Below are 55,584 nucleotides of genomic sequence, written 5' to 3' on the forward strand. Positions count from 1 at the left end.
AGCTTGCGCGCGGCCGCATCCGGGTCTGCATAGGGTCGTTCTGCGGTGTGCTTCATCGTCGTGTCCCATTGGCCGCCTGCGCGGCGGTGAAGTGTGCGCGGTGCTGGTAGCTCTCCGCCGGTTTCCAGCTGTCGAATGTGGTGCCGCAGACGCAGCGCATCAGCGTGCTCCGTATCTCGCTATCGAGCTTCTCGCCCCGCGCCCGCTTGGCCGCAACCTCGGCCCGCCAGTCGCGATCGCGGCGCCATTCGGCGAAGGCATTGTCGGGGGTGCTCGGCTGTAGCTCCGACCATGCAGTCTCGAAAGCCTCGCGCGCGGCTTCGAAGGTGGCGGCTATGCCACTCCGCCATGTGCCTGGCTCCATGCCAGGATAGAAGCCGACCGACCATTCTCATTGATCGGCATGCACAGGCACGCCGGCGCGCACGCTGATGGTCCCGACGCACACATCGGTGAAGTAGATACGCCAGGTCTCCTGGTGCGGGTTGTCGCTGCGCCGGCGGGTGAGGGCGATCATGCATCAAGAATAGGAGCGAGCCAGTCGCGGAACCAGCCGCTGGATTTTGAGCCTGCTCTGGTCTCAGGGCTCTATCTATTGGTCAACGCTTAAGCGCTTCGTGCTGCCAGATCTCCACCTCGTCATCGTGGCGGTGCGTCGCGCTGCGGTGATCGCGCCAGCGCGCGCCGCTCGCGCCCCTCGGCCCATGCAGTAACCGTCGCCTGCGCCCAGGCAAGGACGGCGAGATCACGGCCTCGGGCCCGCACTCCTCCAGCCGATCGGACAGCAACAGCACGTCAGCGTAGGCGACGCTCGCCATGTTCGCGCGCGATAGCAAGATACGGCGACGGCAACGCGAGGCTTGATGAGTCGTACCTATACTGGGCGCGCGCGCCTTAGGGACGGCTGAGGGCCGCTCCGCAGTGGTTCAGTCCGGCTATCGGAATTGTGGCGCCGCGGTTCAGTGGAACCGAATCGATCGAGCCGTGTTTCAGTAGACTGTGTCCCAACCCACACTGGGGCTGGGATAGGATTCGTATGGAAACCTCAAACCGCTTCGAAGCCGCACAAACTAGCGACGGCCGCTACCAGCTCCTCGTCGAGGCGATCACTGATTACGCGATCTACATGTTGGATCGCGGGGGTCGCGTGACCAGTTGGAACCCTGGCGCCAGGCGCTTCAAGGGCTATGAGGCGGATGAGATTATCGGTCGCCATTTCTCGACCTTTTACACCGACGCTGAGCGGTCGCAGAACGTCCCTGCTCAGGCGCTGGCGGAGGCCGAGCGCACCGGCCGCTTCGAGCGCGAAGGCTGGCGCGTCCGCAAAGACGGCACGCACTTCTGGGCCCATGTTGTCATCGACGCGATCCGCTCGCCTGCGGGGGCCCTTGTCGGCTTCGCCAAAATCACCCGCGACTTGACCGAGCGAAGGGCCGCCGAGACAAAACTGCGCGAAAGCGAAGAACAGTTCCGATTGCTGGTTCAAAGTGTTACCGACTACGCCATCTATATGCTGGATGCCGGCGGCCACGTGGCAAGCTGGAACGCCGGTGCGCAGCACATCAAGGGCTATGCCCCTGAAGAGATCATTGGCCGGCACTTCTCCGACTTCTACACGGAAGCCGACCGTGCCGCCGGGCTTCCGCGTATCGGCCTGGAGACGGCAACCCGAAACGGACGCTGGGAGAACGAAGGTCAACGGGTCCGAAAGGACGGCACTGCGTTCTGGGCACACGTCGTGATCGACGCCATCCGGGACGACGCCGGCAAGCTTCTCGGCTTCGCCAAGGTGACACGGGATATCACCGAACGCCGCGAGGCGGAAGCGGCACTCCAAGCGGCGCAGGCGACAATGATCCGTTCGCAGAAGCTGGAGGCGATCGGGCAACTCACCGGCGGCGTCGCCCACGACTTCAACAACTTGCTGCAGGTCATCAGCGGAAACCTGCAACTGCTGAGCAAAGATATCGCGGGCAATGCCCGGGCCGAGATGCGGGTCCAAAGCGCCCTCGGGGGTGTTGCCCGCGGTTCAAAACTTGCCTCACAATTGCTCGCCTTCGCGAGGCGACAGCCGCTGGAGCCGAGAGTGGTGAACGCCGGCCGTCTGCTCAGAGGCATGGATGAGATGCTTCGTCGCGCCTTGGGTGGGGAGATCGAAGTCGAGACGGTGGTTGCAGGTGGGCTATGGAATAGCCTCGTCGACCCGGATCAACTGGAGAATGCGGTTTTGAACCTCGCGATCAACGCTCGCGACGCGATGAACGGCGAAGGCCGGCTGACGATTGAAGCAAGCAATGCCTTCCTCGACGACGAATATGTCCGCCAGCATGACGAGTTGTCTGCGGGGCAATACGTGATGATCGCGGTGACCGATACGGGCACCGGCATTCCGCCTGACATCCTAGAACGGGTCTATGAGCCATTCTTCACAACCAAGGCGGAGGACAAGGGCACGGGACTGGGCCTCGCCATGGTTTACGGCTTCCTCAAGCAGTCCGGCGGACACATCAAAATCTACAGCGAAGTAGGTGCCGGAACCACTGTGAAGCTGTACTTCCCGCGAGAGGTGGCCAGCGAAGACACTTTGGTCGGGGCTACGTCCGACGAGATTAGAGGCGGAGAGGAAACCATCCTCGTGGTTGAGGATGACGATGAGGTTCGCTAGGTCGCGGTCTCGATGCTCACCGAGCTAGGGTACCGCGTGGTCAAGGCGCGAGATGCGGCGAGCGCTCTCGTCGTCGTCGACAGCGGCATTCCGATAGACCTTATCTTCACCGACGTCATGATGCCTGGCAGCCTGCGTAGCCCGGACTTGGCGCGAAAAGCCAAGGAACGTTTGCCCAATGTCGCCGTGCTTTTCACATCCGGCTATACTCAGAACGCCATCGTGCATGGCGGGCGGCTTGATCCCGGAGTGGAGCTCCTGGCCAAGCCATACACGCGGGAGTCACTCGCGCGGAAAATCAGACACGTGTTGGCCAATCAAGCTCAAAGGCGCGTCGCTCAGGGATCGCAACACTCGGCCAACTAAAAGACTTTCAAGGACGCGACCGTGTTGCTCGTCGAGGACGACGACCTCATCCGCTTCACCACGATGGAGATGCTGAGCGATATCGGATGCAAGGTAACAGAGGCAGGCACGGCTCAAGAGGCCCTGAAGATCCTGGATGAGCAGCCCGTGGACATCTTACTCACGGATGTCGGCCTCCCTGGGGTTTCCGGTCTGCAGCTCGCAAGGGACGTCTACGCGCGCCGGCCCGATCTTAGCCTAATTCTCGCGACAGGTGACAGCGGAGTGAAATCTGAAGCCGCGCGACTGGGCGCGATACTCATCGTGAAGCCCTACACACCGGCGTCTCTTCGCCAGGGTTTGGAACATGCGATGAAGAAGCGTCGCTGAATAGATGGGGTCTCACTGGGTGAAATATGGCTTTCAACGTTGACCCCACATGATAGTCGAGGTCCGCGCTCATTCTGGCCGGGGTCAGCCTTTGCGCCGAATGGGAGCGAACGCCGCGCCGAATTACAGAAAGGCCGGCGCAATGTCCGCTGATTGGCCCATCAGCGAAGTGACGACACCTTTCAACGAGGTCCGCTTGGTGGGGTGGAGCGGACTGATTTTGCTCACTCCGAGTTCTTCGCATTTTGACCCAAATGTATGGTCCGGCCGTGCGTAGCAAGAGGTTCATCGATCAGGTGGTGAGTGGTCTTGCATCAATGTATCCGGCCTTTGATTGGAGCATTCGCTCCGGGCCATCATGGATATCAGCGCGCGTGCGTTCTCATTAGCGGACAGGCCTCGATTGGGCCATTTGGGTCACCAGTGTTCGCATGCGCCGGGAAGACCGGACCTCCATCTCGTCTCATCCTCTCGCAGACCTCGGCTGGAACCTGTTGATGGGGTTACGTCATCGCATGCTCCTCCTACCTCGTAGTTCCTGTGTTCGAGCCAGGGGCCGTTCCTTCGTCCCGGCCCGCAGGACGTGCGTCGCGTCGCGCGCACGGGCGGTCAAGGCCGGCCGTTGCGCTTGGCTTGCGGCTGGCTCCGGCGTTGCCAGGCCGCGCCTTGACCGCGCCGAGCACGGCGCGAGGATCAAGCGGGTCGGACGCCTGCATCGTTGGTCCTTGTCAGCTCGAAGGCGCGTCCTTTAGCCAGCACCGCCCAGGCGATGCGGGCAAGCTTGTTGGCGAGTGCGATCGCCAGCACGTTGTGGTGCAATCGCTTCTTGGCGGCTTCGATCCAAGATCTGAGTCCGTAACGTTCCCAGTTCTTGATCCTGACCAGCACAACCCATGCCGCCTGCACGAACAGAACGCGCAGGTAGCGATTGCCGCGCCTTGAGATTTTGCCGAGGATCGTGCGGTCTCCCGTCGAGATCTGCTTGGGCACCAGTCCGAGCCAGGCGCCGAAGTCACGGCCTTTGGAGAAGACGTCTCCAGTGCCGATCGCGGCCACCATGGCGCTCGAAATGATCGGCCCGATGCCAGGCACCGTCATCAGGCGCGAACATGCCTGATCTTGACGGGCCAGTGCTTCGATCTCGCCGGAGAGGCTATCGATGCGCTGATCCAGCCGGCGCCAGTCGCCCGCCAACTCCTCGATGACACGCAACATGCGTGGCGACAGGGCATCGGTGCGCGTCGCAAGGATGCTGGGCAGTTCTGTGCGCAGGAAGCCGATACCCTGGCGCACCGCGATCCCGCGTTCCAGCATGAAGGCGCGAATCTGGTTGATGATGCCGGTGCGTTGCGACACCAGCCGCTCGCGCACCCGATGCAGCGCCTGCAGATCCAGTTGCTCCACTGTCTTGGTCGCCACGAACTTCATCGTTGGGCGCTGCACGGCTTCGGCAATCGCTTCGGCATCGTTGAAGTCGTTCTTCTGTCCCTTGCTATAAGGGCGGACATATTTGGCCGGCATCAGCCTGGCATCGTGACCAAGCGATGCGAGTTTGCGGCTCAAATGATGTGCGCCGACGCAGGCTTCCATGCCGATCAGGCAAGGCGGCATATTGGCGAGCCGCGCCTCCACTTGGCCATGCGACCACTTTTGCCGCAGCACGATGGCGCCGCGCGCATCGTGGCCCACGACATGGAACGAGTTTTTGCCGATATCGATGCCGATCACGGCGATCGCGGTATTGAGTGTCTGGGACATGGCGTGCTCCTTGTCTTGGCGCCCCTGGCCAGCTTATCGCTGGCGGGGCAGGAGCACGGCCGGACCATCCCATTAGCCGACGTAGGGCAGGAACGCGCTGAAGTCGACTTCTGACCCGAACGCTCATCACCCTTCCGGCACGCCAGCGAGGCGCAGGCCTTCACAGATGCGCTCGAGCCCAGCAAGGAAAATTGGATTGTCGCTTTGTTGAGCAGCGAGCAAGCGACGGATGGTGAAACCTGAGTTGAGCGCAAGTCCCGATCTTGCAGCAGCTCGCGCCTCGTCGAGCGCGCCGGTCAGGCTCAACGCAGCGGCGAGCAACACATGAGCGAGAGGAAAGTTGCGGTTCGCCTCAGTGCTTCGTCGTAGCCAACTGACGGCTTCGACGTCCGAACCAAGCTGTAGCTTGGCCACACACACAAAACACGTCCACTGGTAGGCTTCAACGTCGCGAGGGGAGAGACGTAAAGCCTCGAGTATATGGCCTTCGGTCTCGGCAGCGCGCCCCATATAGAATTTGGCAAAACCAAGGGCAGCATGTCTTTCGGCCATTCGCTAAGGTCGACCGGCTTTGATCCGCCGACCGTGCCGCTCTCAACGCAACTGCTACGCTACGCAATACACAGAGCATGAGCGGGTAGTGGTCGCGCAATCAACGACGCGAGCCGCCTCAGATTTTGAGCGATGGCAGCCAGAACAAACTCGTCCTGGGCGCCCCGTGGGCCGCGCAGTCGAAGTCGGCCGAGCCTCAGGATGCGCTTCAGGTGAGCGAACCGCATCTCAATCTTCTTCCGCTCACGTCGCGACTGCTAAAAGCCCTCGGTCCCAGCGAAGGACCGTGCAACGTCTCGGGCGTGTTCATGGATGTCGCGCGGGATCTTGCGTGAGGGCTCCTTTGGGCAGCACTGCGGTTTGAGGGGGCATACATCGCAGTCGAGCTTGCTTGCGCGGTACAGAAGCGTCTTGCCCTCGTATACTGTGCCGCTCGTCCCGAGCCGCTTTCCGCCTGGGCAGAGGTAGACGTCGCCGGCCGGGTCATATCGAAAGTCGGTGCGCGAGAAGGTGCCATCCTCTCGCTTTGACTTGTCGATGACCGGAATGTGTGGCGCGATGTCCTTCTCGACCAGCCAGTTCAGCATCGGAGCGGATCCATAAGCGGTATCGGCCGCGAGCCGCTCCGGTTTGAGGCCAAAACGCTCCTCTGTTCGTTCGATCATTGTCTTTGCGGTACCGACTTCCGCGCCGTGTGATCGGGCTGAAGCGAGAGTTGGCTCAGCCGTGATAGTTGGAGGGTGACATGACGGCATTGGCTACCCGTATGTTTCCCAGGGCATCGGTCCTGGCGATTGCTGACTTCCAGACGCTCGTATCGCTCGCGCTGTTCTGCTTCGGCGGCCTGCTCGTGTCAGTGAGCATCATCGTCGCCGACAAGTACATACCGGGCGAGTGGTTCTGAACCATCGCCTTGATGATGGCGATACCGACGGTGCGTACGATCGTACTTGCCGCATCTCTGATGATGGTCGGTGCGTTGGTGCTGTCGCTCAGCCGGTTGTCGAGGATCAATATGCCGACCTGCAGAAGAAGTTTGCCGACGCCTACAATCGCAAAGACGTCGATGCCATGGCTGCAGCGTTCACCGAGGATACCATCAGAGTAACGCCGAGCGGGATCTTCGTAGGCCGAGAAGCGATTCGCCGTAACCTGCAGGATGTCCTCAACCTTGACCTGCACGACTACTCCGTAGAGCGCAACGTATCCCGATCTTTCGGCAACTTCGTCTTCAATGCTGGCGAGTGGCAGGCCAAGTTCGGCGATCAACCGCAACACGGCTACTATACCGCTATCGTGGTGCGAGAAGGTGACCGAGCAAAGATCATGGAAAAGACAGTGACCGTAGCTGCACCAGGGCAGTGACGGGCTTCGCCAAGCGGCGAGGCCGCATGAATCCCATTAGATTAATGGCGTGAATGGTGACGCTGACGTCAACCGCATTGGTCTGCGCTCTGTACGTGCACGATTAAGAGCCTTTCCGAGAGTTGGTTGCGGGTCAGGCGACATTGGAGCGCATTGCCACAGCGATGCTTTCGGCACGATTGGCTTTGAAGGCAGAGTACGGAAGGCTACACAGGCCGTGCTGGCAGCTGTGCGTGACGATGCGGTCTGTCGCCGGCTGATGACAGTGCCAGGCGTTGGTCCCCTAGTGGCTATTACCTACAAATCGGCGACTGATGATCCTCATCGCATCGCGAAATCGAAGGCGGCAATTGCGTGCGCCGCCGCTCGACTTTGCCGCGCGTGAAGTTCTTATCGCGATTATTGACTGCTTTGGATTTGCTGCCGCCGATGGCAACGCTGGCTGTCGCGAGCAAGCCCATCTTGCGGCACACCTCGACGAAGCGCGCGCCGACCTTTTTGATGCCGGGACCATTGTCCTTGCGGAAATCGGCAATCGTTTTGTGATCGGGCGCAAGCCTGGCGAGCAGCCACATCACTTCGACGTTGCGGCCAGCTTCACGCTCAAGCCGGCGGCTCGAATGGACACGGTTGAGATAACCGTAAATGTAGAGCCCTAAGAGCGCGGCCGGATGATACGACGCCCTACCTGTGCCGGCAGGCTCAACGCCACCGAACCCAAGTTCAGCCAGATCGAGGCCTGCAACGAAGGCGTCGATCACGCGAACCGGATTGTCATCTGCAACCCAGTCGAGGCGAGACAGCAAACAGAGCAACGATGACCAACAACAATTTGGCGCTTTGCAAGATTGTCTCCCTTAATTGATGATACCGAACGGTTAGATGATCGCCTAACTAGCCGTTCGTCAATCATTTGGAGGGCCCGCCTCTGGCCTCTTCCATTCCGCGACGACGACCATGGCGACGGCGATGGTCGTGCCATCATCAGGGTTCGGGGGCGGCGATGTCATGATGACTTATCCTCGTCGAGATCCACGTCTCCTATGTGCGGCCCGCTGACGCCATTACGTTCATCTCTCGCGATGTGCTGCCCGATTGCCCTGGCCAACGCCAACCATTGTTCACGGTGGCTAAGATGATCAAGACTACGCGGGTCGCTCGGCGGTACGTTGCTGCTGATGGCGATCATGGGGTCGCCCTTTCGTTTCAGCGTCGGCCTGACCTCCTCGAAGCATGCTGGGTGCCACTTGCCATGGACAGACTCTCCCTTCTTGTAGGAGACCGTAATGCTGATCACATCCGCGTCTTGCACTCGGCAGTGCGTGCAGGTGAATAGCGGAACCTTTCTCATACTCTCACTCCGCCGAAGCCTCAACTTTGGTGGCGGACACGAGCGAACTTTCGCTCGCGGAACGTGGCCCCAGCGCCGGGGATAGGGGGCTGTTTGTACGCCGGGGCCAGCGTTCCCCGCCGTCGGATCGTGCTATTGGAGATAGAACATCCTGGGCGGAAACCCCACTGATGGTGCAGACATCGCGCTCCTGGACAAGTGCAGTTTGTGCCAAGCGATGTCGCGCTCACGGAAAGCCGTGTGCCGATGGTGAATTCACTGGAACCGGCGAAATTCGTAGGTCGGGAAAAATGGCGCGCTGGAAGCAGGAGTGGACCGCCGAGGAAATCGAAAAGCCTAGGACGGCGGGCACGACGCCGCTAAGTTCACTTTCGTATCGAACGGGCGCGGCTCTAGGTCTCTGTGGTTCTTATGGCGCACGAAATTGATTGCGCCCGGCCGCAAGATCGACGGCACACGCGTCCTGATGGAGCCAACGGAATTGGGAAGAATCGAGCTTTCGCCAATGTGTGCACCGCCGAAAACCGCCAGCGGGCGGGATAACCCAATCCGGCGCGCGCCCAGTACATGGGTCGTGCGTTGAACGCGGTTATTCGATCTGATCGGTGAAACGGCGCCAAAATAAAGAAGCCCTCAATTGGCGGCCTCTTCGTATGCGCCGGTTCAGCGGGCGGGCTTCTCATTGGCCTTAAAATTGAACGCCGCCAGGCTCAAAATACATTGTCCTGGCGGCGCTTATTTCGCTGGCCTCAAATCCCAGTCCGCCAGTTTAGCGGGCCGAATATGAAGGGCGCCTGAACCAACTCACGTATCTCTGGGGAACAGTGGCATTTCGCGCCCCCGCGCTCATTGGCGATCCTGGAGAGCCGTCAGGATGAGATATCGCCACGAATGCGCGGCCTGATTGCTGGCTTGTACGAAGACTGGATATCTCTCGATGAACGGGTCGAGAGCCTTTCCGGCGAGATTGACCAGATCGGTGAGAAGGAAACTGACTGCCGTCGCCTCATGAGCATTCCGGGCGTCGGCCCTCTGATCTCGACCGCCGTGGTCGCCGCCATTGGTACCGGCGAGACTTCGGCGCATGGCTGGTCTTGTGCCAAAGGTGCCGCAGCTTGGTTTGCCCGGATGGCAAAAGCAATTCGCGCCGTGATGTCCGGCCGGCCGCTTGCCTCAATACTTCTTCACTGCGGCACCGAACGCCAGCCACAGCCCCATCGATGCGAGCCCGAAGCCGCCCAGCAGCAAGAAGGTCGAGCCGTAGCCGATCCACTGCGCGATCCAGCCGCCAAGCGCGGGGCTCAGGCTTGCGCCGACGCCCTGCAAGGTGATGACGGCGCCCTGGCCGAGATTGATGCGGCCGGTGCCGTCAAGCGAGCGCGCCACCATTGGAGGAACACGCCGACGAACGGTCCGATGCCCGACTGCATGTCGGCCATGAAGAAGTTGACTGCGTAGAGGGGCCAGAGGCGGGGAGGGGAGCGCGATGCCATCGAGACGCTGAACGACTTCCGACAGAATGTGGTCCCGTACACGCAGGGCTGACAAGCTGCGATGACATGACCAGCCAATTGGCGCGGGGGTGGACCAGAGGATAACATGGGCCAAACGCGGTGGTTCCTCCGCCTCTGCGATGGGATGGTTACGGCGTCATCTCGTGGGTGCCCCCTTGCTTCTCCTGGATCATGGCCATGCCTCTCTGGACCTGCGAAACCTGCGGCGCCCGATTTCAGACAGCGGAAATCCACCTGTCTCGTGCCTGATCTGCGAGGACGAGGGGCAATATGTGAATTGGAAGGGAAAGAGCCGGAGATCGGCCGCTGGGGTAAACGCCAGCGACGTAGGCGTCAGAGAGTCGATACCGGCCCGCGTCCGCAGCTCAGTTGGTAGCAGCGCCGCTGTGACATGGCGGAGGTCGGCCGTTCAGAACCCGTCCGGACGCACCACCCAATTCGCACTTTTAGCTCAGGGGTAAGCTTTGGGCTACGACGCGTTATGTCGCTACAGCTAAAGCCCTGCCGTCACAGATTGTTGCTCAGGATACCTTCACCTACACAACGGTTGATGGTCATGGCGGTAGCGACACCTCCACCCTGACGTTTTCCGTTTTTGATCCTTCCTTCACCTATAAAGCCGGCTCAAACACCATCTTGTGGGGCGATAACGGGAAGAGCGCGCTCGACGGATCTGCAGGCCATGCTGTTGCATATAGCGGCAAAGGCACTGACGTGCTGATCGGCGGTAAAGGCGACATCCTGGCTGGAGGCAAGGGGCCCGATCAATTTGTTTTCCGGCCTGAGTCTGGTGCCAACACCATTCTCGACTTCGATGTGAAGAACGATCATCTGCAGTTCGACGACTCCATTTTCAATTCGGTTAAGAGCATCTTGGATCATACGACCAACACGGCCTTACTCCTACCGCTCGAACGCCGGCCGCACTCGCTTCTTCTTCGGAGTGAACGTGGGGCCTAATCGAAAGGTCGGGATATGGAAACGACCAATCGAATATCGGACCACATCGACCATAAGACTGCCCGCTCGATCTGTGACGAGGTGGGTGACAGATTGCAACAGAATTTATCTCTCGAAGCCTCGCCTCTGCCGCCCTATCTCGAACGTCTAGTCGATGAGTTGCTCAAACAGGAGCGTCCTCCAATTGATGGCGTCGCAGCGCCCGCTAACCGTTTCCTTCATGCGACGCGGCGGGTAGCCGCGGCCGTCCGTCTGAGCGCGTAAAGAAGAAGCCGTCGCCGTTCCAAACCGGCGTCGGCTTTTCCGCTAATGAGGCATTCCAGGCCCCGGCCGCGCCGGACGCCATGAGGACGTGCTTGTTCAGTGAACGGGTCAAGCCGCGTTTCCCCTGTTGGCACATCAGCGAAGTAGCCGCGCACCTCGTTGAGGTCCGCTCAGTAAGGCATGGCGGGCTAGATTTGCTTACGTTGAGTTCTTCGCATTTTGACCCAACTCGGACTCCGCCTAATAATTCGCGTTAGTTTACGCGGCGCGTTCCTCCTTGTCTGACTGCCCCTCGACAGTGGTCGTGGTTTCTTCCAACCCCTTTTCGTAATTGCCCGCGAACCTCTTGATGCTGTTGGCCCACATCCTCAGCATTGAGACCTGAAAGTGCATAATCGGCTTCAAGGCATTCATGCCGATTGTTGTCACTGCGGTGATGCCCCGTTGTGAGTCGCGCGCGAAGCGGTTTGCATTAGCGGTCTTGTCTGCCATGCTGTTCGCTCCTTCGCTCTGGTGTTATGGCCTAAAGCTACGTGTCAGGTTGTGCACTGCGTGATGCTGAAAACTCGGCCAAAACTTGATCTGCCGCGAGTCTCGCACATCGGTCGTCATGCAATTCGTCGAGTTTTCTCAAATAGGCGACTGCCGCTATTTGCAAGAGATCGAAATCATCTTCGCCGGTATCGCGAAGATGGGCGACGTAGCGATAGAGGGCGGAACACCTGTCGTCGTTCTCGCTGATGCCGCTGTGGAGCAGCAAGTAGTTCCGCCACGCGAACGCGCACGCACCATCTACGGCCTGAGATGTCATGGGCGTATCCCAAAGTCAGAGAAAGACTGACGATCCCTTTCGTTCCGCGAATCTCGCAGATGTAACGTTGTTCCGTAGTTGCGCCGCAAGATGGACTACACGCGGGCGATGTCGATCGCTGCACATAACGGTCAATGCGATTGGCTGTTCGAAAAGCGTCGAGCTCGGGCGCGCCGCTGGGGCGTAGCGGACGAGATTTGCTCACGCTGAGTTCTTCGCCTTTTGACCCTGGCTGTGTGAAAACGCCGTGCCCTGTTAGGATTCTCTCGTGATTCTGCGGGAGGAATCGATGAGGCGCTTCGTTGAAGAGGCGGATCGTGGGCAATGGAAGAGGCCGGACGCAATGTCGAGGTGATGTGGCTGTTGGGTCGGCTTGCTCCAGATCACAAGACGATCGCGGACTTCCGCAAGGACAACGGCTTGGCGCTGCGCAAGGTCTGCGCGCGCTTCGTCGAGCTTTGCCGTGAGATGGGCCTTCTCGCCACGGCGAGCGTCGCCATCGATGGCAGCAAGTTCAAGGCCGTCAACAACCGGGACAAGAACTTTACGCGGGCAAAGGTGGAGCGGCGGCGTGCCCAGTTGGGGAGAGTGTGGCGCGATATTTGAGCCAGCTCGACACGGCCGATCGGCAAGAGCCGACGGAGGCGCTGGCTGCAAAGGTGTCGAGGCTTAAGGAGAAGCTGACGAAGCTGAAGGACGAAATGGGCAAGCTTGCCGTCTACGAGAAGCAGATGCGCGCTTCGCCTGACCAGCAAATCTCGCTGACCGATTCCGACGGCCGTTCGATGGCGACGAGCGGCCGCGGCTCCGAACGCGTCCTAAGGAAGGTCGGTCGGGGCTGGACTCGACTTTTGACGCGGCGCAGATGACGCGTAAATCATTGATTCCAATAAGCTTTATTTATTCGCATAACCTTCATTATGGAATATCTACCTTGACGGAAGCGGTGTTGACGCTGACTTCAGGGTTGCCTGACATCAGGCTGACCTACGGTTAGTTAAGCCTGCTGCCGATTGTGAAATAGATCATACTCCGAGCCGGAGATGCTGCGCTACGATCATCGCACCGGGGCTGGCTGCATATTTCACTTAGACCTTTTTCACCCGGCTTTTTTTGACAATGAGGCCGCAGCAGCCCCCTGCTGCGGCCTTCGTCCACGGCGCTTAGCGCGATCAATTTGGCTGCCGTACTTTTTTACCAATGAGTTCGGCGGCTGTTGCCATTGGAGAAGGTATTGTGCCCAAACAAAATTGCCTGATCGTTCGTGTTGCGGGAAGACAACTGGACCTGCTGCGAGGCGAAGCCTCCCGCATCGCGAAAGGCCACAACGTCGATTGGTGGATCGATCGCGCGGAGGTCGGCACTCGCTTCTGCTTCGAGGATATAAAGGCAAAACAGTCATTCGCTCTCGCTTGTGACAACTTCGGTATTCCCTGCCAAGACGCCTAGCCTGCATGCAGGCTAGGCAAAGCTAGCGCCTCGGCATTCTGACAAGCCGGCCTGCCAACGTGGACCGCAGGTCTCACCCGACACTAACGCCATCGGCGCAAGCTGCGCGCGGGGTGGGCTGTGTGGGCTCAGCCAACCCTAGGGGGCCCTTCCGTCAGCTCAGAACGATAGTCGTGGTAGCGCGCCTGAATCGGGCGCGAGATCAGAACCAGCTGCGCTATTTGGTGACGCCAGCAATCAGCAGCCTTCCCGGATTCGAGACATACGAAGTCCTCTCCGGAAATACCGCTGTTTCCGACGATCGGAGTGCTGCAAATGTGTGCTGGCGAAGTTGCTTTTGGGGGCGCGGTGTTTGCAGAGCCGACTCAATCGGCTTTGAACACGACGCCGATGCGAGTATCACTGGACCAAACGAGACGACAATCTCTGATGATACGATCTCTTTTCAACATCATCTTGAATGTGGCAGGCATGTGCAGCTTCGTCGATAACTCGATCCCAGCACCGTCCTCAGAGATATTGAACACGCGGTAACGTCGGCTGCCGCCATCTCCAAAAATGTAGGCGACTAAGTCGACCTCCGAACGATCGATCTTCCGGCGATCCGACATGATTATCCTTGAGTTGACGCGGCTGTCTCGGGTCCTTCATTAGCAGAAGCTATTTCAAGCAGTCTAAACAGCCTCGCGATCCGTGTTGCCAGACCCGACCGCTCTTTGACTAGCTCTCTCTCATAGTCGGATACCTCGTGTCCGTCTCGCTCAAGGACCGCGATCAGGATTGTTTGGCTCTGAACATAGGTCACCTTGTCAGCGATCTCTCGCGTCAAAACAGCCAGCTCGTCATCATATCTGATGTCACGGCGATCTCCTTGGTCGGACTGATCACGCGCAGAAAGGCGCTATTTTGCATGCCCAATACTTACAGGTCGTTACACGGACACCTTGGACCGCTTGTATCTTGGGTCTACGTTACACGAGCCCCTGGATTTGCAAGCGCGAGTCAGCCGACGTTCACGGCTGCTCCTGAACTTATCGTTTACGATCTTGATGTACGATGACGCTCCGCAGCGCTTTTGCTGGCATGAATCGATGTCCAACAATCGACAAGAGATCCGCCCGTGGTCGCCCGAAGAAGAAGCGCAACTGCTTGCCCTACACGATGAGGGCATGACTGCGACCGAGCTCGGCGAGCGCTTGGGTCGCAGTCGCCAGGCCGTCAAGGTCGGTTACAACGTTTCCGCAAGCAGCGAGGCCGAGTAAGCCGCATCAACGGACGCGCCTTTGCGCAATGGATCGGTTAGCCGAGAGTCCTCCCCCGCCCTCCCCATCTGCGCGTCCTTGATTGCAGCCGCAACGCGAGGTGACGCCCTCCTGCTGGACACAGGTGCTAACACTTCCATCCGGCGAGCGCCTGTACGACTGCCCAACCCGTAAGCGGTGGTTTGGCGAGATGCCGGCTGCCATAATTGCCTCAACGCGGCGTCTTTTGCAGGAACGCAAAAAGCGGCAGCGCGGTGGAAAGGGGCCGAACCGAGGCTCCGAAAAGCTCGACGATTTGGTCCGCAGAGACGACGTAATGCTTTTCCAGATGCGGGCGAGGCCGAGCGTCATTCTCAGACATTGCAGCAAAAATTTATTGTAACCAGGCATCAGTCGAATTTCGCTATTCCAGTTTAAAACAGCAGATTAAACTGCGCGGTCCTCCTAAAACAATAAGCCCTGCCTCCGGCAGCATACGACTTGGTGAAAGCGCCGGCGAAGACTTTGGCCTCTGCAAGCGCGAGCGCGTCATTCCCGCCGAAGGCGTACTCGATGTACCGGCGCGAATTATCATCTGCTGGGCCGTTCCGACACCATCTAAAACCCTCGCCAGCTCGAGCAAGTAGTCTTCGCGCTTCTCCATGAAGGTGTCGGATCAATGACCGGCTTTCAACGATTTTGCAGTGTCCAGATGCTTTTGCAATGTATCTATCTGGCCGGAAGCATATTCTCCGGCCGCATCCTTGCTATTCGACGCCTTCTTGTACTCGGCGATATCCCTCTGGTGGTCTGCGACCATGTGGGACGCGAACATCTTGTCGAAGCCTTCACCGGACATTTTTGACATCTTGTCATGGTCGGCTTTTTGCTTCGAATTCGGCCCGCTTGGTGGGTTCATTCCCACCGGCCGACGGAGGCGTGGCAAACGGCACGTATTATCCGCCGCCGCTGATCAAGCGGCAATGACCACGCACTGAGCGGCCCATGGACGCCGCCGCCGTTGCAAGGGGTATGTCGCCTTCTGTGCAGGTTTTCGGATGCTGGCCCCATGATGGTGGCGCGGCGCACACGGGGGCCGGCGTTCGCAAACCTCCAAGGGAGGAAACCGCGGGAGGGGCATGTGGGTGGCGCGGCGTGCGCTATGGGGATTCGAGTGCCGCGAATGAGGTGTGTGAATGGAGACGAGTGGCTCCAGCAAGCCGTCCGAGGGTGAAACGGCCGCTGGATGAGCGGCGGGCGGCGTCGAACGCTGTGATGTGTCGGACGATTTGAGGCGATAGCTGGATATCTGAGCGCGCTCTGCCGTGGCCGATCGAGAGGCAGCGAGCGGGACGATCAGATTTGCGGGATTGTGACGCGGTCATGAGGTGTCGACCCTGATGACGATCGGTGAAGCTGTCGGCCGATACCGAGGCGTGGCACCGCGCTCGAAGACCTCGATGATGATCATGCGACCGCCGCAGCACCGACAAGTCGGCTTGCTGGGATCGACAGCGACACTGGCAGGCTCACCTTCAGGGTTTGCAACAGCGAGCAGCTCACGGGCGCGTGTGATGTTGTCAGCGCGGGTGCCGCTGGCGAGCAGGCGCCCTACCGCGCGAGCGGTTTAGTCCTTTGACCCGAATCGGACTGTCCTCCCGATACCCGATAAGAGTTGCGCAAGCGCGCCTGTCGCAGTTCGTTCGTGCTGGCGCGCAGGGCTCGCGCGGAGTATTTCTGTATGTACAATGCGCAACAATCCCATCATTGTGCAAAAATACGGCGGCACCTGTCTTGAAACGCCGGCAAAAATCCGCGCGGTCGCGAGCGGTCTCGCCGACCTGCGCAGGCGTGGTTATCGGGTCGTAGCGATCGTTTCAGCGATCGGCAAGACCACCGACGAACTTGTTAAGCTGGCCTATCAAGTAAGCCCGCATCCCAATCGCCGTGAACTTGATATGTTGCTAACCACCGGTGAGCGCATTTAATGAGCATGGCGCTGTCCGATCTCGGCGCACCGGCGATTAGTTTCACCGGCAGTCAAGCCGGAGTGATGACCGACGACTCGCACTCTTCCGCGCGCATTTTGGATGTGCGGCCGATTCGCGTGCGCGAGGAGCTCGACCGCGGACGCATCGTGGTTTTGGCCGGCTTTCAGGGCGTGAATCCGGCGACCAAAGAAATTACCACGCTGGGCCGAGGCGGCAGCGACACCACCGCGGTGGCCATGGCAGCTGCGCTAAAAGCCGAATGTTGTCAGATCATCAAAGAGGTCGATTGATCGCGCCGATGATTCGCCCGTCAATGTCGCGCAATGGCGCGACATTGACGCGCATCACCCATCGACGTCCATCGGGATTGCGCACCACGGCTTCGGCGCCCTCGAAGCTCTCCCCCGCCCGCACGGCGCGCGCCATCGGCGTTTCATGCGGCGGAATCAAAAGACCTTCCAGGGTTCGGAACCTTGCTGCGTCGCAGATTCATCAATCGCGCTTCTTGGGAAGCGCCGGGGAATTCAAAAAGATGGTTGGCATGGACCATTTCGGCGGACGAGCCTAGCAGAATGCGGATCCTGTTCGCGACACCCGAAGTTTCAGATTTCATCCAAGTTGGCGGCCTTGCGGCGGTATCGGCGGCTCTTCCTCGTGCCTTGCAGGACTTTGCGGACGTCCGCGTCATCATCCCGGGGTACCCCTCTGTTCTCAGCGGTCTGCACGACCTTAGAACCGTGGGACGATGCGAACCGTTTGCGGCCTTGCCCGGGTTTGCGATCGATTTGGGGCACACCGCCGACGGATTGACTTACTACGTCGTACGCTGTCCGGAGCTCTACGAGCGGGACGGCACGCCCTACGCCGACGCCGGCGGGGCCGATTGGAGCGATAACAACATCAGGTTCGCGACGTTTTCTTACGGAGCCGCCCAACTTGCCAGAGGGCTGGTCGACAAGGATTGGTCGGCCGACCTGGTCCATGCCAATGACTGGCAATGCGCGCTCATCCCCGGCTATCTGCAATGGCACTACGCGCACGTGCCGACCGTCTTTACGATCCACAATCTGGCCTATCAGGGCGTCTTTGACCGCAGCTCGCTTGCCCCTCTCGGCATTCCTGAGACGAGCTTCAAGGTTGCGTCGAGTTCTACAATCGACTGTCATTCATCAAAGCTGGCTTGGTCTACGCCTCTCACTTGACGACGGTTAGCCAGACCTATGCCCGCGAAATCACAACCGCCGAGTTCGGGTGCGGGCTCGAAGGTCTGTTGAAGCCGCGGGCCGACCGGAATCAACTTTCAGGCATCTTGAACGGGATCGACGAAAGCTGGGATCCGCGGACCTGCTCCTCGCTGCTCCAACCATTCGGAGCGGGCGATTGGGCCGAACGCTCGCTGAACGCCGAGGACGTCAGAGATCAATTCGGCCTCGCCGTATCAAGAGGCCCGCTGTTCGCGCTCGTCGCGCGTCTGGTTCATCAAAAGGGCGTCGATCTCGTGATCGAGAGCGCTCAGACGATTGTGGATGCCGGTGGCCAGAATCGTCGTCACTGGCAAGGGCGAGGCCCAGTTCGAGGCGGCTTTGCTCCAAGCGCAGGCGCGCGCGCCACATTCGATCGCAGTGAAGATCGGCTTTGACGATGCCGAAGCCCGCAAGATATTCGCCGGCAGCGACTTCACGCTCATGCCGTCGCGCTTTGAACCTTGCGGACTGAGCCAGATGTATGCCCAGCGCTTCGGCTCTTTGCCGATCGGCCATCGCACCGGTGGCCTTGCCGAAACCATCGTCGACGGGGAGACGGGCTTCCTGTTCGACCGGGCGTCGGCACTCGGCTTTCTCGGAAGTCTTTGCCGGGCCTTCTCGACTTTTGGCATGAAGGACCGTCTGGATCACATGCGCCGCTCGGCCATGTCTCAGGCCTTCAGCTGGGGCGCCTCGGCCAGGTCATACGCGGCTCTCTACAGGTCATCAATCTAGACCAGAAGACGGGAAGCGACCGATGAAGATCAGCCAAATCGCTCCTCTGGCCGTCAGCTGGCGTTGAACGCACTCGACGCCGACCTGACGTCTTCCCGCATTGTGCGGAACGGAACTATCGGGGAGCGGTTACCAAGACAGACAGGGAGTCGCCGTTATGCGTCGCTCGAAGCTCCAGCCGATCCGCAACAAGATTGACCTCGCCGATCGTATCCAAATGCGCCTCATCAAGAAGCGCCTGAAACTATCCGACGCGGAGCTGACTGCGATCGTCGGCCGGATCGGCAATTCGCTCTCCGCGATCAGCAAGGAGGCGGCGCTGCAAAGGGCATCGACCGTGCTGGCGGCACCAACTGAAGTGCCGCCCGCGGCTGTGATTGCTTCCAGAACGGGCGGCGAACAAGCCACAATCGAATCCGAGGCTGGAGCGCCCGCTTCTTAACGGGGTCGTCTTTGGGGGGACAATGGATCAACCGGCACATTCAGACGACGCTCTGACGCGGGCAGCCGCCAGTCTGCGCCGCTCCCGGATCACCGAGGGCAAACCTTTTCCGCTCGGCGCAACCTGGGACGGACTCGGCGTCAACTTCGCGCTGTTCTCGGCCCATGCCACCAAGGTCGACCTTTGCCTGTTCGACGACACCGGCGAAACCGAGATCGAGCGGATCGAGCTTCCTGAGTATACCGACGAAGTCTGGCATGGCTACCTGCCCGCGGCCCGTCCCGGCACCGTCTATGGCTACCGCGTGCACGGTCCTTATGAGCCCGACGCGGGACACCGGTTCAATCCCAACAAGCTGGTGCTCGATCCTTATGCAAAGCAATTGGTCGGACAACTGCGTTGGGGCCCGGAACTTTTCGGCTATCAGCTCGATCACGCCGACAAGGACCTGTCTTACGATGAGCGCGACAGCGCGCCCTCGATGCAGAAATGCCGCGTCATCGACCCGGCATTCACCTGGGGCTCAGCGCGCAAGCCCGAAACGCCGTGGGAGCGGACGATCGTCTATGAGATGCATGTCAAGGGTTTCACGCAGCAGCATCCGCTCGTGCCCGAGGCAGACCGCGGCACCTTTTCCGGGCTCTCACATTCGGAGGTGCCCTCCTATTTGCGATCGCTCGGTATCACCAGCACGGAATTGTTGCCCATTCATGGCTTTGTGGACGACAGCTACCTCGTCGAGAAAGGCCTGAGGAACTATTGGGGCTACAACTCCATCGGCTTCTTCGCGCCGGAGCCGCGCTATCTGAAGACGCCGTTCGCAAACGAATTCAAGGCCATGGTCAACCAGTTCCATGCTCATGGCATCGAGGTTATTCTCGACGTCGTTTACAATCACACAGCCGAAGGAAACGAGCTCGGCCCCACGTTGTCTTTCAAGGGCATCGACAACGTCAGCTATTATCGTCTGCTACCGGACAAGAAGCGCTACTACATCAACGACACCGGCACCGGCAACACGGTCAACCTCTCGCACCCGCGTGTACTTCAGCTGGTCGCAGATTCCCTGCGTTACTGGGCCACCGAGATGCGGGTCGACGGTTTTCGTTTCGACCTTGCGACCATCCTGGCGCGAGAACCATACGGCTTCGACGAGGGCGGTGGATTTCTAGATGCCTGCCGCCAGGATCCTGTGCTCTCGAGCGTCAAGCTGATCGCCGAGCCGTGGGACATCGGACCGGGCGGTTATCAGGTCGGCCAGTTTCCCCCAGGATGGGCGGAGTGGAACGACAAGTTCCGAAACACCGCACGCGCCTTCTGGAAAGGCGATCCAGGCACTCTCGCCGACTTCGCCAAACGTATTTCGGGATCTGGCGACCTCTTCAACAAACGCGGCCGCCGGCCGTGGGCCAGCGTCAACTTCGTGACCGCCCATGACGGCTTCAATCTCAACGACCTCGTCTCGTATAACGACAAGCACAACGAGGCGAATGGCGAGGACAACCGCGACGGCCACAGCAACAATCATGCTTGGAATTGCGGCACCGAGGGGCCGACGGACGATCCCGACATTATCGCGCTACGCGAGCGTCAGAAGCGCAATCTGATGGCCACGATGCTTCTCTCCCACGGCACCCCGATGCTGCTCGCGGGCGATGAATTCGGACACAGCCAGCACGGCAACAACAACGCCTATGCGCAGGACAATGAAACGACATGGCTCGACTGGATGGGCATCACCGCGAACGGTCGAAGTCTGCGGGAGTTCACACGAAAGCTGATTACCACGCGCAAGGCATTTCCAATTCTCTACCGAAGCCGCTTTCTGGTCGGCTCCCACAATGAAGAGCTGGACGTCAAGGACGTCACCTGGCTCTCGCCGTCGGGGGCGGAAATGACCAACGAGCAATGGCAGGACGGAAACGCCAAATGCTTCGGGATGCTGCTCGACGGGCGCGCGCAGGAGACGGGGATCAAGCGTCGCGGCTCGGATGCGACCATGCTGCTGATCTACAACGCGCACCATGACGTCGTGAACTTCATATTGCCGGCCGTCGCCGATGGACGAAACTGGCTGGGCCTGATCGATACCAATCAGCCCGAGGCGCAGATGCCAACCTTCAAACTTGGGCACACGTATGCTGTGACCGGGCGGTCCCTGGTTGTCTTCGGCCTGGCAACCGAGAACATTGCGACGCGACGTTTGCGGCAAGGGCTTGGAGCACTGCTGGACGTCGCGGAGGCCCCCCTGCCGGACTGACGTTGGAGCGTCGCAGGCCACCCGGGTTTGTGGGGCCTCGCCCTTCGATCGGCAACGACCTGAATTGCGATGTTCCACGCTCCTCACCCATGTGCGCTAGGAACGACGTGCGGCCTGACGAATTGGCTGGGGATCAGGCGGAGAAGCGGATATGGGCAATAGCGGCGTTGGCATGTTACTGGGCGACGTCTCGGTGACTGCGCTTTGGATGTGGTTCATCGGAGCGTTCATTCTGGGCGGCGTGATATTGTATGGCGTCTTGAGAGCGGGCCGGCTGCGCCGGAGCGAGCGTGCCCAGCTCGACAGGAACACCGAGGCAGCACAACACCGCGACGATCCGCAGAAGCGAGCGGCTCGCTAGGCTCTTTCGATCCAAGCGCTCGGTCGTTTGCTGCGGATGCGCCGAGCGGACAGGCCCGGAACCATGCGCTTCCGGCTACGATAACGTCAGTTGGCTGGAAATCCACCGCCGAGGCGCACCAAGATGTCTTGGGGGTGCAGATAGAGGTGACCCTTAACCGGTTCGGCACCCCACAAGGTCTCACCTTCAACCAGCGGGGGCCACAGCACAGCTTGCTCGGCGAAGTTCGCGACGATTTGCAGGATGTGCCCCCGAGCCTATACCACTGGACATTGAGACCGCAGGCGCTCCCTTCTCGCGCATTGAGCAGTTCGGCTCGTGCCCGCACGACGCCCTCCTTGAGGAGGGGCACGATGTTCGCGCGTCGTATATCCAGAAGATCCCGCGTCAGCGCACGAAATCGACGGCTCATTTCGGACCGGTCTAGCGCCGGCCAGTCCAGTTTGGACGCCAAGAGTGTTTTGGGGCCGCATGGGTCCGGAATCCGGTCGCGCATTTCTGGTGCCGCGAATGCCGCGAAATGCGCGAATTCCTTGCGCCGGCCTTCGCGGGTGAGAACGGCAGCCTCGCCCGTCCAGTCGGCAAAGAACAGGAAGGGCGTCTCGGCCGCGGCCTCCTCGCCCATAAACAGCATCGGAATATGCGGACTGAGAAGCAGAAGGGCCATGGCTTGCTCAAGCTTCTCGCGGCTGACAAGCTTTGCCAATCGTTCGCCGAGCGCCCTGTTGCCCACCTGATCGTGATTCTGCGCGAAGAAGATGGTCGCCTCGGGCGGCAGATGAGCGCTCGGCTCGCCTCGCGGCCTGTCGTGCAACGGAAACACTTCGCCCTGATACGCAAACCCTTCCGTGAGTGACCTAGCCAGATGCTGAAGCGGTTGGTCGGCAAAGGCGCGGTAATATCCCTCGTTTCCCCGGTCAGCAGGACGTGGAGCGCGTTGTGGAAGTCATCTCCCCACTGCGCATCATAGAGGGTGGCGCGGCCGTCTTGGCGCTCGAGCAGGTGCGCTTCATTGGCCTCGTTTTCGAGCATCAGATGAACCTGGCGGCCGTTGACCTGTTCTCGAACGCTTTCCGCAAGTTCGACCAGGAAATGCCGTTCGGAACCGTCTTTCAACGCATGCACGGCATCGAAGCGCAATCCATCGAATCCGTAGTCGCGCAACCACATCAGGGCATTGTCGATCAGGAATTGACGCACAAATGCGCAGTGCTCGCCCTCAAGGTTGACCGCAGGACCCCAGCCGGTTGTGTGTCGATCGGAAAAGAAGTTTTGCGCATAGCTGTGCAGATAATTGAGCTGCGGCCCGAAATGATTATAGACCACGTCGAGATAAACCATCATGTCGCGCTGGTGAGCGGCTCGCAGTAGCCGCTTGAGATCTTCAGGACGCCCGTAGCGCGCATTGGGAGCATTGAGCAGGACGCCGTCATAACCCCAATTGTACCGGCCGGGGACATCATTGATCGGCATCAGCTCGATGGCAGTGATGCCGAGATCACGAAGGTAGTCGAGCCTTTTCTCCACTCCCGTGTACGTTCCTTCGTCGGAGAACGTACCAACATGCAATTCGTAGATGACCGCCTCTGACCAAGGCCGCCCGAGATAGGGATCGCCATCCCGCAAAGCGGCAATGTTGATGACCTCACTCGGTTTGTCGACATCATCGGGCTGAAAGAAGGACGCGGGGTCGGGAACCACGAGTTCGTCATTGATCCGGTATTGGTAGCGCGTTCCGGCATGAGCGGTGGGGCTCCAAGCTTGATACCAACCCTCCGCGTCGCGGGGCATTCGCCGCGGCGCCTGGCCGTTCTCGAGCAGCTCGACCGAGCCCGCGGATGGCGCCCAGAGATTGAAGGTCACACCGTGCCCGGTGATATGAGCCCCGTGCCGCCGCGGCTGCCCCGCGGCTCCAAGCTTCTCGATCAAGCTTTCCTCGCTGGCTTCTTGGTGGCGGATTTCTTTCTGCCGGCGACACGCATGTTGTCGACCAAGTTGGGGTAAGGACGCCCGGCGCGCTTTGCGGATCGCTTGGCAGACGCCTTTTCGGAAGGCGAGAGCCGCTTTGATTTCGTGGCGGTCCTCCTGCGGGGATTTGGCTTCTTCCAGGGCGGTCGGGCGGCCATCGCGGTCGGTTCTCTGGTGGATTGGTGACGGTTGGCGCGGCGACTCGATCACCCGATACCAGCCGGATGCCATCTTCTCGCGTGAGCGTTCGGGTGCTACGACTTCGCCGTGCCAGGCTCCGCCATCTTTCGATGCTGCTTGGCCAGCACCTCATTGGGCGTGACGTTCGCGATCGTGGTCTGGAGCTTGTTCTTCATGCCGGTGACGACGTCGGACTCGCCGCTCATCATTGCGTCGAACCCGGCCTTCGCGACCTCATGCGCATCGTCCTTTTTCTCGGTGCCGACCTTGGTGTCCATCATGTCGGCGCGGCGGAAGAACTCGGTTTCGGTCGCTCCAGGCATCAGGCAGGTGACGGTGACTGCGCTGCCTCGAAGCTCCTCACGCAACGCGAAAGAGAACGAATCCAGGAACGCCTTGCTGGCGTTGTAGACGGCCTGGAAACTGCCGGGCGTAAAACCGGCGATCGAACCCGTGATCAGAATACGTCCGGAATTGCGCCGGAGCATTTCGTTGCCCACGCGATGGATCAGATAGAGCGTTCCGGTGATGTTGGTGTCCACCAGACGCCTGATACGCTGGAAATCCTGGTCGAGAAAGGCCTTGCCGAGACCTATGCCGGCATTGGCCAGCAGCGCGTCGATCGGTCGGCTACCCACTGCGGCGCACAGCTTGTCGACCCCCTCGGTCGTCGCCAAATCCGCCTGCACGGCTTGCACGCTGCCGCCGAGGGTGCGGAGCTCCGCCGCAGCGCCTTCGATAGCGGTTTCGTCCGCCGCAATGATGAGATCGAAGCCAGATCCGGTGGCACATTTCGCAAGTTCCAAACCTATGCCGGTAGATGCTCCGGTGACCACGGCGAGTTGTCTGTCTGGCATGACCGTATCCTCGATTGGATTGATCTCGTCCAAATCGCTCTGCCACGCTGTCGTTCCTATTGATGCGCACGCTGTTTCCGATGCGGCGATTTCGCCGTCAGCAATAGCAACCATCGTTCTTCGTTCGACTTAGATGGCTCGTAGGACCTCGGAGGACAGACATGAAGGCGTTGGTTTGGCACGGCAAGGAAGACATACGGTGCGACACGGTCACCGACCCCGAGATCCAGGAGCCCCGCGATGCCATCATCAAGGTCACGAGCTGTGCGATCTGCGGCTCCGACCTCCATCTTTTTCACAATTTCATCCCGGGGATGCTGCCCGGCGATATCATGGGCCATGAGACCATGGGCGAAGTGGTCGAAGTCGGTGCCGGTGTCGACGGCAAGCTCAGAAAGGGCGACCGCATCGTTGTCCCCTTCACGATCATTTGCGGGGAATGCGACCAGTGCAAACGGGGCAATTTCTCGGTCTGCGAAACCACCAACCGCAAACGCTACCTCGCGGACAAGGTGTTCGGGCACACGACTGGCGGCCTGTTCGGGTATACGCACCTGACCGGTGGATATCCCGGCGGACAGGCCGAGTATCTGCGCGTGCCCTATGCCGACGCCACGCACATCAAGGTTCCATCTGGCATCCCTGATGAACAGCTGCTGTTTCTCAGCGACATCTTCCCGACCGGCTGGCAAGCTGCCGTGCAATGCGACATCGAGCCGACCGACACGGTTGCGATCTGGGGCTGCGGGCCGGTGGGGCAGATGGCGATCCGGAGCGCCATTCTGCTTGGGGCCAACCAGGTGATCGCGATCGACTGTCTGCCCGAGCGCCTCAGCATGGCGGAAGCCGGCGGGGCCACCACGATCAACTTTGAATCCGAGAGCGTGGTCGAACGGCTCAACGAGCTGACTGACGGCAAGGGTCCGGAAAAATGCATAGATTGCGCCGGCATGGAGTCGCACGTGATGGCGTCGCAGCCGGATACCCTGCTCGACCGTGCCAAGCAGATGGTGATGCTGGAAAGCGACCGGCCTCACGTGCTTCGGGAGATGATCTACGTCTGCCGTCCCGGCGGAATCATCTCGGTGCCCGGCGTTTACAGTGGTTTCTCCGACAAGTTGCCGATGGGCGCGTTCATGAACAAGGGCCTGACGATGCGAACGAGTCAGACCCACGTCAACCGCTGGACCGATGACCTGCTGCGCCGCATCGAAGAAGGAGAGATCGATCCGTCCTTCGTCATCACTCACACCGTCCCGCTCAGCGACGGACCTGAGATGTACCAGGTGTTTCGCGACAAGCGCGACTCCTGCATCAAGGTCGTCCTCAAGCCCTGAAGGAGCCGTCAAAGATGTTTCATTTCTCCAATATCGTACGCACCAAGGGCGACCCGAAAATCGTCGAGGGTGGACCGAGCCTGAAGCGGCCGGAAGACCAGCTCGCACGCGCGCTCGGCTGGTTCAGCATCGGCCTTGGCGTGTTCGAATTCCTTGCGCCGCGGCGCGTTACCGAGACGCTCGGCATGGAAGGGAGCGAGACCCTGGTCAGAGCGTTCGGCCTCCGGGAGATCATGGCGGGTATCATGTCGCTGTCGGTGGACAAGAATGCCGGTCTATGGGCCCGTGTGGGCGGTGACGGCTTGGATGCAGCTGCGCTCGTGTCAGGCTTGACAGCAGACAATCCCAAGAAGGGCAACGTCGCCTTGGCCCTTTTGATGGTCGGTGGCATTGCCGTCCTCGACTATCGAGCCGCCAAGGATACCAAACCCCGCCGGCCAGCGCGCGATGCAAGGCGAAAGCTCTATCCGAACCGCAGCGGCTATCCCCGCGGTATCGGGGGGGCGCGCAGTGCCGCAAGGCAGATCGCGCACGCCATGAAATCAAACTCGTAAACTTTCCATGCATTTCCTGAACGCATGAGGCACGACAGATCATTACCAGGCGAGACCCGAGCAGCCACGATGGAAGTGCCATGGTGGCGGGCCGCGACAATCTACGAGATCGCGCCGATCTCGTTTCAGGATTCCAATGGTGACGGCAAGGGCGACCTGCCGGGGTTGCTGTCGCGTATCGACTATTTGAAGTGGCTCGGCGTCGGTGCCGTGTGGCTGACGCCGATCTACAAGAGCCCCTTCCGGGATCTCGGCTACGACATCTCGGATTATTGCTCAATCGACCCCGCCTTCGGCACAATGGATGATTTCGACCACCTCCTCGGGAGACTGCACGAGGAAGGCATTCGGCTCATTCTTGACCTCGTCCCCAATCACACCGCCAACGACTATGCGTGGTTTGTCGAGCAGCAGCTCCCTTGAAAATGCGAAAGCGCATTGGTACATCTGGGCCGATCCCGCCGAGAATGGCGGCCCGCCCAACAATTGGTTGAGCCGCTTTGGCGGCAGCGCGTGGGAATGGTGCGAGGCGCGGCGGCAATATTACTACCAATCCTTCCTGGTCGAGCAGCCGGACCTCAACTGGCGGAATCCGGAGGTGCGTACGGCGATCTCCGATGTGATGCGATTCTGGCTCGATCGCGGCGTCGACGGCTTTCATCGATGCCAGCGCAGTCCTGATCAAGGACGAATTTCTCCGCGACAACCCGCCGAACCCGGATGGCGAGAAGAAAGCACCGCCGCAACGCCAAACATCCGTTTTCACCGACGATCGTCCGGAGACGATGCAATGTATCGAGGACCTCCGAAAAGTAATCGACGAATACCCGGGGCGGCTGCTGTGCGGCGAAGTGCAAGGGAAGACCGACCACATCGGCCATTTCTACGGAACCGATCGGCCCCGCCTGCATTTGCCCTTGAACTTCGCGCTACTCGATTCGCCCTAGGATGCGCTGTCGCTGCAGGCGGCGAATCGACGCGTACCTCAACGCCCTGCCCCCGCAGGCTTGGCCGGTCTGGGTTGTCGGGGGGCACGACAAGCCGAGGGTCGCAAGCAAGATCGGCGAAGCGCAGATGCGCATCCTGGCGATGCTGCTGATGACGCTGCGGGGGACGCCATTCTTCTATATGGGGGACGAGATCGGCCGCGAACGTGTAGCGATCCCACCGGACCGGGTGCGCGATCCCTTCGAGAAGCTGGTGCCCGGCTATGAACTGTGCCGGGATCCCGAACGCGCGCCGATGCGCTGGGACGACGGCACGAACGGCGGCTTCAGCGCCGGAGAGCCATGGCTGCCGCCCGGTCCGAGTGGCTCCAAGAATGTTACCGGGCAGCAACGCGACGATCGTTCAATTCTTTCGTTGTTTCGAGAGCTGATCGCTCTGCGCCGCGAGCAGCCGTGCTTGCGCGAAGGCGACCAGCAGCCGCTGCGTTCGCAGAACGATGTCCTGGCATTTAAGCGCGCGCGGGATCGAGATGAACTGCTGGTCTTGCTCAATAACGCGGCCGAGCCCCGGAAATGGTGCTGGCAGGGTCATGGCCGCCTATTGATGTCCACCCATCTCGATCGCCCGAAGCTGCCGCTATCCGGCGCCTCTCTCCTCCTCCGTGGCAGTGAAGGGGTGATCATTGCAGTCGAGCGGCGCTGAGAAGCGCAGGAACCATCGGCTTCGCAGAGAGTCTCACCAGAACCTCCGGCGTCCCGACCCCGCTGCCGGAGGTCAATTGGACGAAACCGCGACCCCGACCCTCGCCCCCCTTCCAGACGCCGGGATCAGCGGCGCGAACTTCGAGGTTGGCGATGGGCAAGACGAAAGATCTCACGCAAAGGATCGCCGGCAAGGCAAAGCAAGCCGTCGGTGAAATCGTCGGAGACCAGGATCTCCACGATGAAGGCAGGGAGCAGGCTGAGCGCGGCCACGATCACCTCGATAAGCCGAGCCAGATCAATCCCCTGAAGACGCTCAAGCAATTGACGTGACCGCCGTCGCGCCTCCAGAACCTTCATCGCCGGCCATTGGCGCCAGCACCGCGCCGCTTACGGCGTCGCGGAGACGTTCGCGCTGGGTCGCCGCCGCGGCTCTCGGTCTGATCAGCAGCACTTTCTCGACAATCGTCAGCCAGCTCTTTGCCGCGCGGCTCGGCCGTGATGCGGCCGTCGACTGGATGACCGTCGCCGCCATTCCGGCGCGCGACTTGGCACTCAGTGCGGAGCCGTCACGGACTGCGATCCTCACCGGCATCGCATTTCATCAATGGGCTGATTTCTCCTGGGCGCTGGTCTTCTTCGGCGCGCTCGGCCGCTGGACCGCCGACTTGCGGCCGCTGACCATTCTGGGACTGGCGCTGCCTTGGGCCGTATTTTCCTCAGCCATGGAATGGTTCGTGCTGGTGCCGCTGTTTCCGTTCTGGCAGCCGCTGTTCACGCTGCAGCAACCCTATTGGATCGGCCTCCTCGTTCACAGTTCGTCCGCCGTGATGTACCCGTTGTTCGCCCGGTTGCGATGGACATGGGGCCATACGCCTGCGCAAGACGAGCGTTTCACCAATGCCTGGGTCACGTTCGCCACGGTAGTGATCGTCATGCTTGGGACGACCGCCTGGTTCGGCAGTCATGGCTACGAGCTGCCCTGGATGGGCCGCGACAAGGATGCAGAGCAGAGCTACATCCGGCATATGACCACGCATCACGCTCAAGGCATCGAACTGGCGCGGGTTGCTGCGGAGCGCGCGCAAGACCCGCATCTGCGGAAGCTCGCGATGCTCATGGTCGCGAGTCAGGCGGGCGAGAACCGGATTTTCGAGAACTGGTGGTTGAGCTGGTTCGAAACCGAGATGCCGGACTGCAGCACCGCTGAACGTGCGGCCATGCCCGGCTTGCTGACACAGGCCGAGGTGCGCGACCTCAAATCAGCTCCGCCCGGAAATTTCGATTCAGTCTTCGTGGAACTGATGAGCAGGCATCACAGGGGTGCGGTGAAGATGGCCGATCAGATGTGGCAGAGCCGCAGCGATCCCCGCTTACGCGTCATGGCTCATGCCATTCGCCACGAGCAGCAGGGAGAGATTGCGCTGATGCAGCATCTGCGCGGTCCGGAAGCGGTCGCCGCGGCTTTCCACAACATGCTGGCAGACAACGTCAATTGAACTGGCTGTCATCGCCGATCATAGGTGACGGGTGTCCGCCGAAGCACTGATCCCACTTCCGGTCGCCCAGGAACCTTCGTGTTGACATGGCGTTTCCCGACCGGAGAGAGAGCGATGACTAAAGCGGAGATTACAGGACCGTTCTTGAAACGGTTGAGGGTCAGCACCGAGATCGACGAGGAGGATGAGCGTGCGATCAACAGCCTCCCGATAGTCAGCAAGCGGATGGCCAACGGTGAGCCGATCGCATCCCTCGGGGATCGCCCTACCGCCTGCTGCCTAGTGATCGACGGATTCGTTCTGCGGTCGAAGATTGTCGGCAACGGGCAGCGCCAAGTCTTGTCATTTCACCAGCCCGGTGACGTTCCCGATCTGCAGAGTCTGTTCCTTCACGTCATGGATCACGACGTCACCGCACTCGGCAACTGCTTGCTCGGATTCATTCCTCACGACCCGCTGCGAGAGCTCCTAAAGCGTCGACCCAGCGTTGCCCAAGCCCTCTGGCGCGACACCCTCACGGATGCCGCGATCTTCCGCGAGTGGATCTGCAATATCGGGCAGCGGGATGCCGCCAGCCGGGTTGCGCATCTCGTGCTCGAATTGTACGCAAGGCTAAAGGCGATCGGACGTACCGACGGCCTCTCCTTCAGTTTTCCCGCAACTCAAGCGCTGGTCGCCGACGCCACTGGCATAAGCGTGGTGCATATGAATCGTGTGGTTCAGGAATTGCGCAGCCAAGGCCTGCTGGATTTCGACAGGGGCCGCATCTCCATACGGGACGAAGCCAGATTAAGGAAAACAGCCGACTTCGACGGACTCTACCTTCATCTGAACCCCTCGCTCTGAGCCATGCGGTATTATTTCGACATCCAAGACGACTTTGTTGCCGTGTCAGACAGCGAGGGGACCGAATATGGCAGCCTCGAAGTTGCAACAAGAGAAGCTATCGCTGCTGTGACGTCGATCGCCCGGGACGTGTTCACGTCCAAGGGGGCGCAGGTGACGTTGACCGTGAGGAGCGAAGACAGGCCCTTGTTTGAAATGACCGTCAGGCTGGATCGCAAGGAGTTGGACTAGCGCTGCGAGGCGGTTCGGAACGACGGCCATCCGGGACAACACGATGGCCTCTTCGCAGGCCGGGACAGAAGCGATCTATTCGGACTCGACTCTCAGCTGCCGCTCGATATCGGCCGCGGTGTCCGCACAACGAAGGCGCCTGAGCATCGCGTCCTTTTCTTTTCCATCCGGAGCGACGTCGGCCTCCTTACGAACCTTCTCTGAAAATTCCGCGATGCGCTCTTGAAGCGAAGTGGTTTGCTTGAAGCGTCGTCTTTGCATTGGTCTGATATCCACGCATAGTTGTTCCAACGGCTGCGAGCCTAGAGAGATCAGAAGAGGTGCTCATTCACAAAGGTTAACGCCCGCGGCGCGTATTCCGAGCCACTTACTACAGATCCTTGGTGCCAAGAATTGTCGGTGCACCGTCGGGGCGAGAAGCCTAGCGAGGGCGCGCGGGCAGGACCTTGTGGATATGCGTGGCGGCGATGGCGGCATGGCCGGTGCCGACAGTAATCTGGTGAAGGTCCGAGACCACGTCGCCGGCCGCGAAGACGCCGGCAACGGTTGTGCATTGATGCGCGTCGACCTCGAGGCAGCCGGTCTGGCCGGTCGCAGCTCCGAGATTTACCACGAGATCCGATCTGACCTCGCACCCCAAGGCTGGATAAAGCACGTCGAAGCTTTGCTCACCTTCATCCGTCGTGGCAAGGATCATCTGGTCATGGAACTTGAGTTCGCTGATCCCCGTCGCGACCAAACCGGCTTCGACCATATCTTTCGGATCATCTGGTCCTGAACTGCGCTGCCATAGCAGCGTCACGTCCTTGGAGTAGTTACGCAAGAACTTCGCCTTGCTGATTGCGGCTTCGCTTCTCCCCAGGACCGCGATGCGTCGACCGGTCGCCTCGAAGGCATCGCAAACGGGGCAGTAGCGCACGAGCCCCCTGCTGACGGCCTCGTCGAGACCATCCATATGCGGTGCGACGTCCACGATGCCAGTCGCCAGCAATATGGTGCGGGCTCTGACCTCGCCGTTGCGACTGGTCGCAACGAAACCCTCGCTGGTCTTATCTAGGCTGGTGATCCAGGCTCCCACGATGGGCACCTGGTAGAACTCGACTTGTCGGCCCAGCCTGTCAAGCAGTACGACACCGGAAATTCCCGTGGGGAAACCTGGATAGTTATGGCTTTTCGGGATCAGTGCGGCGCGGCTGTGGCCGGCGTCGTACACGGCGACCGATCTCCGATACCGTGCGAGATAAATGGCGGCCGTAAGACCTGCGGGGCCCCCACCGATTACAAGACAATCAAACATGGTCACTCACGATCCTCGTGGGGATAAGCGTGACAGCTCATCAGGGGTCCATAGCCAGGAAACATCGGCGATTTATATATCGCTGCCTGCCCTCCCGAAGGAATGAGCCCGGTTCTCGAAGCGGAATATTCGGGCGCTCGTCGACCGCCGTTGTCGCGAGCAGGCCGAAGCTACCGCTCAACAGAGACTGGTCTGATCTCGCAGAACCGGATGGCCGCAGAGGCCGGCAAGAGAGCGGACCTTGATCTGCAGATCAGTCTCCTGACCGAACACGAGCTGACCAACGTCGCCGACGTCCTCAACGGAGTCGCGCGCCACCTGCAAATTGAATCCGGATCACAGGCAGATCTCGACGAGTCGTCCCGCAGCATCGCTCCAGAGCGTGTACTGGACAAGATCGAGGAAACCAACCTGCGGTAAGGCGGGCCGATGGTCTTGTCATGACGCCTGCGTCACCTCCACATGGTCGGGGCGTCCGCCAGCGCCCATTGGACGACCGACTTCAGAGCTTCAGCGGAGGTCTGGCCCTTACTTGCGCTTTCGAGAAGTTTCGATTCCACATGAGCCCCTGCACCGGGAACGGTGGCAGAAATCAAACACGCACTAGCCTGTTGAGGCAGGAAAGAATGAGCCCCGCGCCAAAAAGTGGCGCGGGGCTCGTTGCGTTGGAAAACGTCAGGCGGGCCGGCGCTGATGTTCGACATACTCCCTGGTGACCTTCTCGACGTTGGAGTCGATCCAGGCCGCCATGCGCTGCTCCTCCTTGAGGGAAATCTCGAGGTCCGCCTTGGCTTCCGGTGCACCAGCGGAGTCGCACAGCGCGATGAGAGATTTGTAGGCCGCGATCTCGAAGTTCTCGAAGGCGTTGTTGGCGAAAGTATTCTTGAGGATCTCATCACCCGCGGCGGCATGTGCCATCGCCTGCATGTTGGCCATCACGGACTGTGTGGTATCTTTGAGAGACGAAGTGCTCTCGCCACATGCGTCAAGGCAACGTTCGAGCCGCTTGAGCTGTTCGTTGGTCTCGTGCAGATGGGCCGTCAGCTTTGCCTTGACTTCCGGGTATTCATCGAGACGCTCGGACTGGCGCTCCATCAGTTCGCGCGCTTGAATTTCCATCGCGTGCGCGTTGCGCAAACCCACGACGAAGGTATCTCTGGCTGCATTTGTCATCCTGGCTGATCCTTGTTGGTTGTTGGCCGCTCCGCCAACTTGTCGATCCGGCCATCGTTCCAAACGGGATCAGCGTGCAACGTCGCACTCGCAGCGCGCGTGCCTGCTACTTCGGATGCCCCTGATCCACATCATCGGGAGTCTTCTTTTCCCGCTGCGGCGTCATTCTGGTCGGTGACTCCTTGCCGGGAATTCCGCGCGGCCCAAGCTCCCCGCGTTGGATGTCGTCTTCCGAGAATGAGGGCTCGCGTCCGTTGATGGGTTTTTCAGTCATAGGGGGCTCCTATTCCATTCGTGCCTTTTGCTTGAGATCGCTGATACGGATCTCGGCCTCCTGCTTGGACTGAACCAGCTCGGACCAGTCCTCCACCCGCGCCTCTTTGCTCAACCGCTTGAGCTCGTCGAGTTGTTCCTGAGTCGGTTTCTCCATGCCGGATCCTCCTGCCGCGGTACTTGGCCGCTCGGATAGAATCGCCTCGACGCGGTGTCGTTCCACGTCGCGCGTGATCGTCTGCCGCGCCTGCTCGGCGGCTTGTTACCTCAACGCATAGATCGTCACGAGCAGGCCGCCGACGAGAACCAAGGTCCACCACATGCCGAATTGATAGGTGCAGACTGCCCCTGTGACAATCACGCACGTTAATTTCCGCATGTGCTCATCGATGCCCAAGCCGCGCTAACCTCGGTTAAGTCGCCATCAAGCAGTTTCGGTCTTCAGGAACATGGTGGAAAGTTTCAGCACCAGGACCGAGATCATGAATGATCCCGCTTTGCACCCCAGCCAGCCCGCCGCTTCGCTCTTGCGGCCCGGTGCCGGCGCGCCCGAGAACAGCAGCGATCCCTATTTCATGCAGATCCGGGACGACCTCGCCGACAAGGGCTTCTTTACCGCAACGGCGGATGAGCTGATCACCTGGGCCCGCACCGGCTTGCCGATGTGGATGACCTTCGGGCTCGCGTGTTGCGCGGTCGAGATGATGCAGATGTCGATGCCGCGCTATGATGCCGAGCGCTTTGGCTTCGCGCCGCGAGCGTCGCCGCGCCAGTCCGATGTCGTCATCGTCGCAGGCACCCTGACCAACAAGATGGCGCCCGCCTTCCGCAAAATCTACGACCAGATGCCCGAGCCCCGCTACGTCATATCGATGGGTTCGTGCGCAAATGGCGGCGGGTACTATCACTATTCGTATTCGGTCGTCCGCGGCTGTGATCGCATCGTCCCGGTCGACATCTACGTTCCCGGCTGCCCTCCGACGGCGGAGGCTTTGCTCTATGGCGTCATGCTGCTGCAGCAGAAGATCAGGCGGACGGGAACGATCGAGCGATAGACGCTGGTCCATGAGGAAGGAAGAAAATGACGCAGATACCCCTCTCACCCGAGGCCGGCGCGAAGCACCCGCGAGCCGACCGTGATCGCAACGACAACACGCGCGAGATCGTGTCCGATGTCGCATACAGGCAACTCGCGATCGTCAACGTCGTCTTCGTCGGGGACGAGAATGCCGGCGACGGCAACTGTGTTCTGGTCGATGCTGGCATTCTAGGCTCGGCCCCGGCGATCCGGAGCGCCGCCCGGGCGAGGTTTGGCGCGTACGGCAGACCGGCATGCGTTATCATGACGCACGCCCATTTCGATCATGTCGGTGCGCTTGAGACACTGGCGAACGAATGGGATGTGCCGGTCTATGCCCATTCGGCCGAGCATCCCTATCTCGACGGCACGCAGTCCTATCCGCCAGCCGATCCGAGCGTGGGCGGCGGGCTCCTTGCCCGGCTCTCGCCACTGTTCCCGACCAAGCCGGTCAACGTCGCCTCGAGGCTATACGACCTTCCGGCGGATCACAGCGTGCCGTTCCTGATCGAGTGGAAGTGGATACACACGCCCGGGCATACACCCGGTCACGTGTCACTCTGGCGCGAACGCGACCGGCTCCTGATCGCGGGAGACGTATTCATCACCACGCGTCAGGAATCGGTTTACGCGGCGGTGACGCAGGCTCCGGAAATGCACGGACCTCCGATGTACTTCACGCCCGATTGGGCGAGCGCCGAGACCTCGGTGCGCGCACTTGCCGCACTCTCACCGGAAGTGGTCGTGACCGGGCACGGCGCTGCCCTGCAAGGCCCGGACATGCGGGCGGCGCTCACGTCTCTTGCCGAGAACTTCAAGAGCGTCGCTGTCCCTTCCACGCACAGGCGTTGAAAACAGCACCGATGACGTTGCGACCGGCAGATCACTTCATGCGAGGCATTTTCATAGGAACGGTTGCAGCCGGACTCGATTGGACGAACACACTCAACCACTAAAGGAGCAATGACATGCGTAAGACAATCTTCACGATCACGGTAGCGGCTCTGTTGGCCGGCACGTCAGTGGGCGCCGCATTCGCGCAAGGCGCGGGCGGCGGTGCCGGTGGTGGTGCTGGCGGTGGGGCCGGTGGCGCTGGTGGTGGCGCCGGTGCCGGAGGCAGCGGAGCTGGAGCCGGCGGCAGCGGAGCTGGTGCAGGAGCGGGCGGCGCTGGCGGCGGCGGTATTACACACGTCGAACGTGGCGGCCAGGGTGCCTCCAGTCCTCCCGGCATGCGCAACGAGACAACTCCGCCTTCCAATGGAGCCGCGCCTCGGCGCTGACGGTTTGCCGATCGCGCGAGATTGAAGGGCCGTCGCTTCGACCAGCGCGTGGCAAGAGCGGCCTCGGCGGACTCGTCTCCCCGCCGGGGCCATCTGTTTTTTATTCACGTCTTCCGAGAAGCGCGCCAATCTCGAACGCCTCTAAATGATTGCGGCGAAAGATTAGGAACGCAGCTTCCGGGTGCTCATTGCGGATTTGCAAAAAAAAGGAGATGCGCATGTACTATTTCGACAAGCGACTGCAATATCCCGTAAAGGTCGAGAAACCGGATCCGATCGTCGCTCGCCAGCTGCAGCAAGCGATCGGCGGCGTGGAAGGAGAGATCCGGGTCTGCCTGCAATACTTCTTTCAGGCTTGGGGCGCTCGCGGACCGGCGAAATATCGCGACGTCCTTCTCAACACGGCGACGGAAGAAATCAGCCATATCGAGATGTTGGCCACCGCTGTTGCACTGAACCTGGAGGATGCGCCCGTAACGACGCAGGAGACCACGATGCAAGCCAATCCCGTGGTCGGCGCGGTGATGAACGGCGGCGAGCGGTCGAAGGCATGCTGCATCGGCACATTCTTTCGACCGGCTTGTCCGCATTTCCTGCCAATTGCGACGGCGTGCCGTTCGACTGTTCGCACATCTATGCGAGCGGTAATCTGGCGGCCGACATGTACTGCAACGTCGCGGCCGAATCCACGGGCCGTACGCTTGCGGTGCGGCTCTACAACTCCACCAGCGACCCGGGCATGCAGGACATGCTGAGCTATCTCATTGCCCGCGACACCATGCACCAGCAGCAATGGCTCGCGGTGATCGAGGAGATGGGTGCCGATGCAGCGCTCCCGATTCCGAACAGCTTCGATCGGAGCAAGGAAGCGACGGAGTTTAGCTACATGTTCAGGGGTACCGAACGCGACGCAGCCTCAATCCAGCCGGGCCGCTATTGCGAGGGACCCTCGATCGACGGTCAGGGCGAATTCAGCTTCCGCGCCGGATTTGAACCACTGGGCCAAGAGCCTGTCCTCGGACCCGCCCGGCCCGACAGCGGCGCGCAGGTCGAACAGATGAAAGAGCCGCCAGTGACGAATGCTCTGACGTGAGGTCTACGAGAGCAAGTCTTTCCCGCTGATCCACCGGCAACTTAGCCGATGATCCTGCTCCCGCGACCGGCCGCCTCCACGCGGCCGCCGACGGTTCCTACTTCTTCCACCCATGCCATCGGTCGGTACCCTGGCAAGATCTGCCTGAGCCGCTCAAGCGACCTCTGATCGAGGTCTGCAGGAATGGGCTTGCGGGGCAATCTCACTGCGCGCATCGATCAATCCCTTGAATTCACGAGACAAACCGGCGGGGTGGGGCCGCCGGCGAAAAAAGCGGCTCCCGCTTCGGTTGAACCGTTCGATGTCGGTTGAACATCGCGGAACCCGAAAAAGGGGTATCGCGTTTTAGCGCCTAGAGGGCTTCGGCAATGCTACACCGCCTTACACTCCAAACCCGCTCCTACGGAGAGCTTCGACAGCTTGCCTCCGAGCGGCGGACCCTGGCCAGTTCCAAGGACGGACATCTCAGAGGACTGCTTTTGAACGAAGCAGCGCTGCTGGACTTCTACGCCACGCTGCGGGCCTGGATGGATCGCACCGCAACAATGCCGCCCGAGACCGCGGCGGCGGCACTGGCACCCAAATTGTCAGCATTCGATTTAACTCCCCTGTTGGCCGCTTTGAGGCGTCGAATGGGATTGCCGGTCGCGGAGCAGCAAGCGCTGCTCTCGATTTCGCAGCTGCGAAATCTCGCAAAGGGCGAAATCATAGTCGAAGAAGGCGAAACTTCCGTACCCCTGCTCTTGCTGTGCAGTGGCGTCGCGCGTGCCACCCGCACCCTGGAAGACGGCGGTCAGCAGATCGTGTCCATATGTCTGCCCGGCGATCCGCTTAATCCGGGAGACTTCGTTCTGGATCGGGCCGGAATTTCGATCAGCACATTTTCGCAGGCTGTGGTCTTGTCCATTCCAGCCGCCGAATTGCGCCCGCTCCTGGAACTGCATCCAGCCATCGTACGCGGGTTATGGCGCGCGACAGCATGGCGGGCGTCGGTTCAAAGGGAGTGGTTGATCTGGCTGGGCCGCAAGCCGGCGGAAGCGCGTCTTGCTCACCTCCTGTGTGAGATCGCCTGTCGCTCAGGCAGCAACCACAGGGAATCCGACGATTTCGAATTTCCTCTCACCCAGCGCGAGCTTGGCGATATCCTTGGATTGTCGACCGTTCACGTCAACAGGGTCTTGCAGCAACTCCGTAGCAGCAAGCTGGTTGATCTCAGCCGAGGCCGCCTTATCATCCGTGACCGGGCAGGCCTTTATCAGGCTGCGGAATTCGACCCCGCTTACCTCGCAGTGCCTGACGGGACTTGCGGCTAGCGGGCAGACCTGGTCAGACGTTCCAGATTTGCGCGGATGGCGCTGGACGTCGTTCGCATTTTTCTCAATTCCTCGCCTATTTCAGCCTTGAGATGTCTGCCGCGGACCAGTTGCTGGTTACAGGACTCAATGAGCTGGCTGCAGCTCTGCTGATTGCAAAGATCCTGCGCCGAAGGCAGCCGTGGCGGCTTCGGACGCAAAACGTCCGAAAACGGCACCTGCATCAGGGAGTTTCGTTCGGCATCCAGGATTTCCACCGAATCGAGGTTGGGATCGCAGCGCACGCGGAGCTTCTCAAAGGACATTTCCAGAGCGGAACGGCACGCGTCGAGATAGGCCTCCTCCAGCGAGGGGAATTCCGTCCCGATATTGTCCGACTCAATGGTTCTCCCCGAGGTGAAATCGAAAAAGAAACGCGGCATCAGGACGTCCTTCAGCGAGGCATCGATTCGCCATAACGCGGTGGTCTGAGTGTTGTGCCTAAACCTGAAATATATTTTCTTGAAACCTCGATTGTAAGAACCGCTACAGGAGCCGTAAATGCCGGTCGAAAGGGCCGCGTCCGATACCGTTCTTGACACTCCTCTGATTGGTGCGAGGGTAGCACGGATTGTCAGCGCTGCGGAGGTCGAATGCCCAACAATCACATTTTGGCGGTGTCCTTTGCAGGCGAATTTGGTTCGGGCCGGCTCGGGAGGTTCGAAGTCAGAGCCGCATCTCGTCTGCTCACGGAAGCGACGTCACGATCACGGCTTGCGCCCGAGTTCGTTCCTGCGAGGCAAGGAATATCACGCGCCGGAACGAACGGTACGGCGGCGACGTCATGGGGCCCACAGCCATGACTGCACCGGATGCCTTTCCGATCATCTGTGTCGGCGCGTCTGCAGGTGGAATCGAAGCGTTGGAGGGGTTCTTTCGTGGCCTGCCTCCCGAGCCGGGTCTCGCGCTGGTCATCGTGACCCATCTCAGTCCGGAGCGAGAAAGCTTTCTGCATGAAATCGTCACCCGTTACACGACGCTGCCGGTGCACGTGGCTGCAGATGCGATCCATGTCCAGAATAACCATGTCTACGTCATGCCGGCCAAGGCCATTCTGGGTATCAAAGACCGCCGGCTGACGCTCCGAAAGAGCGGCAGCTACCGTCAGCATAAGCCGATCGATATTTTCATGAGTATGCTGGCCGTGGATATCGGCGAGCTCGCGGGTGGCGTCGTCCTCTCCGGCGGTGACGGGGACGGCACGCTCGGCGTCAAGGCGATCAAGGAGCGCGGCGGGATCACGTTCGCGCAGGTCGGCGACGGCTTCGGCCCACAACATCCGGAAATGCCGGAGGCCGCAATCTCCTCGGGCCTGATCGACTTCGCGATACCGGCGGAGGATATGGGGCCCAAATTGGTCGAGTTCGTCCATGGCAACGACTTGCTCGAGCAGATCATCGACACGCCAGAAGACTCCGAGCAGCCGACGCTCGGAGAATTCCTGCCGGAGATCTATGCGATTTTGCGGAACCAGATCGGGCACGACTTCAGCGGCTACAAGACCAAGACCTTCGTTCGTCGCATCCAGCGCCGCATGCAGGTTACGCAGCTCGCGACCATCGAGGCGTATGTCGAGCGGCTGCGGCAGGAACCCGCAGAAGTGAGCTCTCTTTTCCGGGATCTGCTCATCAACGTCACGAACTTCTTCCGCGACGAGGCTGCCTTCGAGGCGCTCGCAACTTCGGTCATACCCAAAATATTCGAAGGACTGGGCGCCGACGACACGGTCCGGATTTGGGTTCCGGGCTGCGCGACCGGAGAGGAAGTCTTCTCGATCGCAATTCTAGCGCGCGAGCATATGGACACGTTGACGGCCGTACCGAGGGTGCAGATCTTTGCGACGGACATTGACGAACGGGCGCTCTCGGTGGCACGAGCCGCCCGCTACCCGGGCCCGCTGCTCGACACCGTGTCGCCCGAACGCCGCAAGCGGTTCTTCGTGTCGGACGGCGTCAGCTATGTCGTCTCCAAGGATGTTCGCGACCTCTGCATCTTCTCTCCCCACAGCGTCATTCGTGACCCGCCGTTTTCGCGCATCGACCTGGTGTCGTGCCGCAACCTGCTGATCTATTTCGGCGCGGACGTACAAAATCAGGTGATCCCGACATTCCATTATGCACTGCGCCCGAACGGCTATCTTTTCCTCGGCTCGGCAGAGAATGCCAGCCAGTTCGCAGATCTGTTCGCGCCGATCGAAAAGCGGCACCGGATTTTCCGCCGCCGCTCCGATTCCAACGCGCCGAAACGGCTTCCCCTTGCCCTTCATGGCGCCCGGCCGGGGCCGGCCACGAACCTCATTCCACGGCGGCACCCGCTCGTTGGCCTTGCGTTGCGCCAGGCCGTCGAGGAACACGTCGTCGAGCAGTTTGCTCCGCCACACGTCGTCGTCAATCGCGATGGCGATGTGGTCTACTACTCGAGCCGGACCGGAAAATACCTGGAAGCACCTGCCGGAGCCCCGACGCGGCAGCTTCTGACGATGGCACGGAAGGGCCTCCGACTCGATCTGCGAACGCTGTTCCGGGAAGCGATCGAGACCGGGCGAATAGCCACGCGCAATGGCGTATCACTCGACACCGAGGACGGCGAGATTCAGCTCGTCAATTTGACGATCGGGCCACTGGACGATGTTGGCAGCGGCGAGCCGCTATTGTTGGTGCTTTTCGCCGACCAGGGCCCCGTGCTCAGCCGCGAAGAGGCTCTCAACCGGGCCCAGATCGGTCATGGCGACTCGGCTGCGCACCTGGAGCGCGAGCTGCGTGAGACCCGGGATCGCCTGCAATCCATGATCGAGGAATACGAGACCGCGCTGGAGGAGTTGAAGTCCTCCAATGAGGAGCTCGTCTCCGTCAACGAAGAGATGCAGTCGACAAACGAGGAGCTGGAGGCTTCCAAGGAAGAGCTGCAGTCGGTCAACGAGGAGCTTCATACGGTCAATGCCGAGCTTCACGGCAAGGTCGACGCGCTGGACCGGGCCAACAGCGACCTGCAAAACCTGTTCGAAAGCACGGACGTCGCGACCATCTTCCTGGACAGGAAGCTCGTCATTAGAAGTTTTACCCCTGCGGTCACCAAGGTGTTCAATATCCTTCCGACCGACAAGGGACGGCCGATCACGGATCTTTCGAGCCGGTTGAACCTCACCGGCTTTCCGGAAGATATCGCCAAGGTCTTCGCGGGCGCGGACCCAATTGAGAGAAGGGTCGGCGGCGAAGGACAAGGTCCGCACTATCTGGTGCGGCTGGCGCCTTACCGCGACGGCGATCGGACAATCCAAGGCGTCGTCGTGACCTTCATCGACGTCACGAGCCTGACTCATTCGGAGGCAAGGCAGCGCGTTCTCATTGCCGAACTACAGCACCGGACTCGCAATCTGCTTTCGATTGTCCAGGCGCTTGCTCAACAAACGCTCGGGAACGGCGGTTCCCTGCAGGAATTCTCGACCCGGCTAGCGGCCCTCGGCCGCGTCCAGAGCCTCGTCACCAAGGCGAGCGACGACCAGCTCGATCTCGGCGACATTATCCGCTCGGAACTGCAAGCGGTTGGGGCCGCCGACAACAAGGTGTCGGTTTCCGGGCCGGCGGTTCCGTTGGGGTTCGAACTCGTCCAGATGATCGGACTTGCTCTGCACGAGCTGACAACGAACGCAGTCAAGCATGGCGCTCTCAAGGACGGCCAAGGCCGGCTCGATGTCTCCTGGCGTGTTCAGCGCAACGGCCGGAGCGCCCCAAATCTGCTGCTGACCTGGAAGGAGAGCGGAGTTCCCAAATTGTCCAAGACAGCGCAGAAGGGATTTGGACGGAACCTGATCGAAAGGGCGCTTGCACACACCTCGGGCGCGAAAACCGAGTTTCGGTTCGGCGAAGATGGAATTTCATGCCAGATCGAAATGCCGCTGCCGAGGGCAATCGATGTCGCCGCGAACCAGGAAGCAGGCGAGTGACACAAGGAGCCTTAACGCTTCTGGAACCGGTTCTAAACGACGCTCAAGTTATGTGATCATCATCCAAACGATCGCGGCGAGCATCACCAGAAAGCCGGCGACGGCAGTGCCGATGAATATGCGTTCCACGCTGTCCATGCCATCTTCCCCGTTCCAAACTGAAAGAGCTTTGACAGCTTGGGCCGAGGAAACATCAATATATGTGAATCGGCGTTTCATTTTGGATCAGCCAAACGACGTATACGTCGTATGCCGTTCAGGCTGCCCCCGGCTGCCACACCTGATGTGCCGAACCGACCAACTATCCAGCAAAGCGCTCGATCCGTTGCGCGATGCGCCTGCGGCGGAGCATATCAAACGTTAATGCATCTTTCGTCGGCGTCCGCCAAATGGGAACGGACAACGTCTCATGGACGCGCACGATGCAAGCAGGGTTCGCCTTCTCCAAGCTCGCAGACCGGTTAGCGAGTCTGACCGATCTGACCGTCCAGGATCTTGAACTGCTGGCGGACATGCCGAGTGTTATCGCCAGCATCGAAGCTCACCAGCCGGTTGTGCGGCGCCATGACAAGACAGACCGCTGCTGCGTTGTGCTTCAAGGTTACCTCTCCAGGTACATCGCCGAAGGCCAGCATGGACAAATTACGTCCATACATGTTCCCGGCGATGTTCCAGATCTGCACACGCTTTATCAACCGCACGCCGAAGGCAATCTCATTGCGCTCGGATCTGCCGTCGTTGCCTTGGTGCCTCACGACTTCTTCCACAAGCTAACCGCGAAGTCTGCGGCAATGTCTCGCGCGCTGCTTCTCATGCAACTCACGGACCTCGCCATCCAGCGAGATTGGACGTTGAACCTCGGCAGCCGCGATGCACTCGTGCGAGTCGCCCATCTGGTCTGCGAAATCACCGCGCGTCTCCAGGCGGTCGGGCTTGCGAGGGACCTCAACCTCGCATCGCCGTTCACGCAATCCGACCTCGCTGCGGCTTGCGCTATTTCCCCCGTGCACGCAAATCGCACCATTCAGGAATTGCGTCGGCGCGGCCTTCTGCGATGGCACGGAAAACTCATCACGATCGCGGACTGGGCGGGCTTGGTCCGTCTCGCGGGCTTCGACCCGGCTTATCTGCGGAGCCGGCCTCTCGCCCACAGAGCGCGGCCGTCGCAGTGCCAGCCGGTATCGACAGGCGCGGCGGTCGCGTGACGGATCACCCGGCTCGCCGCCACAGCTCGGCGCGGTCGAGTAGCATCTGCCGCACCTCTTCAATGACGTCGTCCCAAACGCCTGCAGTCCTCTGGTGGAAAAGGCGCAGGGTCGGGTACCAGAACGTACGAGAGCCGGATGCCGGCCAGCGCCAATCGCAGTCGGCGTGCAGCATTACCCAGGCTTCGCATCCCAGCGCTCCCGCGAGATGCGCAACCATGGTGTCAACGCAGATCACGAGGTCTAGCTGTCGGATCAGATGACCGAGTGCCGCGATGTCAGGCGTGCTGATGTCGCGCGCGACTGTCTCGGGAAGTCGCTCAGTGCCGCCCCCTCGCTGAAGCGAATACAAAGTTCTGCCCTCACCGGCAAGGCGCGTCAACAGGGCCGGCGGAACTTCACGTCGCTTGTCCCAAGCCCCCACCTCCCAGACCAACCCGACAGTCAGACCGCCACGTTTGAGCTGCGGCGAGGACACGCTGCCTGCCGGCAGCGTCAGATAGGGCGCCCGCATTTCGACCGTTGCACGCCCAGCCCTGATCGCATGCGGTATCTCCATGATCTCAATATCGGTATCGAACTCGGCGCAAGGCGCCTCTTCATGAAGCGGAATGGCGAGACTGACACCCTCGACCCGTTCGACAACGGGCAATAACTCGGCCTGGCAACAGACCGTCACGCTACGCGCTATCATCCTGAGTGCAGGCATGAAGCGGAGAAACTGGATGGTGTCGCCGAGGCCGTGATAGCAACGGACCAGCACGCGTTTGTTCGCCAACTCCTCGCCGCGCCATATCCGCTGCAGATGGCGCGGACCAGCGTGCTTGGGCGCGCGAGCAAGCGCTGCCAGATCGCGATCGGTCACGGCCCAGGCGCGCGCGAAATCCCCCGCACGCATCGCCTGCGTCCAGCTGTTCATGACGCCCACTTCGGGACCATTCCCCTAAGCCCTGACGAATTTGTGGAAACGACTTAGCTCGCCATCCTTGGTCCGGTCCTGGTGAAGGAATGCGATGCCGGCATCGTCGAACTTCTCGAAGAACTCGTCCCAGCCGATCCGGTCGAGACCTTCATCCGGGGGATCGAAGTCGATCCGCAGGATGCCGGCATGCCCATTCTCTTCGGTCGCCTTTACGGTTGCCGGCTTGCCACCGCGTTCTTCCGCCCATTTCCGGATGACGTCGTGGTCGGTGGTGTGATGCGCTTCGCTGCCGTGCGTCATTGAATGACTTGTGTTCATCCGATACCCTCCTCGTTTCCATCGGAACCCGACAGAGAGTCGAGTTCGTCCGCTTTCGCTGAACGTCGGGCGGCAGGATTTGTTCTTGTCGACGATAGTTCAGTGCCGAAGGGCTTTGCCACATTCGACATCTTCTTCTTGTTCTTCAACCAGGTAGAAGATCGTTCCTGGAAGGTGCGCGCGGATTCTAATCCAGGTTAAGCTTATTCATTGTTGTCGCGCTCAAGGCGGGCATCCTGATGCATCAGCATGGCCAACACAGGAACGAACATACCTTCCGCACGTTCGCCGATCTACTTACGTTTGGCCGCGCTGCTTTTCCGGAGGGCATCAGTTCATGCATTCACGTCTTCAAGACAGGCAACGTGTACGCGTCGGCATCGTCGGCGTCGGCAACTGTGCGAGCTCCCTGGTCCAGGGGCTCTCCTACTACCGGAATGCAACGTCGAACGAGCCGGTACCCGGATTGATGAATGTGGATGTCGGCGGCTATCACATCAGCGACATTCAGATCGCATCGGCATTCGATGTGAACGCCCATAAGGTCGGACGCGATGTTTCCGAGGCGATCTGGGCGAAGCCGAACAACACCCATCGCTTTGCCGATGTTGCCTCAACCGGCGTGATTGTGCGGCGCGGACCAGTCATGGACGGCGTCGGCCGCTATCTCCAGGACGACATTCCAGTTTCGGATGCGCCCGAAGCGGACGTTGCGGAGGTGCTCGCCATGTCGCGCACCGACGTCTTGGTGTCCTATCTTCCGGTCGGCTCGCAGCGCGCCAGCGAATGGTATGCCGCCCGGGCGATCGAGGCTGGCTGCGGCTATGTCAATTGCATCCCCGTTTTCATCGCCTCCAACCCGGATTGGCGATCCCGATTCGAGCAAGCCGGTCTGCCCATCATCGGCGACGACATCAAGAGTCAGGTCGGCGCCACCATCCTTCATCGCGTGCTCGCCAATCTTTTCCGGGACCGCGGCGTCCGCCTCGACCGCACCTATCAACTCAACGTCGGCGGCAATACCGATTTCAAGAACATGCTAGAGCGGGAACGGCTGACATCCAAGAAGATATCGAAGACCCAGGCCGTCACCAGCCAATTCGACGTTCCCATGGATGCCGATAACATCCATGTCGGGCCGAGCGACCACGTCCCCTGGCTCACGGACCGGAAGCTCGCCTACATCCGGCTGGAGGGCACGACTTTCGGCGGCGTTCCCCTCAGCGCCGAGGTGAAACTCGAAGTCTGGGATTCGCCGAACTCGGCGGGGGTCGTCATCGACGCCGTGCGTTGCGCCAAGCTCGCCATGGACCGCGGCATGGCGGGCGCACTGACCGGCCCTTCGAGCTACTTCATGAAGTCGCCGCCGCAGCAGTTCACCGATGAAGAAGCCGGGCGCCGCACCCGGGCCTTCATCGACAACAAGGCCTACGCGTGATGGCGAGAATCATACATCTCGTGCGTCACGGTCATCACGCCCTGCTCGGCGGCACCCTGTGCGGTCGGATGAGAGGCGTCGCGCTCGACGCGCTTGGTTGTGAGCAGATCGCGCATTGCGCGGATGCGATCAATCCACGTCCCGACCTGGTCCAATCGAGCCCCCAGCGCCGCTGCCTGCAATCCGCGTGCATTTTGGCCGCGCATCACTCTCTCGCGGTCGAGATCGTGCCTGCTCTCGATGAACTGGACTACGGCGACTGGACCGGACGACGGTTTGACGAGCTCGCCCAGGATCCACGATGGTCGGTCTGGAATACGCAACGCGGCACGAGCCGGCCGCCCGGCGGCGAGAGCATGCGAACCCTCCAGCGACGCGTCGTCGGCCATCTCGAGCAACTGCGGAGCGACTCCAGTTGCGAGACGGTGGTCGTCGTCAGTCATGCGGAGCCGATCCGTGCAGCGCTATTGCATTACCAGGGAATTGAGCTCGACCACTTTCTCTCGGTCGAGATCGAACCCGGGAGCGTCAGCACGCTCACTGTCGATCGCAACAAATTCAAGATCACCGGAATGAATCAGCGGGCAAGAGCGTGAAGATCGTCATATTCGGGCTGACCATCTCCTCCTCCTGGGGCAACGGTCACGCTACCCTGTGGCGGGGCCTCTGCAAGCACCTGGTGCGACTGGGGCACACCATCGTCTTTTTCGAGCGCGACCTGCCGTACTATGCCGGGGCTCGGGATGTCCGCGAACTGCCGGGCGGTGAGTTGAAGCTGTTCTCGGATTGGGAGTCCGTCCGCCCGGTCGCAAAGCAAGATCTGCGCGACGCGGACGTCGCGATCGTCACGTCCTATTGTCCTGACGCAATCGCGGCAACCGACCTGATCCTCCTGGAGGGACGCGCCCTTCCGGTGTTCTACGACCTCGACACGCCCGTGACGCTGTCGAAGATCGTCGCGGGAGAGACAGCGGCGTACATCGGCCCGCGCGGCCTTGCGGATTTCGACCTGGTCCTGAGCTTCACAGGTGGTCCGCAAATCTCGGATGAATTCCGCTCCAGGCTCGGCGTGCGTCACATCGAGCCGCTTTATGGTCATGTCGATACCGACGTACACCGGCCGGTCCCACCGCAGCTGCATTACCGTGCCGATCTGTCATATCTCGGAACCTATTCCGACGATCGTCAGCGGACGCTCGAAGCGTTGTTTGTGGCACCCGCACGTGTCAGGCACGACCTGCGCTTTCTAATCGGCGGCGCCCAGTATCCGGACGATTTCCCATGGTCCCCGAACATTTATTTCGTCCGGCATCTCCCGCCGTCCGAACATGCCGCTTTCTTCGCTTCGGCCCGCCTGACACTTAATGTTACGCGCCGGGCGATGGCGGAAATGGGGTGGTGCCCATCCGGCCGCCTGTTCGAGGCCGCTGCCTGCGGTGTTCCTCTCCTCAGCGACAGTTGGGTCGGCATCGAAACGTTCTTCTCCCCCGGCGAAGAGATCCTGCTTGCGACGGATCAAGATGACACCCTTGCCGCGCTTGCGCTGCCGGATGCCGAGCTGCAGCGCATCGCGCGACGTGGGCGCGAACGAACCATGGACCAGCACACGTCGGACAAGCGCGCCAACGAGCTCGTCGCGCTGCTTGAACGCGCAGCGTCCGGTATGCGCCACCGGCAAACCGAGGAGGCCTAGATCATGTGGGGAATCGTCCCGGCTGCCGGTCGCGGCAGCCGCATTCAGCCGCTCGCCTTTTCCAAGGAACTGCTTCCCGTCGGCAGCCGCGGCGATGACGGCACCACCCGTCCTTGCGCGGTCTCCGAATATCTCCTGGAGCGATTAATTCTCGGCGGGGCCGACAAGATCTGCTTCGTCATCTCGCCGGGCAAGTCAGACATTCTCGAGTATTTCGGCGACCGTTACGGCAGCGCCCAACTGGCGTACGTGGTGCAGCCGGAGCCCCTCGGCCTGTGCGACGCCGTGTTCAGGGCGAGTACGGTCGTTGGCTGGGACGAGGACGTGATCGTGGGGCTGCCCGACACGGTGTGGTTTCCCGCCGCCGCCCTGCGCGCGCTGCCGGGCGCCGATCTGTCGTTTCTGTTGTTTCCGGTAGAACATCCGGAATTCTTCGATGCCGTAGTGCTTGATGGCGATCGTGTGACCGAAATCCAGGTCAAAAACCCCAACGCAACCTCGACATGGATATGGGGAGCGTTCCGGATGTCCGCACGCGGCTTTCGAGAGCTGCAGGCGTTGTGGACCAGGCGTGACCGCTGCGACGAATATTTTGGAACGTTAGTCAATGCTTTCCTTGCCGCCGGCGGCCGCGGCACCGGTGTCAAGGCCGGCGAATCCTATGTCGACGTCGGCACGATCGATGGCTATCGCACGGCGATGGCGCTGCTCGCAGAGACCAGTGCCGGCAACGGCCGCTCGCGCCTGCGGGCCGGCACGTCGGCAGAGACGATTGCGGCAACGCCTATGACGAATGACGGAGTGGTTGCATGACCCGATCGGCCCTTTCCCGTGACGAGATCCGCCGCCGTGTCGATGCGCTAGGTCCATGGTTTCACAATCTCGATCTCGATGGCGTTCCGACCGCGCCGGCACATTTTCTCGGCGACTATCCGAACGTCAAATGGCAGCGTTTCTCAGGAATCATCCCGGACCGGCTCGAAGGCAAGACCGTGCTGGACATCGGCTGCAACGCAGGATTCTATGCGATGGAAATGAAACGGCGTGGCGCCGAGCGCGTGCTCGGCCTCGACACGGACGAAGAATATCTGGCGCAGGCTCGCTTCGCCGCCGAGGTCAACGGACTCCGCATCGAGTTCCGTAAGATGTCCGCCTACGACGTGGGGCAACTGCACGAAAAATTCGACCTGGTGATCTTCATGGGTGTGCTCTATCATCTGCGGCATCCCCTGCTCGCCCTCGACCTGATCCACGAACACGTCGCCGACGATCTCCTGCTGTTCCAATCGATGCAGCGCGGCAACAGCGACATTGATCCAATCGAGAAGAACTACGACTTCTGGATGACGGATCATTTCGACGCTCCGGGCTATCCCAAGCTCCACTTCGTCGAGCAAAAATATGCAGACGATCCCACCAATTGGTGGGTTCCCAATCGTGCGTGCGTGGAAGCCATGCTTCGCAGCTCCGGCTTTGCCATCGCGGCGCATCCCGAAGACGAGGTCTATCTCTGCAAGCGAACCGAGCGGCCGCAGGCCGATGGCCCGGTTTACCCGGCGCGGAAGGTGGATTGATGATCGAAGCTGCCAAGATCTGGAACGAGCCAAACAACAAATCGCATTGGGACCTCCTGATCGATCCGGACTGGGCGATGTTCGCCGAAACCGCCATCGCGGCGGGCAAAGCCATCCGCACGGCACATCCGACTTTGCCGCGCGTGCTGGGCGGCATATCGCCGATCGATCCCTCCTTCATCCGCAACATGAAGGCGCGCGGCGTCCTCGATCATGTCGATGCGGTGGCGGTGCATGGCTTTCCGCTCGACTGGAATCTCTGGCAAATCGGAGAATGGCCGAACAAGCTCGAAGATATCAAGGCGACGACCTCGCTCCCGGTCTGGGTCACCGAGGTCGGCGTTTCATCGTTCGGTGCTGAAGAGGTTCAGGCTTGGGGCCTGTCGCGCACCGCCGAGCTCCTGATCGGCCGCACGCCGCGGATCCATTGGTACAGCCTGTACGACCTGCCCACCGCCTGGGAAGCGACGACCCGGCACAAGGAAGCCGAAGGCTCCTCCTACTACCGGCATTTCCACATGGGGCTGCTCCGGGAAGATGGCACGCCAAAAGCAGCACTGGACAAGTTCGGGCAATACGCGCGTGAGCTCGGGCTCTGTCAGTGGTTTCATTATGAAGATCATCGCCTGCACGAGGGCGCGGTTTGGATGCGCCGTCTCGGCGTGAAACATCTCCGAACGGGATTGTCTTGGGCCGACAGCTTCCGTCCCAACGCCCTTGATTGGTTCGATCGCCAGATGGACGCTCTGGCCGAATTCCAGGTCACCATGACATTCTGCTTCACGCCGGAACATCGCGGGCTCGCGCCTCATCACACCAGCCCGCCCAAGGATGTGAACGAATTCGCCGACTTTTGCGCCCAGATGGTCGAACGCTATTGCACCCGGACGGGGCTGACACCCGCGGCTTCACCGCAACCGGTCGCAACGGGGCCAGTATGCGCGCCCTGATCCTGGTGATGGATTCCGTCGGCGTCGGCGCTGCGCCCGACGCTGCGCGGTATGGCGACGAGGGCGCGGATACGGTCGGCCACATCGCAGAGGCCTGCATCGCCGGCACAGCAGACAACGCAAGCCGGGAGGGGCCGCTCCGCGTTCCGAACCTCGTCGCGCTCGGCCTCGGCCAAGCCTGCCAACTCGCCACCGGGCGCACACCGCCGGGCCTCGCGATCCAGGCCGGGATTTCGCAATCTGGATGCGCGAGCGAGATATCGAAAGGCAAGGACACCCCTTCAGGGCATTGGGAAATCGCCGGCGTACCGGTTTCGATTGGGGGTATTTCCCGAAAACCGTACCCTGCTTTCCCGGCGATCTGGTGCAGCGCCTGTGCGCGGAGGCCGGCCTGCCCGGGATTCTCGGAAACCGTCATGCCTCGGGGACACAGATCATCGCCGAACTCGGCGAGCACCACATGCAGAGCGGCGAGCCGATCTGCTACACCTCCGCCGACAGTGTGTTCCAGATCGCGGCGCATGAGAACGCCTTTGGAGTTCAACGCCTCTACGACGTCTGCCAAGCCGCGCGCAGACTGGTCGATCCGCTGAATATCGGGCGTGTGATTGCGCGGCCCTTCGTCGGCAGTTCCAGCACCAGCTTCAGGCGGACCGGACACCGTCGGGATTACTCCGTTCCTCCTCCGCAACACACCATCCTCGACATTGCCGAGAGCGACTGTCGTGACATTGTCTCCATCGGCAAGATCGACGACATCTTCGCGCATCGCGGGACCGGACGGAATTTGCGAGGCGATGGTAACGACGCCCTTTTCGATGCCACCCTTGATGGACTGGACGGCCTGGCGGAGGGCGGATTGTTGTTCGCCAACTTCGTCGACTTCGATACGACCTACGGTCATCGCAGGGACGTCGCCGGATATGCCGCAGCCCTCGAAGCGTTCGACGCAAGACTTCCGCAACTGCTCGATCGGCTGCGAAGCGATGATCTCCTGATCATCACCGCGGACCACGGCTGCGATCCCACCTGGACCGGCACTGATCATACGCGCGAACAGGTCCCTATTCTCGTGGCGAATGCCAAGCGCTCTCAACAGATCGGTAGACGCAGCAGTTTTGCAGATATTGGTGCAACTGTCGCAAGGCATCTCGAGTTGCCAATGCCGGTCCACGGCACGAGCTTTTGAAATCTGCGCCCGCGATTCACCCAGATTATTGATCCAGGTTAGAGAAATTTTCGTTTGTACATTTTGCAGGAACCAACATTCCTTGCACCGCTTCTACCTTCGAACGTGACTAGCGCGGGTCGCCGACCGATAGCAGAGCGCGCTTCCACACTCATACAGGTCGATCCCGCGGGATCGGTCTCCATGCGCACGGAGCGGTGAATGACGCGAGTACTGATCACGGGTGGCGCAGGCTTCATCGGATCCCACGCGGCCGATGGTCTGTTGGCGGCCCGCTATGAGGTCAGGCTGCTCGACAATCTCTCGCCACAGGTTCACGGCGGCAACCGTCAGCGGCCCTCCTATCTCGCTGCCGATGCGGAGCTGGTCGTTGGAGACGTGACCGACGCCAGCGCCGTCGAACACGCTTTGCGAGGGGCCGACATGGTACTGCATCTCGCCTCCGCGGTAGGCGTCGGCCAGAGCATGTACGACATCGAACCCTATGTCAGGACCAACGAACTTGGCACTGCCGTACTGCTGCAGGCGTTGTCAAAGCGTCCAGTTGAACGGCTGGTTGTGGCTTCCTCGATGAGCATCTATGGCGAAGGCCTTTATCGCAGCGCCGATCAGAGCGTCCTCGTCTGTGACGAACGACCGATCGAACAGCTTCGCCGCGGCGACTGGGAATTGCACGACTTGGCCGGCGATCCGCTTGAGCCCCTTCCGACGCCCGAGACCAAGCAGCCGACATTGAGTTCGATCTATGCGCTGAACAAATATGCGCAGGAGCGGATGTGCCTGATCACGGGAAACGCCTATGGCATTCCAACTGTGGCACTGCGCTTCTTCAACGTATTTGGTCCCCGCCAGGCCTTGTCGAACCCCTATACTGGGGTCCTCGCGATCTTTGCCGCGCGGCTGCTTAATGGACGGCCACCGCTCGTGTTCGAGGACGGGCTTCAGCGCCGCGATTTCGTGCATGTGCACGACGTCGCTCGTGCGTGCCGCATGGCACTCGAGGCTGATCACGCCCAGGACGTCTTCAACGTCGGCTCAGGGCAAAGCCGCAACATCCTTTCGGTCGCGCAGGATCTCGCCGACGTGATGGGACGGCCTGACATCCAACCCGAGATCACACGAAAATATCGTGCAGGCGACATCCGTCACTGCTTCGCCGACATCGGAAAGTCTCGCGACGTGCTCGGCTTCGTGCCGCATGTCGGCTTCAAGGACGGCCTTGAGGAGCTTGCGGAGTACCTTGCCGACCAGATCGCCGACGATCAGGCCGAGCGAGCCACCGGCGAGTTGCTGCAGCGAGGATTGGTTGCGTGATGACTGACAATAGACCCGTCCTAATCACCGGCGGCTGCGGTTTCATCGGCTGCAATCTGGCCGATCGGCTTGCCGAGCGAGGTGAAAACGTCACCGTGCTGGACAATCTCGCCCGCGCCGGGGTACGTGAAAATGCGCAATGGCTCAAGTCCAGGCACGGCGACCGGGTGGCGGTCACGATCGCCGACATCCGCGAACCGATCCCCGTCATCGACGCCGTGCGCGATGCTCGCGCGGTGCTGCACCTGGCCGCACAAGTCGCCGTCACCGAAAGCGTGAACGATCCCGCTTCCGATTTCGAGATCAATGCGCGCGGTACATTGAATGTGCTTGAGACCATACGCCTGCATAATCCGCTCGCGCCCGTGATCTTCGCCTCGACCAACAAGGTGTACGGCCGCATGATCGACGACAGCTCGATCGGGCTGATCGGCTCGCGCTATGCGCCAAGGAGTGATGTTCTGGCTGCCGGCGTTTCGGAACACACACCGCTCGACTTCTACAGCCCCTATGGTTGCTCAAAGGGCACGGCGGATCAGTACGTTCACGATTACGCCCGCGTGTTCGGCCTTCGTACAGTCGTTATGCGAATGAGCTGCATCTACGGCCCCCGTCAATTCGGCACTGAAGATCAAGGCTGGATTGCGCACTTTCTGCTGAGCGCGATCCGAGGCAATCCGCTCACGATCTACGGCGACGGCAAGCAGGTTAGGGACGCGCTCCATGTCTCGGATGCGGTCGGCGCCTGGCTCGCGGCGCTCGACCGGATTGATCGGGTACAGGGGCGTGTGTTCAATCTTGGCGGCGGTCCTCGCAACGCCATCAGCCTGCTGGAATTGATCGACCAGATCGGTGACCTGACCGGTAGAGGCGTTGCCTACAGCTTCGCTGATTGGCGTCCCGGCGATCAGCCCTGGTACGTCACGGATACAAGCGCCCTGTCCGACGCGCTCGGTTGGGCGCCCAAGATCGAGATTGCGGAAGGCCTCCGCTCGCTCCACACTTGGCTGCACAGCCGCTTCGGATCGTCAGACGGCAGCCGCGAGGCCATGGCATGACCCGCGTCGCGCTCATCAATCCCAACTGGGAGTTCGGCGGCAGCATCTATTTCGGCTGCCGATCGCCTCACCTACCGCTCGAGCTTGGTATTTCCGAGCATCATCTGAAGGCGGCCGGGCACGAGACGCTGCTGCTCGATGCCCACATGTTCGATCTGTCGCTCGCGGATATCGACGCAGAGCTCCGAGCGTTCCGTCCAGATCTGATCGCCATGACCACAGCTCCAACCTACCTGTTCTGGCGTTGCGCGCCCCCCGAGCTTCGCGTGCCGCAGCGACTCGCACTTGCGGTTCGAGACCTCGTGCCAATCCTGGTTGCGGTCGGCCCCCATGGCTCGACGACACCGAAGGCGGCGCTGAAGAAGCTCGGCGCCGACATCGTCGTCATGGGCGAATGCGAGACGTCCTTGCTTCGCCTGGCCAACGGCGAACGCGACTTTGCCGGCCTTTGCTTTACGGATGGAACCTCAGTCCGAATCAATGGGGGACCACAGGCCGCTCGCTTCACGGATCAACCGCCGCTGCGCTGGCCCGACGAGATGATCCGGCGGCATCATCACCACCATCATCGCTTTGAAGCCGAGCCGCTTGCTCCCGGCGCCGAAGTCGAGGCATCACGCGGCTGCCCCTACAGCTGCACCTTCTGCGCCAAGGATAATTTCCGCAATGCCTATCGCAAGCGTCCTTTCGGAGTGATCCTCGATGAGATCGACGGCCTCCGCCATCAAGGCATTGAGTACGCCTACTTCATCGATGAGATCTTTCTGCCCAACGCCGAACTGCTGCAAGCGCTGACCACGCGGGGGCTGAAGTTCGGCATACAGACGCGGATCGATCTTTGGAAGCCAGACATGCTGGCCCTGCTCGGCCGCGCCGGTTGCGTTTCGATCGAAGCCGGGATCGAGAGCCTGACGGTTGAGGGGCGCGCCGCGCTTGCCAAGAATTGCAAGATGACGACGGATCAGCTCGCCGAGCGGTTGACCGAAGCGCGTCGTCACGTTCCATTCGTGCAAGCCAACCTGATCGAAGTGCCCGAGGATGATGATCCGGTCGTGCAGCGCTGGCGCCGCCAGATGCAGGACGCAGGCGTCTGGGCCAACGACCCCGTGCCGCTCTATCCGTATCCGGGATCCCCGGATTATCGCAAATTGTGGGGTGAGCCCGACGACTTCGCTTGGGAGCGCGCGCATCAACATTACCTTGCGATGTTCGACCGGTTCAGCGACGTCCAGAACGATCGCCCCGTCCCGCTCGATGCGCTCGAACTCCAGGTGGCGCGATGAGCCGTAATTCGAACATCAGGCTCATGATGACCACCGACACCGTGGGAGGCGTGTGGACCTATTCCCGCGGTCTCGCCTCCGATCTCGCAAGCGCCGGTGTCGAGGTCACCCTGGTGACGATGGGTCCTCGCGCGCGGACCGAGGAGCGGGGCCGGCTGGAGCGGTCCGGTGTGCGCTTGATCGAGACGGACCTCGCGCTCGAGTGGCAGGATCCGGAAGGCCGGAATGTAGCGGACGCGAGCCGGGTGCTAGCCGGCCTCGAGGCCAAGCTTGGACCGGATGTCGTCCACCTCAACAGCTTCCGCGAAGCATCTTTCGGCTGGCACGAACCG

The 55,584-nt window shown here is 60.8% G+C and carries 51 protein-coding genes and 15 pseudogenes (1 of these 66 only partly in view); 41 read left to right on the forward strand and 25 right to left on the reverse strand.

What is annotated here, in order from left to right; translation table 11 throughout:
- Positions 1–52: 52 nt before the first annotated feature.
- Together AC0L3X_RS26510 and AC0L3X_RS26515 are read right to left on the reverse strand one after the other, a co-directional pair.
- Positions 53–364 carry a hypothetical protein gene (locus AC0L3X_RS26510; protein ID WP_231145612.1) on the reverse strand — a complete coding sequence of 104 codons (312 nt, stop codon included), beginning with the start codon at positions 362–364 and terminating at the stop codon, positions 53–55.
- A gap of 235 nt (positions 365–599) precedes the next feature.
- Positions 600–818, reverse strand: a complete 219-nt coding sequence (locus AC0L3X_RS26515) for a hypothetical protein (protein WP_231145613.1) — start codon at positions 816–818, stop codon at positions 600–602.
- 218 nt (positions 819–1,036) lie between these two features.
- Here AC0L3X_RS26515 and AC0L3X_RS26520 point away from each other — a divergent pair.
- A pseudogene (locus tag AC0L3X_RS26520) lies at positions 1,037–3,400 on the forward strand (hybrid sensor histidine kinase/response regulator).
- Between the two features lie 693 nt (positions 3,401–4,093).
- Here the strand turns inward: AC0L3X_RS26520 and AC0L3X_RS26525 are convergent.
- From AC0L3X_RS26525 to AC0L3X_RS26535, 3 genes and pseudogenes are all read right to left on the reverse strand, one after another.
- Positions 4,094–5,158 carry an IS110 family RNA-guided transposase gene (locus AC0L3X_RS26525; protein ID WP_028152229.1) on the reverse strand — a complete coding sequence of 355 codons (1,065 nt, stop codon included), beginning with the start codon at positions 5,156–5,158 and terminating at the stop codon, positions 4,094–4,096.
- 126 nt (positions 5,159–5,284) lie between these two features.
- Positions 5,285–5,707, reverse strand: a pseudogene (locus tag AC0L3X_RS26530) (tetratricopeptide repeat protein); the annotation flags it as partial.
- 62 nt (positions 5,708–5,769) lie between these two features.
- A pseudogene (locus tag AC0L3X_RS26535) lies at positions 5,770–6,399 on the reverse strand (transposase); the annotation flags it as partial.
- Between the two features lie 56 nt (positions 6,400–6,455).
- Between AC0L3X_RS26535 and AC0L3X_RS26540 the strand changes: the two are divergent.
- From AC0L3X_RS26540 to AC0L3X_RS26550, 3 genes and pseudogenes are all read left to right on the forward strand, one after another.
- A complete protein-coding gene (locus tag AC0L3X_RS26540; RefSeq protein WP_187387704.1) occupies positions 6,456–6,614 on the forward strand; it encodes a hypothetical protein in 159 nt (52 codons plus the stop codon).
- Between the two features lie 167 nt (positions 6,615–6,781).
- Complete coding sequence (locus AC0L3X_RS26545; protein WP_354100387.1) at positions 6,782–7,075, forward strand: Cif family virulence factor; 294 nt, start codon at positions 6,782–6,784, stop codon at positions 7,073–7,075.
- A 116-nt stretch (positions 7,076–7,191) separates the two neighbouring features.
- Positions 7,192–7,418, forward strand: a pseudogene (locus AC0L3X_RS26550) (IS110 family transposase); the annotation flags it as partial.
- Here AC0L3X_RS26550 and AC0L3X_RS26555 read toward each other — a convergent pair.
- The 3 genes and pseudogenes from AC0L3X_RS26555 to AC0L3X_RS26565 form a co-directional block, all read right to left on the reverse strand.
- Positions 7,405–7,866 (reverse strand): annotated as a pseudogene (locus tag AC0L3X_RS26555) (transposase); the annotation flags it as partial. The pseudogenes AC0L3X_RS26550 and AC0L3X_RS26555 overlap by 14 nt on opposite strands.
- A 215-nt stretch (positions 7,867–8,081) precedes the next feature.
- Positions 8,082–8,426: a hypothetical protein gene (locus AC0L3X_RS26560; protein ID WP_144030596.1), complete on the reverse strand. Its 345-nt coding sequence runs from the start codon at positions 8,424–8,426 to the stop codon at positions 8,082–8,084.
- Positions 8,427–9,599: 1,173 nt separating this feature from the next.
- Positions 9,600–9,824, reverse strand: a pseudogene (locus AC0L3X_RS26565) (MFS transporter); the annotation flags it as partial.
- Positions 9,825–10,117: 293 nt separating this feature from the next.
- Between AC0L3X_RS26565 and AC0L3X_RS26570 the strand changes: the two are divergent.
- Both AC0L3X_RS26570 and AC0L3X_RS26575 read left to right on the forward strand, forming a co-directional pair.
- Positions 10,118–10,233 (forward strand): annotated as a pseudogene (locus tag AC0L3X_RS26570) (MBL fold metallo-hydrolase); the annotation flags it as partial.
- Positions 10,234–10,576: 343 nt separating this feature from the next.
- A complete protein-coding gene (locus AC0L3X_RS26575) occupies positions 10,577–10,900 on the forward strand; it encodes a hypothetical protein (RefSeq protein ID WP_085400065.1) in 324 nt (107 codons plus the stop codon).
- 522 nt (positions 10,901–11,422) lie between these two features.
- On the opposite strand, the gene AC0L3X_RS26580 is transcribed toward AC0L3X_RS26575, so the two are convergent.
- Together AC0L3X_RS26580 and AC0L3X_RS26585 are read right to left on the reverse strand one after the other, a co-directional pair.
- The gene (locus AC0L3X_RS26580; protein WP_162478990.1) at positions 11,423–11,656 is read right to left on the reverse strand and encodes a hypothetical protein; all 234 of its coding nucleotides are present in this window, start codon (positions 11,654–11,656) and stop codon (positions 11,423–11,425) included.
- A gap of 37 nt (positions 11,657–11,693) precedes the next feature.
- Positions 11,694–11,975: a hypothetical protein gene (locus AC0L3X_RS26585; protein WP_082757289.1), complete on the reverse strand. Its 282-nt coding sequence runs from the start codon at positions 11,973–11,975 to the stop codon at positions 11,694–11,696.
- Between the two features lie 330 nt (positions 11,976–12,305).
- Between AC0L3X_RS26585 and AC0L3X_RS26590 the strand changes: the two are divergent.
- Both AC0L3X_RS26590 and AC0L3X_RS26595 read left to right on the forward strand, forming a co-directional pair.
- Positions 12,306–12,793, forward strand: a pseudogene (locus tag AC0L3X_RS26590) (transposase); the annotation flags it as partial.
- A 418-nt stretch (positions 12,794–13,211) separates the two neighbouring features.
- Positions 13,212–13,424, forward strand: a complete 213-nt coding sequence (locus tag AC0L3X_RS26595) for a hypothetical protein (protein ID WP_085400157.1) — start codon at positions 13,212–13,214, stop codon at positions 13,422–13,424.
- Between the two features lie 365 nt (positions 13,425–13,789).
- Here AC0L3X_RS26595 and AC0L3X_RS26600 read toward each other — a convergent pair whose 3' ends face one another.
- On the reverse strand, positions 13,790–14,035 hold the full coding sequence (locus AC0L3X_RS26600) for a PilZ domain-containing protein (protein WP_085400069.1): 246 nt from the start codon (positions 14,033–14,035) through the stop codon (positions 13,790–13,792).
- 480 nt (positions 14,036–14,515) lie between these two features.
- Between AC0L3X_RS26600 and AC0L3X_RS26605 the strand changes: the two genes are divergently transcribed.
- A complete protein-coding gene (locus tag AC0L3X_RS26605) occupies positions 14,516–14,686 on the forward strand; it encodes a hypothetical protein (protein WP_354098503.1) in 171 nt (56 codons plus the stop codon).
- A gap of 655 nt (positions 14,687–15,341) precedes the next feature.
- On the opposite strand, the gene AC0L3X_RS26610 is transcribed toward AC0L3X_RS26605, so the two are convergent.
- A complete protein-coding gene (locus AC0L3X_RS26610; protein ID WP_354098504.1) occupies positions 15,342–15,611 on the reverse strand; it encodes a DUF4142 domain-containing protein in 270 nt (89 codons plus the stop codon).
- A 435-nt stretch (positions 15,612–16,046) separates the two neighbouring features.
- Positions 16,047–16,271, reverse strand: a pseudogene (locus tag AC0L3X_RS26615) (IS91 family transposase); the annotation flags it as partial.
- 142 nt (positions 16,272–16,413) lie between these two features.
- Here AC0L3X_RS26615 and AC0L3X_RS26620 point away from each other — a divergent pair.
- Positions 16,414–16,946 (forward strand): annotated as a pseudogene (locus AC0L3X_RS26620) (amino acid kinase family protein).
- On the opposite strand, the gene AC0L3X_RS26625 reads toward AC0L3X_RS26620, so the two are convergent.
- Positions 16,930–17,106, reverse strand: coding sequence for a PAS domain-containing protein (locus tag AC0L3X_RS26625; protein ID WP_354098505.1), 177 nt, complete (start codon positions 17,104–17,106; stop codon positions 16,930–16,932). The pseudogene AC0L3X_RS26620 and the gene AC0L3X_RS26625 sit on opposite strands and share 17 nt — an antisense overlap.
- A gap of 122 nt (positions 17,107–17,228) precedes the next feature.
- Between AC0L3X_RS26625 and AC0L3X_RS26630 the strand changes: the two are divergent.
- The 5 genes and pseudogenes from AC0L3X_RS26630 to AC0L3X_RS26650 all read left to right on the forward strand — a co-directional run bounded on the left by AC0L3X_RS26630 (position 17,229) and on the right by AC0L3X_RS26650 (position 21,698).
- Positions 17,229–18,295, forward strand: a pseudogene (locus tag AC0L3X_RS26630) (glycogen/starch synthase).
- The gene (locus tag AC0L3X_RS26635; RefSeq protein ID WP_354100365.1) at positions 18,177–18,635 is read left to right on the forward strand and encodes a glycosyltransferase; all 459 of its coding nucleotides are present in this window, start codon (positions 18,177–18,179) and stop codon (positions 18,633–18,635) included. Before AC0L3X_RS26630 ends, AC0L3X_RS26635 begins: the two are co-directional and overlap by 119 nt.
- Before the next feature lie 157 nt (positions 18,636–18,792).
- A complete protein-coding gene (locus AC0L3X_RS26640) occupies positions 18,793–19,077 on the forward strand; it encodes a DUF3606 domain-containing protein (protein ID WP_085400081.1) in 285 nt (94 codons plus the stop codon).
- 22 nt (positions 19,078–19,099) lie between these two features.
- Positions 19,100–21,337, forward strand: a complete 2,238-nt coding sequence (gene glgX / locus AC0L3X_RS26645) for a glycogen debranching protein GlgX (protein ID WP_354100367.1) — start codon at positions 19,100–19,102, stop codon at positions 21,335–21,337.
- Between the two features lie 151 nt (positions 21,338–21,488).
- Entirely contained in the window at positions 21,489–21,698 is a 210-nt protein-coding gene (locus AC0L3X_RS26650) for a hypothetical protein (protein ID WP_354098507.1), read from the forward strand.
- Between the two features lie 423 nt (positions 21,699–22,121).
- On the opposite strand, the gene AC0L3X_RS26655 is transcribed toward AC0L3X_RS26650, so the two are convergent.
- Both AC0L3X_RS26655 and AC0L3X_RS26660 read right to left on the reverse strand, forming a co-directional pair.
- Positions 22,122–23,897, reverse strand: coding sequence for an alpha-amylase family glycosyl hydrolase (locus tag AC0L3X_RS26655; protein ID WP_473316985.1), 1,776 nt, complete (start codon positions 23,895–23,897; stop codon positions 22,122–22,124).
- Between the two features lie 23 nt (positions 23,898–23,920).
- On the reverse strand, positions 23,921–24,703 hold the full coding sequence (locus tag AC0L3X_RS26660) for an SDR family NAD(P)-dependent oxidoreductase (protein WP_354098538.1): 783 nt from the start codon (positions 24,701–24,703) through the stop codon (positions 23,921–23,923).
- A gap of 161 nt (positions 24,704–24,864) precedes the next feature.
- Between AC0L3X_RS26660 and AC0L3X_RS26665 the strand changes: the two genes are divergently transcribed.
- From AC0L3X_RS26665 to AC0L3X_RS26695, 7 genes and pseudogenes are all read left to right on the forward strand, one after another.
- The gene (locus AC0L3X_RS26665) at positions 24,865–26,040 is read left to right on the forward strand and encodes a zinc-dependent alcohol dehydrogenase (protein ID WP_354098509.1); all 1,176 of its coding nucleotides are present in this window, start codon (positions 24,865–24,867) and stop codon (positions 26,038–26,040) included.
- 14 nt (positions 26,041–26,054) lie between these two features.
- On the forward strand, positions 26,055–26,594 hold the full coding sequence (locus AC0L3X_RS26670; RefSeq protein ID WP_354100368.1) for a hypothetical protein: 540 nt from the start codon (positions 26,055–26,057) through the stop codon (positions 26,592–26,594).
- 69 nt (positions 26,595–26,663) lie between these two features.
- Positions 26,664–28,244, forward strand: a pseudogene (locus tag AC0L3X_RS26675) (alpha-amylase family glycosyl hydrolase).
- Between the two features lie 152 nt (positions 28,245–28,396).
- Entirely contained in the window at positions 28,397–28,576 is a 180-nt protein-coding gene (locus AC0L3X_RS26680; RefSeq protein WP_085400086.1) for a CsbD family protein, read from the forward strand.
- Positions 28,573–29,742 carry a DUF305 domain-containing protein gene (locus AC0L3X_RS26685; RefSeq protein ID WP_473316986.1) on the forward strand — a complete coding sequence of 390 codons (1,170 nt, stop codon included), beginning with the start codon at positions 28,573–28,575 and terminating at the stop codon, positions 29,740–29,742. The genes AC0L3X_RS26680 and AC0L3X_RS26685 overlap by 4 nt, the downstream gene beginning before the upstream one ends.
- A 114-nt stretch (positions 29,743–29,856) precedes the next feature.
- Positions 29,857–30,588 carry a Crp/Fnr family transcriptional regulator gene (locus AC0L3X_RS26690; RefSeq protein WP_085400087.1) on the forward strand — a complete coding sequence of 244 codons (732 nt, stop codon included), beginning with the start codon at positions 29,857–29,859 and terminating at the stop codon, positions 30,586–30,588.
- A 3-nt stretch (positions 30,589–30,591) separates the two neighbouring features.
- A complete protein-coding gene (locus AC0L3X_RS26695; protein ID WP_085400089.1) occupies positions 30,592–30,819 on the forward strand; it encodes a DUF6894 family protein in 228 nt (75 codons plus the stop codon).
- 421 nt (positions 30,820–31,240) lie between these two features.
- Here the strand turns inward: AC0L3X_RS26695 and AC0L3X_RS26700 are convergent, their stop codons facing one another.
- Entirely contained in the window at positions 31,241–32,116 is an 876-nt protein-coding gene (locus AC0L3X_RS26700) for an NAD(P)/FAD-dependent oxidoreductase (protein ID WP_354098540.1), read from the reverse strand.
- Between the two features lie 192 nt (positions 32,117–32,308).
- On the opposite strand from AC0L3X_RS26700, the pseudogene AC0L3X_RS26705 reads away from it, so the two are divergent.
- Positions 32,309–32,536, forward strand: a pseudogene (locus AC0L3X_RS26705) (DUF1003 domain-containing protein); the annotation flags it as partial.
- A gap of 255 nt (positions 32,537–32,791) precedes the next feature.
- Here the strand turns inward: AC0L3X_RS26705 and AC0L3X_RS26710 are convergent.
- The 3 genes from AC0L3X_RS26710 to AC0L3X_RS26720 form a co-directional block, all read right to left on the reverse strand.
- On the reverse strand, positions 32,792–33,289 hold the full coding sequence (locus tag AC0L3X_RS26710) for a ferritin-like domain-containing protein (protein WP_473316999.1): 498 nt from the start codon (positions 33,287–33,289) through the stop codon (positions 32,792–32,794).
- 106 nt (positions 33,290–33,395) lie between these two features.
- Positions 33,396–33,563, reverse strand: coding sequence for a hypothetical protein (locus tag AC0L3X_RS26715; RefSeq protein WP_201266152.1), 168 nt, complete (start codon positions 33,561–33,563; stop codon positions 33,396–33,398).
- Positions 33,564–33,572: 9 nt separating this feature from the next.
- A complete protein-coding gene (locus tag AC0L3X_RS26720; RefSeq protein ID WP_161495789.1) occupies positions 33,573–33,719 on the reverse strand; it encodes a hypothetical protein in 147 nt (48 codons plus the stop codon).
- 325 nt (positions 33,720–34,044) lie between these two features.
- Here AC0L3X_RS26720 and AC0L3X_RS26725 point away from each other — a divergent pair, with 325 nt between their 5' ends.
- Together AC0L3X_RS26725 and AC0L3X_RS26730 are read left to right on the forward strand one after the other, a co-directional pair.
- Positions 34,045–34,617 (forward strand): NuoB/complex I 20 kDa subunit family protein, encoded by a 573-nt coding sequence (locus AC0L3X_RS26725; protein ID WP_456679782.1) that lies wholly within the window; start codon positions 34,045–34,047, stop codon positions 34,615–34,617.
- A 26-nt stretch (positions 34,618–34,643) separates the two neighbouring features.
- Positions 34,644–35,492, forward strand: a complete 849-nt coding sequence (locus AC0L3X_RS26730; protein WP_085400097.1) for an MBL fold metallo-hydrolase — start codon at positions 34,644–34,646, stop codon at positions 35,490–35,492.
- A 167-nt stretch (positions 35,493–35,659) separates the two neighbouring features.
- Here AC0L3X_RS26730 and AC0L3X_RS26735 read toward each other — a convergent pair whose 3' ends face one another.
- On the reverse strand, positions 35,660–35,830 hold the full coding sequence (locus AC0L3X_RS26735; RefSeq protein ID WP_473316988.1) for a hypothetical protein: 171 nt from the start codon (positions 35,828–35,830) through the stop codon (positions 35,660–35,662).
- A 308-nt stretch (positions 35,831–36,138) separates the two neighbouring features.
- Here AC0L3X_RS26735 and AC0L3X_RS26740 point away from each other — a divergent pair.
- A pseudogene (locus AC0L3X_RS26740) lies at positions 36,139–37,013 on the forward strand (manganese catalase family protein).
- 479 nt (positions 37,014–37,492) lie between these two features.
- Complete coding sequence (locus AC0L3X_RS26745) at positions 37,493–38,326, forward strand: Crp/Fnr family transcriptional regulator (protein ID WP_161495791.1); 834 nt, start codon at positions 37,493–37,495, stop codon at positions 38,324–38,326.
- Here the strand turns inward: AC0L3X_RS26745 and AC0L3X_RS26750 are convergent.
- Positions 38,323–38,748, reverse strand: a complete 426-nt coding sequence (locus AC0L3X_RS26750) for a DUF6894 family protein (protein ID WP_354098514.1) — start codon at positions 38,746–38,748, stop codon at positions 38,323–38,325. The two genes, AC0L3X_RS26745 and AC0L3X_RS26750, sit on opposite strands and share 4 nt — an antisense overlap.
- Positions 38,749–38,936: 188 nt before the next feature.
- On the opposite strand from AC0L3X_RS26750, the gene AC0L3X_RS26755 reads away from it, so the two are divergent.
- On the forward strand, positions 38,937–42,308 hold the full coding sequence (locus AC0L3X_RS26755; protein WP_354098515.1) for a CheR family methyltransferase: 3,372 nt from the start codon (positions 38,937–38,939) through the stop codon (positions 42,306–42,308).
- A gap of 48 nt (positions 42,309–42,356) precedes the next feature.
- Here AC0L3X_RS26755 and AC0L3X_RS26760 read toward each other — a convergent pair whose 3' ends face one another.
- On the reverse strand, positions 42,357–42,527 hold the full coding sequence (locus tag AC0L3X_RS26760) for a hypothetical protein (protein WP_354100372.1): 171 nt from the start codon (positions 42,525–42,527) through the stop codon (positions 42,357–42,359).
- A 203-nt stretch (positions 42,528–42,730) separates the two neighbouring features.
- Between AC0L3X_RS26760 and AC0L3X_RS26765 the strand changes: the two genes are divergently transcribed.
- The gene (locus AC0L3X_RS26765; RefSeq protein ID WP_085400162.1) at positions 42,731–43,513 is read left to right on the forward strand and encodes a Crp/Fnr family transcriptional regulator; all 783 of its coding nucleotides are present in this window, start codon (positions 42,731–42,733) and stop codon (positions 43,511–43,513) included.
- Positions 43,514–43,517: 4 nt separating this feature from the next.
- On the opposite strand, the gene AC0L3X_RS26770 is transcribed toward AC0L3X_RS26765, so the two are convergent.
- Both AC0L3X_RS26770 and AC0L3X_RS26775 read right to left on the reverse strand, forming a co-directional pair.
- The gene (locus tag AC0L3X_RS26770; protein WP_085400104.1) at positions 43,518–44,432 is read right to left on the reverse strand and encodes a glycosyltransferase family protein; all 915 of its coding nucleotides are present in this window, start codon (positions 44,430–44,432) and stop codon (positions 43,518–43,520) included.
- Between the two features lie 24 nt (positions 44,433–44,456).
- A complete protein-coding gene (locus AC0L3X_RS26775; protein WP_245344024.1) occupies positions 44,457–44,753 on the reverse strand; it encodes a hypothetical protein in 297 nt (98 codons plus the stop codon).
- 337 nt (positions 44,754–45,090) lie between these two features.
- On the opposite strand from AC0L3X_RS26775, the gene AC0L3X_RS26780 reads away from it, so the two are divergent.
- The 12 genes and pseudogenes from AC0L3X_RS26780 to AC0L3X_RS26835 form a co-directional block, all read left to right on the forward strand.
- Entirely contained in the window at positions 45,091–46,191 is a 1,101-nt protein-coding gene (locus AC0L3X_RS26780; RefSeq protein WP_085400107.1) for an inositol-3-phosphate synthase, read from the forward strand.
- 68 nt (positions 46,192–46,259) lie between these two features.
- Positions 46,260–46,787, forward strand: coding sequence for a histidine phosphatase family protein (locus AC0L3X_RS26785; protein ID WP_473317001.1), 528 nt, complete (start codon positions 46,260–46,262; stop codon positions 46,785–46,787).
- Positions 46,784–47,884, forward strand: coding sequence for a CgeB family protein (locus AC0L3X_RS26790; RefSeq protein ID WP_473316990.1), 1,101 nt, complete (start codon positions 46,784–46,786; stop codon positions 47,882–47,884). Before AC0L3X_RS26785 ends, AC0L3X_RS26790 begins: the two co-directional genes overlap by 4 nt.
- A gap of 3 nt (positions 47,885–47,887) precedes the next feature.
- The gene (locus AC0L3X_RS26795; RefSeq protein WP_354098517.1) at positions 47,888–48,697 is read left to right on the forward strand and encodes a nucleotidyltransferase family protein; all 810 of its coding nucleotides are present in this window, start codon (positions 47,888–47,890) and stop codon (positions 48,695–48,697) included.
- Positions 48,694–49,458, forward strand: a complete 765-nt coding sequence (locus AC0L3X_RS26800; protein WP_085400113.1) for a TIGR04290 family methyltransferase — start codon at positions 48,694–48,696, stop codon at positions 49,456–49,458. The genes AC0L3X_RS26795 and AC0L3X_RS26800 overlap by 4 nt, the downstream gene beginning before the upstream one ends.
- Complete coding sequence (locus AC0L3X_RS26805; protein WP_085400115.1) at positions 49,458–50,408, forward strand: glycoside hydrolase 5 family protein; 951 nt, start codon at positions 49,458–49,460, stop codon at positions 50,406–50,408. Before AC0L3X_RS26800 ends, AC0L3X_RS26805 begins: the two co-directional genes overlap by 1 nt.
- Positions 50,409–50,416: 8 nt before the next feature.
- Positions 50,417–50,737, forward strand: a pseudogene (locus AC0L3X_RS26810) (phosphopentomutase); the annotation flags it as partial.
- Complete coding sequence (locus AC0L3X_RS26815) at positions 50,653–51,597, forward strand: phosphopentomutase (protein ID WP_354100375.1); 945 nt, start codon at positions 50,653–50,655, stop codon at positions 51,595–51,597. The pseudogene AC0L3X_RS26810 and the gene AC0L3X_RS26815, both read left to right, overlap by 85 nt.
- A 201-nt stretch (positions 51,598–51,798) precedes the next feature.
- A complete protein-coding gene (locus AC0L3X_RS26820; protein WP_085400116.1) occupies positions 51,799–52,911 on the forward strand; it encodes an NAD-dependent epimerase/dehydratase family protein in 1,113 nt (370 codons plus the stop codon).
- Positions 52,911–53,969 carry an NAD-dependent epimerase/dehydratase family protein gene (locus AC0L3X_RS26825; RefSeq protein ID WP_354100376.1) on the forward strand — a complete coding sequence of 353 codons (1,059 nt, stop codon included), beginning with the start codon at positions 52,911–52,913 and terminating at the stop codon, positions 53,967–53,969. The genes AC0L3X_RS26820 and AC0L3X_RS26825 overlap by 1 nt, the downstream gene beginning before the upstream one ends.
- A complete protein-coding gene (locus tag AC0L3X_RS26830) occupies positions 53,966–55,252 on the forward strand; it encodes a TIGR04295 family B12-binding domain-containing radical SAM protein (RefSeq protein ID WP_085400119.1) in 1,287 nt (428 codons plus the stop codon). The genes AC0L3X_RS26825 and AC0L3X_RS26830 overlap by 4 nt, the downstream gene beginning before the upstream one ends.
- Positions 55,249–55,584 carry the start of a glycosyltransferase family 4 protein gene (locus AC0L3X_RS26835; RefSeq protein ID WP_354124701.1) on the forward strand. It continues 777 nt past the right edge of the window, so 336 of the gene's 1,113 nt are visible here — the first part of the coding sequence; its start codon is at positions 55,249–55,251; the stop codon falls past the right edge of the window. The genes AC0L3X_RS26830 and AC0L3X_RS26835 overlap by 4 nt, the downstream gene beginning before the upstream one ends.

It is taken from the genome of Bradyrhizobium sp. MI1.7 (assembly GCF_055811795.1).

Excerpts from the sequence above, each read along its gene's own strand:
- AC0L3X_RS26715 (WP_201266152.1), bottom strand. The coding sequence starts at position 33,563 with ATGACTGAAAAACCCATCAACGGACGCGAGCCCTCATTCTCGGAAGAC.
- AC0L3X_RS26560 (WP_144030596.1), bottom strand. The coding sequence starts at position 8,426 with ATGAGAAAGGTTCCGCTATTCACCTGCACGCACTGCCGAGTGCAAGAC.
- AC0L3X_RS26695 (WP_085400089.1), top strand. The coding sequence starts at position 30,592 with ATGCGGTATTATTTCGACATCCAAGACGACTTTGTTGCCGTGTCAGAC.
- AC0L3X_RS26680 (WP_085400086.1), top strand. The coding sequence starts at position 28,397 with ATGGGCAAGACGAAAGATCTCACGCAAAGGATCGCCGGCAAGGCAAAG.
- AC0L3X_RS26725 (WP_456679782.1), top strand. The coding sequence starts at position 34,045 with ATGAATGATCCCGCTTTGCACCCCAGCCAGCCCGCCGCTTCGCTCTTG.
- AC0L3X_RS26770 (WP_085400104.1), bottom strand. The coding sequence starts at position 44,432 with ATGAACAGCTGGACGCAGGCGATGCGTGCGGGGGATTTCGCGCGCGCC.
- AC0L3X_RS26665 (WP_354098509.1), top strand. The coding sequence starts at position 24,865 with ATGAAGGCGTTGGTTTGGCACGGCAAGGAAGACATACGGTGCGACACG.
- AC0L3X_RS26805 (WP_085400115.1), top strand. The coding sequence starts at position 49,458 with ATGATCGAAGCTGCCAAGATCTGGAACGAGCCAAACAACAAATCGCAT.
- AC0L3X_RS26650 (WP_354098507.1), top strand. The coding sequence starts at position 21,489 with ATGGGCAATAGCGGCGTTGGCATGTTACTGGGCGACGTCTCGGTGACT.
- AC0L3X_RS26730 (WP_085400097.1), top strand. The coding sequence starts at position 34,644 with ATGACGCAGATACCCCTCTCACCCGAGGCCGGCGCGAAGCACCCGCGA.
- glgX (WP_354100367.1), top strand. The coding sequence starts at position 19,100 with ATGGATCAACCGGCACATTCAGACGACGCTCTGACGCGGGCAGCCGCC.
- AC0L3X_RS26640 (WP_085400081.1), top strand. The coding sequence starts at position 18,793 with ATGCGTCGCTCGAAGCTCCAGCCGATCCGCAACAAGATTGACCTCGCC.
- AC0L3X_RS26510 (WP_231145612.1), bottom strand. The coding sequence starts at position 364 with ATGGAGCCAGGCACATGGCGGAGTGGCATAGCCGCCACCTTCGAAGCC.
- AC0L3X_RS26540 (WP_187387704.1), top strand. The coding sequence starts at position 6,456 with ATGACGGCATTGGCTACCCGTATGTTTCCCAGGGCATCGGTCCTGGCG.
- AC0L3X_RS26780 (WP_085400107.1), top strand. The coding sequence starts at position 45,091 with ATGCATTCACGTCTTCAAGACAGGCAACGTGTACGCGTCGGCATCGTC.
- AC0L3X_RS26580 (WP_162478990.1), bottom strand. The coding sequence starts at position 11,656 with ATGGCAGACAAGACCGCTAATGCAAACCGCTTCGCGCGCGACTCACAA.
- AC0L3X_RS26605 (WP_354098503.1), top strand. The coding sequence starts at position 14,516 with ATGTCCAACAATCGACAAGAGATCCGCCCGTGGTCGCCCGAAGAAGAA.
- AC0L3X_RS26700 (WP_354098540.1), bottom strand. The coding sequence starts at position 32,116 with ATGTTTGATTGTCTTGTAATCGGTGGGGGCCCCGCAGGTCTTACGGCC.
- AC0L3X_RS26765 (WP_085400162.1), top strand. The coding sequence starts at position 42,731 with ATGCAAGCAGGGTTCGCCTTCTCCAAGCTCGCAGACCGGTTAGCGAGT.
- AC0L3X_RS26720 (WP_161495789.1), bottom strand. The coding sequence starts at position 33,719 with ATGGAGAAACCGACTCAGGAACAACTCGACGAGCTCAAGCGGTTGAGC.
- AC0L3X_RS26775 (WP_245344024.1), bottom strand. The coding sequence starts at position 44,753 with ATGAACACAAGTCATTCAATGACGCACGGCAGCGAAGCGCATCACACC.
- AC0L3X_RS26585 (WP_082757289.1), bottom strand. The coding sequence starts at position 11,975 with ATGACATCTCAGGCCGTAGATGGTGCGTGCGCGTTCGCGTGGCGGAAC.
- AC0L3X_RS26795 (WP_354098517.1), top strand. The coding sequence starts at position 47,888 with ATGTGGGGAATCGTCCCGGCTGCCGGTCGCGGCAGCCGCATTCAGCCG.
- AC0L3X_RS26800 (WP_085400113.1), top strand. The coding sequence starts at position 48,694 with ATGACCCGATCGGCCCTTTCCCGTGACGAGATCCGCCGCCGTGTCGAT.
- AC0L3X_RS26660 (WP_354098538.1), bottom strand. The coding sequence starts at position 24,703 with ATGCCAGACAGACAACTCGCCGTGGTCACCGGAGCATCTACCGGCATA.
- AC0L3X_RS26710 (WP_473316999.1), bottom strand. The coding sequence starts at position 33,289 with ATGACAAATGCAGCCAGAGATACCTTCGTCGTGGGTTTGCGCAACGCG.
- AC0L3X_RS26690 (WP_085400087.1), top strand. The coding sequence starts at position 29,857 with ATGACTAAAGCGGAGATTACAGGACCGTTCTTGAAACGGTTGAGGGTC.
- AC0L3X_RS26750 (WP_354098514.1), bottom strand. The coding sequence starts at position 38,748 with ATGCCGCGTTTCTTTTTCGATTTCACCTCGGGGAGAACCATTGAGTCG.
- AC0L3X_RS26525 (WP_028152229.1), bottom strand. The coding sequence starts at position 5,158 with ATGTCCCAGACACTCAATACCGCGATCGCCGTGATCGGCATCGATATC.
- AC0L3X_RS26825 (WP_354100376.1), top strand. The coding sequence starts at position 52,911 with ATGACTGACAATAGACCCGTCCTAATCACCGGCGGCTGCGGTTTCATC.
- AC0L3X_RS26785 (WP_473317001.1), top strand. The coding sequence starts at position 46,260 with ATGAGAGGCGTCGCGCTCGACGCGCTTGGTTGTGAGCAGATCGCGCAT.
- AC0L3X_RS26655 (WP_473316985.1), bottom strand. The coding sequence starts at position 23,897 with ATGGCATCCGGCTGGTATCGGGTGATCGAGTCGCCGCGCCAACCGTCA.
- AC0L3X_RS26760 (WP_354100372.1), bottom strand. The coding sequence starts at position 42,527 with ATGAAACGCCGATTCACATATATTGATGTTTCCTCGGCCCAAGCTGTC.
- AC0L3X_RS26670 (WP_354100368.1), top strand. The coding sequence starts at position 26,055 with ATGTTTCATTTCTCCAATATCGTACGCACCAAGGGCGACCCGAAAATC.
- AC0L3X_RS26830 (WP_085400119.1), top strand. The coding sequence starts at position 53,966 with ATGACCCGCGTCGCGCTCATCAATCCCAACTGGGAGTTCGGCGGCAGC.
- AC0L3X_RS26545 (WP_354100387.1), top strand. The coding sequence starts at position 6,782 with ATGGCTGCAGCGTTCACCGAGGATACCATCAGAGTAACGCCGAGCGGG.
- AC0L3X_RS26815 (WP_354100375.1), top strand. The coding sequence starts at position 50,653 with ATGCGCGAGCGAGATATCGAAAGGCAAGGACACCCCTTCAGGGCATTG.
- AC0L3X_RS26600 (WP_085400069.1), bottom strand. The coding sequence starts at position 14,035 with ATGTCGGATCGCCGGAAGATCGATCGTTCGGAGGTCGACTTAGTCGCC.
- AC0L3X_RS26515 (WP_231145613.1), bottom strand. The coding sequence starts at position 818 with ATGGCGAGCGTCGCCTACGCTGACGTGCTGTTGCTGTCCGATCGGCTG.
- AC0L3X_RS26820 (WP_085400116.1), top strand. The coding sequence starts at position 51,799 with ATGACGCGAGTACTGATCACGGGTGGCGCAGGCTTCATCGGATCCCAC.